The following is a 55,391-nucleotide window of genomic DNA, read 5'->3' on the forward strand; positions in this document are numbered from 1 at the left end:
AGCATCCCGGCCTTCCCTGCGCAATGGCTTTACGGCTTACTTCGTGCTCTTCCCGGTGAACGGCTTTCTTGCCACCGTCGCCTCCGAGAAGCTTCGCTTCTCTCGGACTTAACGCCAGCACCGCGGCGCCAGAACCACACGATTTCACCGTACGCTTTCGGCGCGTACATCTTTCGCGTCATCAGCGTCCATCGCATCTCACCGCACGTTCGTGACGATCGCGAAGCGCCCCTCATCTGCCGTGAGACGGGCGGAGTTATGCGGCTGATTTGGCCATCATGTTAAGCGGAATATTTTTGATTCTTTTTGATTCCTGGGCTTGACACGATTTCGGAAAATCCGAACTGATTTGCTCCTCGGGTTAGCTTACCGCAGGTGGCTGCATCAAATTGTGTTTGTGCGTAAGGCAAATCAGCTCGCAGGAGGAGATGAATCGTGGCCCGCATGAGCCGCAAGCGATATGCGGGGACACACTTTCCCGACTTCGCTCATTCGGGCTACGGTTGCCTGAACAGACTTTTGGTGATTTGCCCGATGAGAACAGTTCTTGCGACGGCATAACGAATGCCCTGCTCGCGCGCTCGCCTTGTCGCTCATACAGGCGTGATCTAACATGGGGCTCCAAAACATAAACAATCATGCGGGCCTGAACCGCATTCAGGGAGAAGACGATGAAGCCATTAATGATGGCCGCAGCGGTTGTAGTCGGCATCGCTGCCAATGCGGCCAATGCCGCGCCGCTGCCCGAGGCAAAGCCGGATGACGTTGGATTTTCGCAGCAGGGACTGGCGCGCCTGGACGATTTTTTTGCCCGCGAGATCGCCGCGAAGCGTGTGCCCGGCGCTGTCGTCGCGATAGCTCGCGACGGAAAGCTCGTGCAATACAAGGCGTACGGCCAGCTTGATCCGACCAAAGGCACGCCGATGCCGTTAGATGCCGTGTTCGCGCTTGCTTCCATGACCAAGCCGATGGCCGCCGTCGCGGGCCTGACACTTATGGAACAGGGCCGCCTGCCGCTTCAGGCAAAGCTTGCGGATTACTATCCCGCGTTTGCCGAGATGAAGGTCGGCGTCCCGCAGGCGGATGGTTCGCTGAAGCTCGACGGGCAGGTTTCACCGATCTACATCCACGACCTTTATCGACATACATCGGGCCTGATGTATGGGGGACGCCCGGACAGCTCGAGCCCGGTAGCGCGTCAGTACCCGGACGGGACGGCGCCGGCGGTCGAGGGCGATACGCAGGCGTTCATCGATCGCATCACCAAGCTGCCGCTGGCCCACCAACCGGCGACGGTTTTCGAGTACGGCTTCTCGATCGATGTGCTCGGCGCGGTTGTTGAAAAGGTGAGCGAGCAGCGGCTTGGCGACTACCTGTCCGGCAATGTGTGGCAACCGCTCGGCATGAAGGACGCCACGTTCCACCCCGCGGAGGCGCAGCGCGCGCGTCTTGCCCGGCCATTTCCCAACGATCCGCTGACGGGCAAGCCGCAGGCGATCAAGCTTCTCGACACGCCAACCAAGTTCGACTGCGGCGGGGCCTGCGCGTTTGCCACCGTGGGCGACTACGTCCGCTTTGGCCAGATGCTGCTCAATGGCGGCGAGCTCGACGGCCAGCGCATTCTCGGACCCAAGACAGTGCACCACATGATCTCCAACCACCTTGGCCCGGAGATCAAGAACAACGTCGCCAATATTGAGCCGCATCGTGGTGGCTTTGGCTTCGGCCTTGGCGTGGCCGTGCGCACCAGCGAGGGTCTATCCTCGGTTCCGGGCAATCCTGGCGAATTCACCTGGAATGGCGCCTATGGCACGCAGTTCTTCTGCGACCCGAAGGAGCGCCTCGTCGTGGTCGTGGGAACGGCGGCGCCTGGCGAACTTCGGAAGTACTACCGCGAGCAGGTCCAGAACATCGTCTACGGCGCCATGGTGCGGTAGACCTTTCGCAGTCGATAGGCTGGGTAAAGCCACCGGGTCGCGCGAACGCGCTCCCGATGACAGGCTCCGCGTGCCCACCATCAAGCAGCCCAAATCGGTCATGGATAGTGGGCACGGCGCTGTCGCGCCTTTGCCCCTACGGAACTATCATTTGCGGTGCCCGGTTTCCATGCGCGCTCAGACGGAAACCTGCTCCGGGCAATTCGTCAGCCGTGCGGGAACGCCCACGGCAGTGCAGCCAGCAGGCACGTCATGCTCGACGAGTGCGCCGGCGCCGACCTTGGCGAAGTCGCCGACGCTGACGTTGCCGAGAATGCTCGATCCGGCGCTGAGCAACACTCCCCTGCCGATCTTTGGCGCGCGGTCCGGCGCCGAATGTTTTCGGCCGATGGTGACGTTCTGCAGGATCGTCACCTCGTCGCCGATCACGGCGAAGGCGCCGATGATGATGCCGGTGGCGTGATCGAGAAACACCGACGTGCCGATCGATGCGGTCGGGTGAATGCTGATCTGAAGCTGATCGGACGACAGGCTTTGCAACAACAGCGCCAGATCGCTGCGCCTCTCGCGCCAGAGCCAGTTGGAGACGCGCCAAGCCTGCAGCGCGACGTATCCCTTGAAGTTCAACAGCGGCGGCAGCAGCGCCGTAGTCGCGGGATCGTGAACGGCGATGCTCTGCAGATCGCGGCTGGCCGCGTCGATCAGATCGGGCGAGGCCGCGAAAGCCTCACGGGCGAGGCACCCAAATCGCCGGCGATCCGCCGGGCTTTTTCCGAGCTGCTCGCCAATCTGGTGGGAAACCGCGCTGCCGAAATTCGCATGATTGAGAATGGTGGCCGATAGCGAGGCGCCAAACACGGGATCGCTCGCGCGGACGCGCTCGGTTTCACGCCGGATCGCGCGCCAAAGCTGGTCGACTGGTGCAATTCCGTTTGGGATCATGGCCGTTCTCCCCGGTGGTGCTGCCCGTGCATCGATTCTTGCGCTCGCTTCCAGAAGTCCCTGCGAAGCTCTCAGAAAGTATCTTGACGCCTCAGACAGTGGATCGCCCTCCCGCTTGTTCGATCCATAGGGTGGCGAAAACATTAACCATGCAAGAGCTTCGCGCGGCGAATGCCGGACGCTTAATGAGCGATTAATATCTTGCACAAAAGATAGACGATCAGCACCAACATTGTAACGCAGCAAGAATTGCGCGCGGGACCCAGCCTCTAAGGAGGAATGGCGTGAGGGCGTTTCTTACCTACGCGCTGGCCGCGACCTTAGCTGGTTGTGGCTGTCTTTCACCGCCGCAAACGAACATCGAAGGATGCACGGCCACGAATGGATTCGGCTGTTTCGATCGAGCGGCCGCCGGTCGGCCGATTGAACCGGAGCCTGCGTTATTCAGGACTGATTCTGCCATAACCGAAATCAAGTCCGCGATCGCGCCGGCGATCGAAAAATCGTCCACTCCGGCCTATCCCGGCACGAAAACGGCGCAATCGACCATGATCCCGGCGAAAGTCGAGACATCTCGCATTCCCCTTCCACCTACTCGATCATTGAAGACACGACTGCGGCCCGCCACTGCGGAGGTCGCAAAACCGGTGACGCCTGCCAGCCCGGAATCGGCCCCGCAACAGAAAGCGGATACCAAGGACGGTTCCAATCAGGTGGAAGCGTTGCAGCCCGGCGATGCCGAAGCGGCCGCACCTATGCCGCAAAAAGAACTGACCATCGGAAGCGCTCGAGATCAGCTTGCCGATACAGCCTGGATCATAAGTGAAACAACTTCCCCCGTGGATTACTCCCCTCTGATCACGGCGGTGATCCACTCAACGTCCAGCGCGAAGGATGCACCAAGCACCCTGGCTGTTCGCTGTCCTGGAGCCCGTACTGAACTGTCGCTTTACACGGAGGGAGCGTGGCACGCGTCGCGTGCCAACGAAATTCAAGTCGACTATCAGATCAACGACCAACCCATTGTCAGGCAGCACTGGACTCTTTCCGCAGATGGAAAGAGGGCCAGTTACAAAGGTGATGCAGTCGGACTTCTGCGGTCGTTACCAGAAGGCGCACGGCTGAAGATAGGCGTGTTCGACAGGCCGGGCATCGGCCAAGTAGCGACGTTCCAACTCGCCGGATTGGATAGCGTCCGGAAAAAAATTGAAGTGGCGTGTAAGTGGCCATCTTAGCAGACAGCGATGATCCATCGATCGCACGGGACGAATTCAACGCGCCTCGTCAGAGAAAGCCAAGGTGGCCACAACAATAAGCCGCCCACCTGCGTGTCGCAGATGGGCGGCTGTATTGCCATCAGGCATCATGGGGGCATCACGCCTGCGGCTGAACTCTGCTGTCGACGATCAGCCCTGCTGCGGCTGGTCATTCGGCGGGGTCGGACGCTGCTTGTGCTGCGCCATGAACTGGTCGAACTCTTCCTTGTCCTTGGCGTGGCGCAGGCGGTCGAGGAAATTCTTGAACTCGACCTGCTCTTCCTCGAGCCGGCGCAGGGTTTCCATGCGGTACTCGTCGAAGGCGCGGTTGCCGCTCGACGGCGGTCCGAAGCCGAAGCCGCCAAAACCGCGGCGCTCCATGCGGTCGCGCATACGGTCCATTTTGTACTGCATTCGCTCCATCTTGTTCTGCCAGCGGTCTCCGTGGCTCCAGCAACCCATTTTTCTGCTCCCTAGTGTGAAAAAGAGGAGGGCAAGACCGATCGGCCACCAGATGATGAAGCCGAGGATAGTCACGGCAATCCAGCCGGGGTGCCAGGGGCTCTCAAGCATATGCGGGCGATAGGTCTGTTCCGTCGGGCCGCGCCATCGATTGACATCTGCGGTGTAGGCCATTTCCCTCTCCATGACGGCAATCACGCCGTTGTGAATGTAAATAACATTTACATACCTAAACCATCCCGCATTTTTGTCAAGCGGGCGGCTGGCCGCACCCTCTAAAATTATTTCGGGGTTCCCCAAGGGCCGCCAGCCGGCGGCACCGGCGGGGGGCCTGCGGGCTTTTGATCGGATGCCCGGCGGTCGGTCGGGAAGCCGAGGCCGCGCAGATAAATCAGCACTTCGGCTTCCAAAAGTTCGTCCGGCGACATCGGCAATTTGCGCCGCGCCGCATCGCCTCGGCCGAACAGCGAGGCCACGCCGTGCGCCATGGACCAGATATGCAGCGCCATCATCATCGCCGGCGGCCGCGGGGTTCCCGGCGGCGTCATCGCCGCCAGCCGCTCGGCGGCGGCGCGGATAATGGCGAATGCGCGCTCGCTTGCAGCCATTAATGTGGGGTTGGAATCGACTGGAATCCCGGATTCGAACATCGCTGAATAGTACGCCGGCTCGTTGCGTGCGAAGGCGAGATAGGCCTTGCCGACCCGCTCGAACGCCGTGACGGTGTCGGGGCGGCCATCATCCCAAGCCTGCGTCAGCATCGCCTCGAACTGCTCGAAGCCGCGCTGGGCGATCGAGGACAGCAATTCGTCGCGGTCGCGGAAATGCCGGTACGGCGCGGCGGGGCTGACGCCGGCCATCCGCGCGGCATCGGCGAAGGTGAAACCGGCGGCGCCTTTTTCGGCGATCAGGCCAAGTGCTGCCTGCAGCAGCGCCTCTTTCAGATTGCCGTGATGGTAGCCGCGCTCGCCGCGGCCCTGTTCCTTGCGCCAGCTCATGTGAAAGGCTTTTACATGAGCCGGCCGCAAAGGTCACTAGCGCCGAGGAAGAGCGTTCAGCAACCTTAACGGCGTGCGGGGCGGCGCAAATTCCGGACGACTTCTTAACCGCCCGGGATCGGGAGGACCGGCATGATCTCCACGCGATCGCCGGGAAAGATCGAAAAATGCGGGTGGTTCTCGAACAGTTTCGCGGCCGCCTCATGTGAGTCGGCCCGCACCACCGTGAAGGCGCCCATCTCGTTGGCGATGTCAGCAATACCGTTTGAATCGACCTTCTTGGTCTTGCCGAGCGGGCCACCCATGGCGACGATCGCCGCCTGGTGCTTTTCGACCCAAGCCTTCCACGCCGCCATTCCCTGCTGCTCCTTGGCGCGCCGCTCAGCCTCGGGCAGCGCATTCCAGGTGGCCATTTTTGCACTGGTCTTGCTGCCGAGGAACACTGCGAGGAACGTATCTTTGGTGCTCATGAGGTTTCTCCTCCCTTGCGGTTGACGGATCGGCGATTGACTATCGATTGACTATCGACTTAACGGCGTGCGGAGCCCTTTCGCAGCTCGGCCAACCCGGCGGCGGCTTCCTGCACTTCTTCGGAAAAATCCGCGATCTCCTGCACCTGGCGGATCTCGATGATCTCGTTCGCGGAGGCCGGGCATTTCTTTGCCCAGGCGATCGCCTCCTCGCGCGACTTGACGTCGATCATCCAGTAGCCGCCGAGTACTTCCTTGGATTCGGTGAAGGGACCGTCGGTTACCACAGGCTTGCCGGTGGCAAACGAGACCCGCGCGCCCATCGACGGCGGATGCAGCCCGTCGAGCGTGATCAGGACGCCGGCGTCCTTCAGCGCCTCGTTGTATTGCATCATCGCCTTGACGCGCTCGGGATCGAGCTGGACGTCGGGCGGTGCGGTCTCGTAGCCGAGAGGGATCATCAGCATCATGAATCGCATGGTGGGTCCTTGTTCTGGTGTCATTCCGGGAGGATGCGAAACATCGAACTATGGTGCGCAATTGCGCACCTGAGAATCTCGAGATTCCGGGTCTGGTCCTTTGGACCATCCCGGAATGACGGGAGAATTATTTCTTCGCCGCCTGCGCGCGCAGGCGCTCTTCCTGCTCGCGCAGTTCGGGCGTGAGCGCTTCGCCGAAATCATCCGCCGCAAACACCTGGCGGATTTCGATCTCGTCGCCTTCGAGGAAGGGGGCGCGCTTCATCCAGTCGATTGCTTCGTCCAGCGATTGGGTGTTGATCAGCCAGAATCCGGCGACGAGATCGCTGCTCAGAGCGAACGGACCGCGGCTGACGCTGCTCTGTCCGGTCCCATACTTGATCCGCGCGCCCTTCGAGGTCGGATGCAGGCCCTCGCCCGCTTCCATGACACTGGCCTTGACCAACTCCTCGTTGAACTTGCCCATCGCGGTCAGAAGTTCCGTGCTCGGCATCACGCCTGCTTCCGAATCCTTGCTGGCCTTCACAATCACCATGAATCGCATCGTCGCACTCCGTTTCGGTCGTTCGGGCCGGCCACCGTCGCGTCGGCCTTCGTCAACAAGACGAGCGGCGTTCTACGCCACCGACATATCGGTAAAAATTATTTTCGAGGTAATTGTGCTCGTGCCCCCGGGGTGCGGCGCGGCAAGCTGCTTGGCTTGATGCGCGCAGAACCGGGCCCATCGGCGCCGGCGGCACTTGACCCGGACAGCGGCCCTGCAAAGCGGCACTTCGCGCCGCACCGCGTCCGGGGAAAGCAGGTGTGCGCTACCCCGGCTGCCTGACGAACCTGCCGTCCTGGTAGGCCGCGCCGAAATAGACGTCGATGCGCTTCACCTTATCGCCGTCGAAGACGAAGAATTCGGTATTGCGGAAGCTCTTTCCGCCCTTGGCCGCGCAGTGGTAAGTCACAAAGGCTTCATCGCCTTCGACGAAAATTCGTTCCAACTCGTGGCGTTCGATCCAGTCGCTGTTCTGCCAGCAGCGCGCGAAATAAGTCGCTTTGTCGATGTTATCATCGAACGGACTGGTGAAGCGGAACTCGTCGCTGAGGGCATTCTCGACGAACCTGCGATCGTTCGAAAGATAGGCTGCGAAAATCGCACGGACGGTGTTCGCTCTGCTCGCTTCGGCCATTCAACGCTCCTCAAGGCTCCTTGGGCACCATCTGGAAATACGGCTCGGCCTCGCTCAAGACTCGCGCGACGGAGGGGCGCGCCTTCAGCCGCTCGAGATAGGCGCTGAGGTTTTTCTTCGCTTGGCCGAACGGCACCGCCATGCTGCCGTAGAACAATGACGGCACTGCCGCGCAATCAGCCAGGGTGAAATCCTCGCCCATCGCCCAGCCGCCGTTTTCCATCTGCTGCTCGATCATGGCATAGGACGTGCGCAACTGCGCCCGCGCCTCCTCGACGCCGTGAGGATCGCTTTTCCCTTCCGGCCGCAACCGGTCGAGCATGATCTTCTGCATCGGCAGATGCACATAGAGATCGTAGAAGCGGTCGCGCAGCCGGGTCTGCAAGGCGCGGGCGGGGTCTTCAGGAATCAATCGCGTACGGCCGCGATAATGCTGATCGAGATATTCGACGATGATGCTGGATTCCGGCACGGTCTGATCCCGTGTATCATCGCGCAGCACCGGGAATTTGCCGATCCCCCACAGTTTCAGCAGCGCGGCGCGCTCGGCCGGATTGCCGAGATCGACGAGATTCGGCCGGAACGGAATATTATACTCGTACAGCGCGATCAGCGGCTTCCAACAAAACGAGGCCAGCGGATGGAAATACAGCGTAAGCGACATGGAAACTCCTTTGGCGTTTGCAAGACGATCCGCGCCTAGTGACGCCGACATTATTGCCCTGGCGCCGGCACATAGCGCAGGATCACGATGCCGACCGACAACGGCCGGCTGTCGATCAGCCTGAGCTTGACCTTTTCACCCGGCCTGAACAGCGGCGTTCCGCCACCGAGGATAACCGGGCTCACCGCGATCCGGAACTCGTCGATCAGGCCGTGCGGGATCAGGCTGCTGGCGAGATCGGCACTGCCGAACAGAAAAATATCCTTGGCGCTATCGCGCTTCAGCCGCGCCACGGTCTCCGGCACATCGGCGCTGAACATCTGCGTGTTGTTCCAGTCGGATTTCTTCACCGTGCGCGAGAAGACGTATTTTAGCGCGGCGTTCATGAAATCGGCGACTTCGCCGGTCGCCTTGGGCCAGTGGCTGGCCATCAACTCATAGGTGACGCGGCCGAACAGCAATCCGCCGGCAGCGTTCAGTTGCTCGATCGAAAATTGCTCGAGTTCCTCGCCCCAGACGTCGGAATGCCAGGAGATGTCGCGGTTAGGGCCTTCAACGAAGCCGTCCAGCGTCATCAGATTCCACATGATTAACTTCGCCATTGCGATCTCTCCCTTGACCGATTGCGAATTGCAACTGGTTGTATCCTGGGACATCTGGTGCAATATTGCAAGCGGTTTTTGCGGGCGCTTGGCGCCCGCCTTGGAGACGACCATGACCGATGCCCGGCGCTCCGGCTGCCCGATCAATCTCTCGCTGGAAGTGCTCGGCGACAAATGGAGCCTTTTGATCATCCGCGACATGATGTTCGGCAACCGGCGGCATTTTCGCGAGCTATTGACCAAATCGGAGGAAGGCATCTCCTCCAATATTCTCGCCGACCGGCTGAAGACCCTGCTCGACGAGGGCATCATCACCCGCGAGGACGATCCCACGCACAAGCAAAAGGGAATCTATTCGCTGACCGAGCAAGGTATCGAGCTCTTGCCCGTTCTCGCGCAGATGGCGGCCTGGGGTTACAAGTATCTTCCCGTCAGCGAGGAGCTCGGCATCCGCGCGCGGCTGCTCAGCGAGGGTGGACCGAAGATGTGGGCCGAGTTCATGGACGAATTGCGCGAGAGCCATCTCGGCGTTAAGCGGCGCAGGCGAACGGGACCGTCGGTCGGTGAGCGATTGCAGGCAGCGTATGAGCGCGTGGTGGCAAGGGGAAAAGCGACTGCGGTTAAATAGAGGCGCCCCTCAGGGTGACGCGTCCCACCGCCGCGTTATCTCCGCCGCGCCCTCCATCGTCGCCTCGAACACCGGCGACGCCAGCACGGCATGGATGTGGAGCATGGCGTTGCCGCAGTTCCGGAAACCGTGCCTGCGGCCGGCCGGAACGATCAGCGACTGCCCGGCCCTGACAATGGCGCGGTCCTGATCGATCCACATTTCGGACTCGCCCTCGCGCACCGTCAACACCTCCTCAACCGGATGCGAATGTGTCGGCGCGCCGGCGCCGGGCGCGACCCATTGCTCGAAGATGCATAGCTGCGCCGCTCCATTCGCGGCCGACGTCACCATGCGGGTTTCTACGCCCGGCCGCCAGGCTTCCCGGGGATTGTCCTGATCAGCGATTGCCAGCATCGAAATTCTCCCATCGGGTCCCGCGGCGATTTTCCCATTCCTTAATGCGCGCAGCGTGACCTTTGTTGTTTAAACGCCTAGGCTCTACCCCCGGGACACGGGACAAGGCATAGGTTATAGCAGCGGGAAATCTTCTCTCTCGCAAGCGGACCTGCCCATGCCCCCCTCCCCGCAAAAAGTTGCTCTCGTCACCGGCGCCGCGCGCGGCATCGGGCTTGCGACGGCGAAACGCTTTCTCGCCGAGCGCTGGCAGGTGGCGCTGCTCGACATCGAGGGCGAATTGCTGCGCGGCGCGGTTGCCGAGCTCACCGACCCCGACAACACACTAGCGCTGCACTGCGACGTCTCCGACGCCAAGGCGGTGGCGAACGCCGTGACGGCGGTGAGCGAACGCTTCGGCCGGCTCGACGCGCTGATCAACAATGCCGGCATCGCGGTGTTCGCGCCCCTGCTCGACACGTCAGATGAAGATTGGAGCCGCATCCTGCAGGTCAACCTCACCGGCCCGTTCCTGTGCACCAAGGCGGCAGCACCCCTGATGCGCGAATTTGGCGGCGGCGCGATCGTCAACATCACCTCGATCTCGGCGGTGCGCGCCTCCACGCTGCGCTCGGCCTACGGCACCAGCAAGGCGGGGCTCGCACATCTGACCAAACAGCTCGCGGTCGAATTGGCTTCGCTCGGCATTCGCGTCAACGCCGTGGCGCCCGGCCCGGTCGAGACCGCGATGGCAAAACAGGTCCACACGCCGGAAATCCGCGCCGACTATCACGCCGCCATTCCGCTCAATCGCTACGGCCTCGAAGAGGAACTGGCGGAAGCGATCTTCTTCCTGTGCAGCGATCGCTCGAGCTACATCACGGGGCAAATCCTCGCCGTCGACGGCGGCTTCGACGCCGCCGGCATCGGTCTGCCGACGCTGCGCGGCCAGCGGCGGAACGGGTAGCTGCTCGGTGGCTATGCTGCTTGGCGTGCGGATCAGAGCCCCGTAATAGCCACCTTGGCTGGCGGCCTCTCATTACGGGCTCGTGGAGGGAGGTTAACATTCAGCGCGCCGCGGTGCAGCAACACCGCCTTCTCCGGTGGCGCATCCGGCTTCAAGCTCGGCGTTCCCAGTGCGAACGCTGTTACGAGCAGTAAAACGCTCGCGCAGATAGTGCTGAGGAAAAGATGATCCATGAGACACTCAACGAAGGGCTGCAGTGTTCGTTCCGCTGGGCTACGCGACCATTTCGATAGAACAACGCTGACCTTCTCAGCGACCGTAAATGGGTAGAGGTGAAGGGCCGGTTCCGCGTCTCGCTCGTGCAGCTACCGTGGAAAGGTCACGTTGCACCCTGTGTTCCTAGTGCCGCGCGCCGCGCTCGCCTGCCAGGCTGGGATGGCAACCTTCACGAAAGGCGGCGTCTCCGGTCCGGACGCTTGACGAAACCTTGCCACATGTCCCAGCGTAGCCTGACCGCGAGGGCAGTGCTGACGAGGGAGCCGCGCATGCGAAGGCCGGTCATCAAGTTATTCGTTGTCGCCGCCGCGCTGTCGGCCGCGATCATGCCGGTGCGGGCCGAGGTTCGCATTCTCGCCAGCCCCGGCGGACAGGTCGGGCCATTTCTCGAGCTGTTCGATCGCGTGCGCGAGACCGGGGAGCGCGTGGTGATCGACGGGCCATGCCTGTCGGCCTGCACGCTGGTGCTGATGACAGTGCCGGCCGAGCGCATCTGCGTGACGCGGCGCGCGGTACTCGGCTTTCACGCCGCACGGTCGATCGACGGCCGCGGCCGGATTTATGCCGAGCCGGAAGCCTCGCGCGCGGTGCAGGCAGCCTATCCGGCGCCGGTGCGCGACTGGATCAGCCGTCACGGTGGACTGACGTCGCGGCTGCTGCTGTTGCGCGGGCGTGACCTGGCGGCGATCTATCCAAGGTGCAGGTAGCAATCGTAGGGTGGGTTAGCCAACGGGTCGCGCGAGCGCGCCCGATGATAAACTCCGCTTAACCCACCGAAGTCTCGATGCTCGGCTGGTTCGGCCGGTGGGTTACGGCTTCACCTAACCCATCCTACGAATCCGATTACATGCCTTCCTTCGGGCAGTTCACCATCCAGGGAATACCGAACTTGTCGATGCACATGCCAAAACCGTTGGAGAAGAAGGTCTTGCCGAACGGCATCCTGACCGTGCCGCCTTCGGCGAGCGCATTGAACCGGCGTTCGGCGTCGGCGGGATCCTCGACCGCCAACGCAACCGAGATGCCCTGCGGCTGATGATAATCGCCCGGTGTGGCGTCGGACGCCATCAGCACCTCGCCGTCGATGGTGATGCGGGCATGCATGATCTTCGTTTTCCAGTCCGCCGGGACCGGCATGTCGGCGGGCCCTTCGCCATAAGGCATCTTGGCCTCGATCTGGGCACCAAGCACCTTCTGATAATAGTTGAGCGCTTCCTCGCAATTGCCGTTGTAGAACAGATAGGGATTGACCTGCATCGTGGCCTCCTTGGTTTGTTTTAGTCAGTCACGGCGTTCCCCGGATGCAGCGCAGCACAAAGTGATGCGCTGCTGTTCCGGGGTCCATCAGTTGGGTCGCGGCTCTGCGGAGCGGCGTTGCACGTCGCACCGCGTCCGGGACACGAGCGCGGCAACACTCATTTCTCGGTGAGCGTCTTCAGGTTGGCGAGACCGGCTTCGAAATCCCTGCCGATCATGCGATCCAGGTTCATGAACACCTGGATCAGCCTGGACATGAAGTTCGCCGGACCATGCATCAGCCATGTGACATGGGTGCCATCGCCCTGCGGCAGCATTGTGAACTCGGCGGTGTTGTGGCCTTCGAACGGCGTAAAGAAATCGAGCTTGATGACGATTTTCGACGGCGCCAGGGCCTCGAGAATTTCCATGCGGCCGGAACCGACATTCTTGTCGCCGTCCCAGGCATAGACCGCACCCTTGCCGCTCTCCGCACCGCTATAGGTGCGCTTCATCGCGGGGTCTTTCTGCTCGTAGGGCGACCAGCTTCGCCACTGGTGAAAGTCGGAGATCAGCGGAAAGAGTCTTTCCGCCGGCGCCTTGATGCTGACTGCGCGCTGTACCCGCAAGGTATTCGACTTGGTCGCGGCGAGAATGAGCACGATGGCGATGGCAATCGCCAGTATGACGGCGATAATGGCAATGACTTCCAGCATGTCGGGCTCCTCGAATAATCGGTTAAAGCTAGTCAGCGGCGAAAGGGGACCAGGCTGCGCAGGTTCTTGTCGCGCAGCCACAGCCCGCCCCACAGCATCAGGCCCAGATAGAGCCCGAACAGCGTGTGCGTGAACAAAGGGCTGCCGATCCGGACATGCGAGGCAATTGCGCCGCCGAGATAGCCGGTGAGCAGGATCGCGCCGAGGATCGAGGTCGGCGGAATGGCGTAGAGCACGGTGCACACGATGGTGATGGCGCCGAGGCCGCGCATCAGCGCCTCGCTTGAACCGTAGCCCATCCGGTCCATGGTCTCCGTGACGACCGGCCACGGCACCAGCTTGATGGCGCCGTCGATCATCAGGAACAGAATGACGAGGCCGGAGAGGATGCGGCCCAGCCAGCGTGCCGGGTTTGAGACGGGCGCAGTCTCGGCGATGACAGTCATGGTGATCCCCATTGTCTTGAATGGCTGTTCGGATTCAAGACGAACGAGGGAGGTGAAAGCCGACAGGCGGCGCTAAATTTTTCGATGGCGCTCACTTCTTCCCTTCTCCCCTTGTGGGAGAAGGTGGATCGCTGACGCGAAGCGGCAGCGCGACGGATGAGGGATTCTTTCCGCGGATAGAGATCCCTCATCCGGCGCTTCGCGCCACCTTCTCCCACAAGGGGAGAAGGAAGAACGAGGCTACTTGCCCGCCTTTTTGCCGCGGGGCTGGCTGTCGCGCTGCAGGCGGTCGAGGTGCATGCGAATGTGGGCGGCTTCGGCCGAAGTATTCGCCAGCGCGATGGCCCGGTCGAAGGCTGTGCGCGCCTCGTCGTTGCGGCCGAGCTGCATCAGGAAAGCGCCGCGCACGCCGAAGAAATGAAAATAATTCGACAGCCGCGCCGCCAGCGGCTCGATCATGTCGAGCGCCGCTTGCGGCCCCTTCACCTTGGATACCGCGACCGCGCGGTTCAAGGTCACAACCGGCGACGGCTGCATGATCTCGAGCGCGCCGTAGAGCAGATCGATCTGGGTCCAGTCGGTGTCCTCGGGCTTTTCGGCGCGGGCATGCAGCGCTGCGATCGCGGCCTGCACCTGATAAGGCCCGCTGCGGCGATGGCGCATAGCCTTGTCGATCAGCGCCAGCCCCTCGGAGATCAGAGCCTTATTCCATTTCGAGCGGTCCTGGTCGTCGAGCAGGATCACCTCGCCATCGGCATCGAACCGCGCATCAGTCCGCGCATGCTGCAGCAGCAACAGCGCCGTCAACCCCATGATCTCCGGCTCGCTCTGGAATAGCCGAAGCAACAGCCGCGCCAGGCGGATCGCCTCCTCGCACAGGGGCTTGCGAATCTCGGCGGTATCGCCGCTCGCCGAATAACCCTCGTTGAAGATCAGGTAGATCATCGCGGCAACGGAAGCGAGGCGTTCAGACCGCTCGGCTGCGCCCGGCGTCTCGAACGGCACATTGGCGTCCGCCACCCGCGCCTTCGCCCGCGTGATGCGCTGCTCCATCGCGGCTTCCGAGACCAGGAAGGCGCGCGCAATCTGCTTGACCGTCAGGCCTGAGACGATGCGCAGCGCGAGCGCAATCTGCTGCGTTGCCGGCAGCTCCGGATGGCAGCAGATGAACAACAGCCGCAGAATGTCGTCGCGGTAATGCGAGCCGTCGAGCCGCTCGGCAAGCTCCTCCTCGGCGTCGTCGAGGTCGGAGATCGCCTCGTCCTCCGGCAACGGCGTTTGCTTCTTGCCGCGCCTGATATCGTCAATCGCGACATTGCGCCCGACCATGATCAGCCACGCCGCGGGATCGCGCGGCGGGCCGTTCTGCGGCCAGCTCTTCAGCGCCCGCAGGCAGGCGTTCTGAAAAGCTTCCTCGGCGGTATCGAGGTTACGGAAATAGCGCAGTAGCGCGCCGACCGCCTGGGGGCGAGCCGAAGTCAGTGCGGCATCGATCCAGGCGGTATCGGTCATGGCTGCACGCTGCCCGCCGTGAAGTGGCCAAGGGGACGGATCTCATAGGCGCCGCCGGGATTAGCCGCGCCGAGCTCGCGCGCGACGCCGAGCGCCTCGTCGAGGTCCTTGCAGTCGACGAGATAGAAACCGAGCAATTGTTCCTTGGTTTCGGCATAGGGGCCGTCGAGCACCAGCGGTGGATCGTCCTTGCGCAGCGTGGTCGCCGCCGTGGTCGGTAACAGCCGCGCCACCGGACCGAGCCGGCCCTGTTTGGTCAGTTTGTCCTGCACGACAGACAATTTCTTCATGACCGCGGCGTCCTGTTCCTTGGTCCAGGAACCGACGGTGTCTTCGTCGTGATAGCAAAGGATGGCGTAAAGCATGGAAACAGGCATCTCCGTTGTCTTGATGACGAACGATTATGCCCGGAGCCGACAGGCGCGTCGAAGAAATTTTGAAAATGTTCCGGCTGCCGTCAGGGACCTACAATCGGCGGTGGCGGCGGATTGAAATGCCTGTAGGCGTGAATGGCCTTGGAACAAAGGCTGCACACACCGAGAATAAGAAAGATGCATCTGAGCGTTTTCATCTGACGGCCTCGACCTTGGCTGGCCCGAAGTCGCGGCGATTGTTCTGGTGGGCGGGCGCCAGCCAGACCATCACGGCCACGATGACGGATTTGCGGATCGCCAGCAGATTGTGCATGGAAGGTCTCCCTTGTCGGATGAAAGGAGGCTAGAGAAACGGTTCGGTCCGCGATGTGAGGCGGGTCACGCCGAGTTGGCGACGCGAAAGGAATGGCAATGACGAAAGGTGCGCTCGCGCTGCTGGTGCATGGCGGGACCGAAAACTGGTCGCCGCGGCGCTGGAAGAGCCGGTTCGATGAGGTTTGCGCGGGGCGGTCTGTGCTGCTGTTGCCGGATGCGTCGTTCGATCCGGCCGATGTGCATTACGCGGCGGTGTGGAAGCCGCATCCGGGCGAACTCGCCGCTTTCCCCAACCTGCGTGTCATCTTCAATCTCGGCGCTGGCGTCGATGCGCTGATGGCCGATCGCTCATTGCCCGACGTGCCGCTGGTGCGCGTCGCCGTCACCGACCTCACCGCGCGGATGACCGAATATGTCGTGCTGCATGTCTTGATGCACCACCGGCAGGAGCCCTACTTGCGGCATTCGCAGCGCGAAAAACGCTGGGCGCCGAAATCACAATGGGCAGCGGGCGCGATCTCTGTCGGCATCATGGGGCTCGGCACGCTTGGTGCTGACGCCGCCGACGCAGTGCGGCGGCTGGGCTTTCGTGTCGCGGGCTGGAGCCGCAGCCCGCGAACGATCGACGGCATCGAATGCTTTCACGGCAAAGCACAGCTCGAGGCATTTTTGCGGCGGACCGATATTCTGGTGTGCCTCCTGCCGCTGACGCCGGAGACGCGGCACATTCTCAATCGCGGGCTCTTTGAGAAACTGAATCGCACGAGTCCGCTTGGCGCGCCGGTCGTGATCAATGCCGGCCGCGGCGGCCTGCAGAACGAGGCCGACATTTTGCAATGCCTCGACGACGGCACGCTCGGCGGCGCCTCGCTCGACGTCTATGCCACCGAGCCGCTGCCTGCCGACAGCCCGTTCTGGACCCATCCAAAAGTGGTGCTGACCCCGCACAACGCCGCCGATACCGATCCCGACGAGATATCGAAATACGTCGCGCGCCAGATCGCGCGGTTTGAGGACGGCGGCACGCTGGAGAATGTCGTGGTTCGCGAGCGCGGGTATTAGAACTCTATCGTCGTCCCCGCGAACACGATGCTTTCGCAGGGACGACGCGCAGGCTATCCCGCCGTCCCGATCATCACGTTGATTGCGCCGTTGACGATTGCCTCCAGTTCCTTTCGCGGCACCTGGGCGCGGGCGCGGATGGCGATGGTGTGAATGGTGGCGGAGGCGAGTTGCGCCAGCACGGCCGCGTCGGCGCTCGCCGGTAGCTCGCCCTTTTCCTGGGCGAGCCGGAAACAGACCGCAAAGGCCTTGTCGAGCTCGGCAAAGCCTTCTAGCACCATCGCGCGGATATCGGGGTCATGTACCGCCTCGGAGGCTGCGGTCATTACCGTGAAGCAGCCGCGCGGACCGGATTCGCCGGACAGATAGATGTCGAGCGCCACCGCATAGATGCGTTCCAGGCGCTTTCGGATCGGCAGTTCGTTCCTGAAGATATCGCCCATCGCAACCCGCGCGTCGTCGCGATAGCGACGGTAGCTCTTGATGAAGAGTTCGCGCTTGTCGCCGAACGCCCCATAGAGGCTCGGCCGGTTCATGCCGGTGGCCGCGGAGAGATCGTCGAGCGAGGTGGCCGCAAAACCGTCCTTCCGAAAGAGGTCGAGGGCCTTGCCGAGCGCAACGTCCGGCTCATAGGCGCGCGGGCGGCCCCGCCGCTTGGGCAGGACAGGGGCATCAATTCGGGGGACCGGGGGCTTCTTATTTTTTTGTACCATTTCGCAAAAAATTCCTTGACCGGGCTTATATTATGCGGAACAGTATAAAAATCAATCCTGGCCGCCTTGACGTCGGCCCGATTGATCAACCGCCAAGGAGGCTCCCATGGACCTGTATTTCTCGCCGCTGGCCTGTTCGCTGGCGACACGGATCGCGCTGTACGAAGCCGGCGTCGACGCCAATTATCTCGAAGTCGATCCCAAGACCAAGGTGGTGCAGAAGGACGGCTCGGATTTCCGGACAGTCAATCCGCTCGGGCTGGTGCCGACGCTGCGCACCGACGAAGGCAAGGTGCTGACCGAGAACGCCGCCATCCTGCAATATGTCGCCGACCGTTTTCCGCAAGCCGGCATCTCGGCCACATCGGCTGAGGAACGCAGCCGCCTGCATCAATGGCTGTGCTTCATCGGCACCGAACTGCACAAGGCGCTGTTCGTGCCGCTGCTCGACAAGACGGCACCGCAGGACGCAAAGACTTATGCGCTGAACAAGAACCTGTCGCGGCTCGACTATCTCGAGAATTACCTGAAGGGCCGCGAATTCCTGCTCGATCACTTCAGCGTCGCGGATGCCTATCTCGTCACCATCATCAACTGGACAATGGCGACGCCGCCGATCGAGCTGGCGAAGTGGCCGGCGGTGAAAGCCTATTACGAGCGGCTGCGCGCCCGCCCCTCTATCGCAAAGGCGGTCGCCGAGGAGTTCGAATTGTACAAGGCCGAACTCGCGCGGCACAAGGCAGCGGCATAAAGCGAAGAGCGTCCCGGACGCGGTGCAGCACCCCTTCGGTGATCCATCGCAGAGCCGGGACCCATTTTGTGTTTGCGCCACACAGCAACTGTAGCCCGGATGGAGCGAAGCGAAATCCGGACGTCGCGCAACATACGGAGCTATCCCGGATTGCGCGGAGCCTGTCATCGGGCGCGCATTCGCGCGACCGTTGGCTCCATCCGGACTACGAATGGTCACTCAGGCGGCGCCAGCAATCGCGCCGTCAGATCGCTCAGCGCGCGGCGAAAGATCTTGGCGTTGCCCCGCGCCCGCGCCAGCACTAGCGCGCCCTGGATGGTGAGGAGCGCATCTTCGGCGCGCCGCTGCGCCTGGCTGTTCGTCAGGTGGGATCGCCGCAGCAGCGCGGCGAGCGCCGTCTGCCAGCGTGCGAAATAGCCATCGACCGCTTCGGCAAAACTGTCGCGCGCCGCGCCGAGTGCCACCATCCCGACCAGGCAGACGCGGTCGCCGGAATGGAAATACTGATCGACACCCGCGATCATCGCAGCGATGGCGCGCGCGGGATCGTCGGCGGTGCGCAAGGGCGCGAAGATATTGAGTTCGAACCAGGTGTCGATATCGGCCAGGACCTCGGCCTCCATCTGCTCTTTGCCGCCGGGGAACAGATGATAGAGGCTGCCCTTACCGAGCCCGGTGGCCTCGGTGATCAGCGTCAGCGAGGCTCCCTCATAGCCATGCGCGCGAAACACCTCGCCGAGCGCGCGCAGCACCTCCCCGTGCTCGACGCCTTTCTTCAGCATCTGATCATAGCGGGTTCTCGCTCAGCCCCGCGACGTCGGCGGGGCGCGGGCCCGGTGCCGGCCAGCGGAAGCGGCGCTCGCTCTCCTTGATGGCGATATCATTGATGCTGGCCTCGCGGCGGCGCATCAGCCCGTGGTCGTCAAACTCCCACTGCTCATTGCCATAGGAGCGATGCCACTGCCCGGCATCGTCGTGCCACTCATACTGGAAGCGCACCGCGATGCGGTTCTGATCGAACGCCCAGAGATCCTTGATCAGGCGGTAATCATGCTCCTTCGCCCATTTGCGGGTGAGGAATTCGACGATCGCCTCACGGCCCTGGAAGAATTCGGAGCGGTTTCGCCAGCGGCTGTCCTCGGTATAGGCGAGCGACACCCGCACCGGATCGCGCGAATTCCAGGCGTCTTCCGCCATGCGCGCTTTTTGCGCTGCAGTTTCGCGGGTGAACGGCGGCAGCGGCGGACGCGACATGACACTTCTCCTGAGTGGCGGTTCCGGAGACATTGTACCGATCGGTACAGAGAGTCAATCCGAGATTTACTCCGGCGCCAGATCGGCCTTCATCAACAGCCGCAGCGATTTCGGGATCGGCTGCGCCCGTCCTTCGCGGATGAAGGCGACGCGCACTTCGGCCTTGATGAGGATATCCTCGCCGCGGCGCACCTCCTGCGCCAGCGTGATGGAAGCGCCCTTCACCGCGACCGGCCACGTTACGACGTCGAGCACATCGTCCATCCGCGCCGGCCGCAGAAAGTCGAGCTGCATCGAGCGCACCACGAAGGCAAAGCCCGGCGTCTCCTCCTGCGCCTGTTCGAACAGCGCGTGCTGCGCCGCGCCCATCAGCCGCAGATGATTGGTCCGCCCGCGCTCCATGAAGCGCAGGTAATTGGCATGATAGACGATGCCGGAAAAATCGGTGTCCTCGTAATAAACGCGGACCTGCATGTGATGGCGGCCGTCGCGGATCTCGCCGTCGAGGGAGGAGGTCATTTTGAGCTATCTATTCCTGCGCGACTAGAAACGACGGCGTGGCGGCGCTTCTGCGTTCGGATCAGAGCCGCCCATCTTCGCAAGTCTACGACCGGCTTCGCGCTCAACAAACGCCTTCAATGCTATTCGCACGACAGCAGGTTTATCAGCGAACCCGGCGAATCGCCGCGCGTTTGCAAATAAATGATCGTCGATCGAAATCTCTATTCTCATCTCGGCCACCCTGATCTTCGAGGAATATATAGCTCGACAGGATGCGGGTTGGCTACGCCACCGCCGGCCTTGCCGCCCCCAGCGTCACCAGCACGATTTCCGGGGGCACCCCGAGCCGGAACGGCATTATGCTGCAGCCGAGGCCGCCGGAGACGACAACGTCGCAGTTCATCTTGATGTGGCCATAGGCGAGTTGCTGGCCGGACGGCGAGATCGGCGACCAGCCGAGCATCCGCACCTGGCCGCCATGGGTATGGCCGGAAAGCTGCAGCGCGACGCGCGAGGGCACACGCCGCGCGACGTCGGGCTCATGCGCCATCAGAACCACGGGCGCATCGTCCGTGATCTTCGCCAGCGTCGCGCCTAGATCGTCGACGCCGATGCGCCGGCCGGGCCTGAACCGACGCGCCGGCATATAGGCGAGCTGGTCGCCTAATCCGGCGAGCCAGAACGATTGGCCGTTCTTGCTGAGCTTCCTGGCGTCGTTTTCGTAAACGGGAATGCCGACAGCTTCCAGCGCAAGGCCCGCGCTCGGCAGCCCCTGCCCGTTGCGCTGCACTTCCTTGTCTTCCCACCAGTCGTGATTACCGAGCACCGCATGAACGCCGAGCGGCGCCTTCAATCCGGCCAGCACGGCCGCCCATTCGGCGTCAGGGATGAATCGCGTCACCTTGCGATGCCCGGCCACGTAGTCGCCGAGCATGACGACAATGTCAGGCTTGAGCGCATTGGTGCGCGCGACGATCTCACCGATATGATCGAGCGACATCCAGGGGTCGCAGGCATGGAGATCGGCAATGGCGGCGATCCTCAGCTTGAGACCTGCCGGCCATTGCGGCGGCGACAGGTCGTACCGCGTGACGCGAAGCCGGACGACCGGCGCTGAGAACCCGTATGCGGTGGTCGAGACGCCCAGAGCGCCCAATCCACCCATGGACTTCAAGAAATGACGGCGTGTTAACATGTGATCCAATCGTGATGCACCACGAACATGGTGGCGGATTGAGCCCGAATTGCGGTGCCTTTGTGCAGAACGTCAGCAGAGCTCCAGCAGCTTCTCACCAGCGGTTCTGTCCTACCAGAGCATCCAGCCTTGCCTTCAGTTCAGCGGCTGCGCGGTAATACCACACGCCGCCGAGGAGATCGCGAAAGCGCTTGTTGGCGATAGCTTCGCGCTCGATGCGCTCGATGGTTTCCATGCTGATGATATCCTCGAGCGGGCCTGCCGCGAGCAGCGACAGCAACACCGGGTTGGTTTCGATCTTCAGGATCTCGACGATGAGGTCGATCGCCTTGTCGGGATCCTCCTCCCGCAGATCACGTTCGTAGTCCATCATGGTGAAGAAATTGTCATCGCGGTCGCGCTCGGACTTCGAATATTGCTCGACCCAGGCGCGCGCCAGCTCGGCTACCGACATTGCCTCGCAATCGAGCGAGCGCTTCGGCGTCCGGCGCGCGCGATCGTCGGCGCGCCAGGCTTTGCTGTCGGCAATCGCCTCGATGCGGCGCGTGAACGGCTGATCGGGCCCGAAGTGAATTCCGCCCAGCAGCCAGCGCAGGGCGGTATTGTGTTTCGCCTCGGCCTCGATGCGGCCGATCACGGCGGCGCCATGAGCATAGAGCAGCGACAGCATGAACTTGTCGTTGAGCTGCATCACCGTCGGCTTGTCGGACTCGGAGCGCAGCACTTCAAGCGCGAGGTCGAGCGCGCGGTCCGGCCGCTTGTGCGGCAGATGATCGAAGTAAAGGATCGCCGACCACGCGGCGCCCGTCTGGTCGCGGCGGCTCAGCCGCTGCAGCGCGCCCCACATCGAGGCGAGTTCGTAGATCGATATGGCGTCGAGAAACGTTTCGGTGTCATCGGGCGTCGCCAGTTCCGGCGCCGCTGCGATGAGGGCAAGCATGTCAGCGTCTTCGGTCGATGCCATTGTTGTTGCACTCCACTGCAAGCAAGCCGGCCGCTCAAGCGCCGGCTGTTTCGCCGTTAGTGCATTGCCGGAGTGATCGGGTTCGAAGCGATCAGTCGTCACTGCCGTTGCCGAAAAGGCCGAACTGCGCGGGATCGCGCGCGGGCTCGGCGAGGCCGAGATGGCGGAACGCGTGCGAGGTGAGCAGCCGGCCGCGCGGGGTGCGCTGCAAATAGCCGCACTGGATCAGATACGGCTCGATGATGTCCTCGATGGCGTCACGCGGCTCCGACAGCGCGGCCGCCATGGTCTCGACGCCGACCGGGCCGCCGCCATAGTTCAGCGCGATCGTCGTGAGGTAACGCCGGTCCATGGCATCCAGGCCGGCGGCGTCGACTTCCAGCGCGCTCAGCGCGTGATCGGCGATCGCACGGTCGACGGAGCTGGCATCGGCGGCGGATGCAAAATCGCGCACGCGGCGCAGCAGGCGGCCGGCGATGCGCGGCGTGCCGCGGGCGCGGCGCGCGATCTCGTTGGCGCCATCCGGCGTCATGCCGATGTTGAGCACGCGGGCGCCGCGGGAAACGATCTTCTCCAGCTCTTCCTCGGTGTAGAAGTTCAGCCGGATCGGAATGCCGAAACGGTCGCGCAGCGGATTGGTCAACAGCCCTGCGCGCGTGGTGGCGCCGACCAGCGTGAACTTTGCGAGATCAATCTTCACCGAACGCGCCGCAGGCCCCTCGCCGATGATCAAGTCGAGCTGGAAATCCTCCATCGCGGGATAGAGCACCTCCTCGACCGCGGGGCTCAGGCGATGGATTTCGTCGATGAAAAGCACGTCGCGCTCTTCGAGATTGGTGAGAAGTGCGGCAAGATCGCCAGCCTTGGCGATGACGGGGCCGGAGGTGGCGCGAAAGCCGACGCCCAGTTCGCGCGCCACGATCTGCGCCAGCGTGGTCTTGCCGAGACCAGGGGGCCCGACGAACAGCACGTGATCCAGCGCCTCGCCCCGCTTGCGCGCCGCCTCGATGAAGATCGAGAGATTCTTGCGCGCCTGCGCCTGGCCGACGAACTCGGACAGCAATTGCGGGCGCAGCGCGGTGTCGCCGACATCATCGGAACGGCGCTCGGGAGTGATGATGCGGGAGGGGGTGTTCACTCGTTGCCCCTCCGGTACTTGTTGGGCAAAAGCTCATCGATGGTGACGACCTTCGGCTCGCGGCCACTATCGGGAACGATGACCCGCGCCTTTGCATCGTAGTCGTGGATCAGTTCGCGACAGATGCCACAGGGCGAGACCACGGCTATCTTGCCGGCCTCCCCGGGCTTGGGGTGACGCACGGCGACGATGGTCTCGATGCCGCGATCGCCGGTTTCCGTGATGGCGCGGCCGATGGCGATCGCCTCCGCGCAGACGGCGATCCGGCCGATATAGGCGTCGATATTCACGCCGGTGACGATGCGGTCGTCGCGGGTGCGCAAGGCAGCACCGACCTCCTGCCAGCTGTTGCGATAACGCCGGCTGATCGCATCAACCGCGGCGGCAATCAGTTCCTGGTCTTTTTCGCTCAACATGGCGGGATCGCATTCCTTAATCAGTCAGTTGCGAACATAGTCTATTTCGCCAGCTCCTTCAGGCCCAGCCGGATCAATTGGGCCGTCTCGGCATTCTCGCCCGCGCTGCGCGAGGCAGTGGCAATGGCGGCGGCCGCCTGCGGCTGGCCGTAGCCGAGATTGACCAGCGCCGAGATCGCGTCGGTTACTGGGCGGGGCGCGCGGTCGCTGTCGATGGCGCCGGCGAGATGCACCACGGCCGGATCGACATTGGCGAACGCCGGCGCCTTGTCCTTCAATTCAGAAACGATGCGCTCGGCGACTTTCGGGCCGACGCCCGGCGTGCGCGACACCGCGGCCTTGTCTCGCAGCGCGATCGCGTTGGCGAGTTCGGATGGCGGCAACGTGCCGAGCACCGCAAGCGCCACTTTTGCACCGACGCCCTGCACGGTCTGCAGCAGGCGAAACCATTCGCGCTCGACGTCGGTGCGGAAGCCGAACAGTTTTATTTGATCCTCGCGGACGTAGGTCTCGATCGACAACACCGCAGCCTCGCCGGGCGACGGCAGCGCCTGCAGCGTGCGCGAGGAGCAATGCACCTGATAGCCGACGCCGCCGACGTCGAGGATGACAAAATCCTCGCCGTAGGAATCGATGAGGCCTTTGAGTTTACCGATCATTGGGACAACTCGCACGGACGGCGGCAGCAACATTAGTGAGGGACGCACCGGCGAAGGGGTTCCCTCCCCCCTTGCGGGGGAGGGTTAGGGAGAGGGGTGCCGCTTGTTCGATAGCCTGACATATAGACTGACGCCGCATATCTTCGGCCGGAGCCTGGGGCTTACCCCTCTCCCCAACCCTCCCCCGCAAGGGGGGAGGGAGCCTGACTATCGTGCTCTCCTCACATCTTACGCCGCACCTACTCATCATGCGCTCGCCACCTTCAGCCGCAGCGCCGCGCTCTGGCGGTGGTGGGCGTGCGTGATGGCGACCGCGAGCGCGTCGGCGGCATCGGCGGATTTCGGCTCGGCCTTCGGCAGCAGGATCTTCAGCATCACCGCGATCTGGTTCTTGTCGGCGTGGCCGGCGCCGACCACGGTCTTCTTCACTTGATTGGGCGCGTATTCCGCAACGGCAATGCCGAACATCGCGGGCGCCAGCATGGCGACGCCGCGGGCCTGGCCGAGCTTCAGGGTGGCGACGCCGTCCTTGTTGACAAAGGTCTGTTCGACTGCGGCTTCCGCCGGCCTGAAATCGCCGAGCACCGCGGCGAGCCCCTCATGGATCGCGAGCAGGCGGCTTGCTATAGGCAGATCGTCCGGCGGCTCCACGGAACCGCAGGCGATGAAGACGAGGCGGTTGCCTTCAGTCTCGATCACGCCCCAGCCGGTGCGGCGCAGGCCGGGGTCAATGCCGATGATCCGGACGGGGTGGCGAATCGGTGGGGATGTCATGGCGTAGTGATAACGCCAGAGCCGGGTGAACGAAACATAAAGAGAACGGAAATCCCCCGCCGGGCTCATCCGCGTATTCCGCCCATCATCCCCGCGAAGGCGGGGATCCAGTACGCCGCGGCTTCTCGGCTCAATACCACGGCCTCTGGAATACTGGATCGCCCGGTCGAGCCGGGCGACGACAGCGGGATGCAGCCCTCACCCGCCCATCTTGGCCATCAGCGCGTCGGAGACCTCGAAATTGGCGTAGACGTTTTGCACGTCGTCGTGCTCGTTCAGCAGGTCCATCAGCTTCAACAGCTTCTCGCCGGTCTCGTCGTCGACCGCGACCGTGTTCTGCGGTTTCCAGGTCAGCGCCGCCTTGCGGGCTTCGCCGAACTTCGTTTCCAGCGCTTTCGCAACCTCGCGGAAGGTTTCCTGCGAGGCGTAGATCTCGTGGCCGCTTTCGCTGGATACGACGTCGTCGGCGCCGGCCTCGATCGCGGCTTCCAGCATCGCGTCGTCGGAGGCCTTGCTGGCGTCGTATTCGATGATGCCGGTGCGGTCGAACATGAAGGCGACGGAGCCGGTTTCGCCGAGATTGCCACCGGACTTGGTGAAGTAGGAGCGGATGTCGGAGGCAGCGCGGTTGCGGTTATCGGTCAGCGCCTCGACGATGATGGCGACGCCGCCGGGGCCGTAGCCCTCGTAGCGGATCTCGTCATAGCTCTCGCTCTCGCCGCCGATCGCCTTCTTGATGGCGCGCTCGATATTGTCCTTCGGCATGTTCTCCTGGCGCGCCGCGATCACCGCCGCGCGCAGCCGGGGGTTCATGGCCGGGTCCGGGGTTCCCAATTTCGCGGCGACCGTGATTTCGCGCGCCAGCTTGCTGAACAGCTTGGACTTCTGGGCATCCTGCCGGCCCTTGCGGTGCATGATGTTCTTGAATTGGGAATGGCCGGCCATGCGGTATCTCTTGGATTCGTCCCGGGGGATGCGGGGTGAAGCGCGGCCTTATAGGCCGGCAATCGGCTGAAATCAAAGATTTACGGCCGATTCGGCTACTAAAGTAGTGCGCACCTGCGGGAAAAACAGGCAGTTGTTAACCATGACTTCATGCCCGGATGAGAGGATTTCGCACGCGTCCTCAACTTTCAAGAGACATCATGGCCTTCGGTTTGTTCAAAAAGCAGGTGCCGGAACCGGCGTTGCCTGCCGTCCAGCCCCAGGCTCAGGCCACCGCCACCCCGGCGGAGACGGCTTCCGGTGATGGCGAGTCGGCCAAGGCGATCCTCGAACTCTTGGAACTCGAACTCGGCGCAATGATCCGCCAGCTCGAACGCGCGGCCAATTCGGTCGCCGGCGGCGCCGAGGCGGCGGCTGCGACGCTCTCCACCATTCGCCAGCGCACCGATGCCCTGACGAGCCGCACCAGCGCCGCACAGGGCACGGCGACGACGTTTTCCCACGCCGCCGACAAGTTCACCCAATCCGCCCAGGGGATCGGCTCCCAGGTGCGCGACGCCGGCAAGCTCGCCGATCAGGCCAGCGATGCTGCCCGCGAAGCCAGCGCCAATGTCGACCGCCTCCGGGAATCGTCGGCCGCGATCGGCAATGTCGTCAATTTGATCGCGCAGATCGCGCGGCAGACCACGCTCTTGGCGCTCAATTCCACCATCGAGGCTGCGCGCGCGGGCGAGGCCGGGCGCGGTTTTGCCGTCGTCGCCACCGAGGTGAAGGCGCTCGCGGTGCAGACCCAGAATGCGACCGAGGAAATCACCAAGAAGATCGAGGCGCTGCAGCGGGATGCCGCGGGCTCGGTCGATGCCGTGCATCGCATCACGCAGGCGATCGAGGCGATCCGCCCGGTGTTCGAGAACGTCAACGGCGCGGTCGCCGAACAGAATGCGACCACCGGCGCGATGGCCGACAATGCGGCCTCCGCTTCGAGCTTCATCGCTTCGGTCGGCGACAGCGCCACCGAAATCGACAGCGCGACCAAGGAAGCCGAGGCCCATGGCGAAAACGTCGCCAAGGCCGGACGGGCCGTCACCGCGTTTGCGCAGAAGCTCAAGGCCCGTTGCGCCGTGCTGCTGCGGCAAAGCGAGCGCCCGGAGCGCCGCGAACAGCACAAGCTGCCCTGCAGCCTCAAGGTCGAAATAAAGACACCGCGCGGCGTGATATCGGCGCCGGTCTACGAGATTTCGATCGACGGCATTCTGGTCAGCGGACCAGACGCCGAAACGCTCGCGCAGGGCCAGAGTTTTGAAGCGACGCTGCAGGATATCGGCGCCTGCCGCATTCGCATCGGCGAGCGCTCGAAGGCCGGCACGCAGGCTCGGTTCGAGCGGACGAATGCCGTGCTGACCGAAAAGATCGAAGACAAGCTGTGGTCGATCCAGGACGACAACACCGAGGCGGTCACCCGTGCGATGGAAGCCGGCGCCGCGCTGAAGAAGATTTTCGAAGATGGCATCGATAGCGGCGCCATCTCGATGGAAGACATGTTCGACACCAACTATGTCGAGATACCGGGCACCAACCCGGTGCAATATCGCACCAGGATCCTGGACTGGGCCGATCGCGCGCTGCCGCCGTTCCAGGAAGCGTTCCTCGCCAAGGATCCGCGGATGGCGTTCTGCGCCATGGTCGACAGCAACGGCTATTTGCCGGTGCACAACAAGATCTATTCGCACCCGCAGCGGCCCGGCGATGTCACCTGGAATACCGCCAACAGCCGCAACCGCCGCATCTTCAACGATCCGGCCGGCCTCGCCGCCGGGCGCAATCAGCGCGCCTATCTGATCCAGAGCTATGCCCGCGACATGGGCAACGGCAACACCGTGATGATGCGCGAGATCGACGTACCGATTCGCGTCAAGGGTCGCCACTGGGGTGGCTTCCGCACGGCTTACCGGCTGTAACCACACTCGCCCAGACCGCATATTGCATCAAATTACGTGCGTCGTTCGCGCGATTGCGCCGATGGCTGCCTGAAAAACGTGCCGCGAAGCGGACGCGCCTATCGCGCTTTCACCCTGAACCTTCCTTGTTCGAACTCGTTATAGGCAGGCTTGGAACCGCGGCTGACGGGCTGCCTCAGCCCGCCAAGCCAGGCAGGCTGGATCGTCCCCGCGCAGCATCTTCGCGCACCAGCCAAGTCAGGCGGAGATCAAGCAGGCGGAGGTCAAAAATGGCGCGATCTGGCACAGCAAAGCGTGCGACGCGGACGATCACCATGCCGGATAAAATTCCGATCAGGCTGACCGTCAACGGCAACCGTATGGAACTGACGGTCGCCCCGTGGACGACATTGTTGGACGCGCTACGCGACCATCTCGACCTGACGGGCACCAAGAAGGGCTGCGACCACGGACAATGCGGCGCGTGCACCGTTCTGGTCGACGGGCGGCGGATCAATTCCTGCCTGACGCTGGCGGTGATGAAGGAAGGCGCCGAAATAGTCACCATCGAGGGCCTTGCGCACAACGGTGAGCTGCATCCGCTGCAGCAGGCGTTCATCGATCACGATGCATTTCAGTGCGGCTACTGCACGTCGGGACAGATCTGCTCGGCCGCCGGACTGATCGCCGAGGGCAAGGCCAAAACGGCCGACGAGATTCGCGAACTCATGAGCGGCAACATCTGCCGTTGCGGCGCATATCCGAACATCGTGGCGGCGATCCAGCAGGCGATGGAGCGATCATGATCCCGTTCCAGTATGCGCGCGCCAACGACGTCGCCGATGCCATCAAGCAGATTGCCGCGGACCCTTCCGCGAAGTTCATTGCGGGGGGCACCAACCTGATCGACCTGATCAAATATGATGTCGAGGGGCCGAGCCGGCTGGTCGATATTTCGCACCTGCCGCTCAGGAGCATCGAGCCAACCTCCGCCGGCGGCGTTATGATCGGCGCGATGGTGCCGAACACCGACCTCGCCTACCATCCGATGATCGAAGAGCGCTATCCACTGCTCTCGCGCGCGATACTATCCGGCGCGTCGCAGCAATTGCGCAACATGGCCTCGACCGGCGGCAATCTCTTGCAGCGGACGCGCTGCTTCTATTTCTACGACACGGCGATGCCGTGCAACAAACGCGAGCCGGGCAGCGGCTGCTCGGCGATCGAGGGCGTCAACCGCATCAACGCGATTCTCGGCACGAGCGAAGCCTGCATTGCCACGCATCCTTCCGACATGTGCGTGGCACTGGCCGCGCTCGAAGCCACCGTGCATGTCACAGGTCCGGCCGGGACGCGAAGCATCGCGTTTGCCGATTTCCATCGCCTGCCCGACAACACGCCGCAGCGTGACACCAATCTGGAACCCGATGAGATCATCACGGCGATCGAGCTTCCGCCAAAAGGGTTTAGCACGAACTATTCGTACCTGAAGATCCGCGATCGTCTGTCCTATGCGTTCGCGCTGGTATCGGTGGCGGCAGCGCTCGAACTTGACGGCGACACGATCAAGGAGGCCCGCCTGGCGCTCGGCGGCGTCGCACACAAACCGTGGCGCAGTTCAGCGGCCGAAGCGGCCCTGCTCGGACAACGCGCCGATGCGACCGCATTTGCGCAAGCCGCGGATTGGCTGCTCCACGGGGCAAAGGGCTACGGACACAACAACTTCAAGATCGGCCTTGCACGTCGCGCCATCATACGGACGCTCGATCAGGCCGCGCGGGGCAAGCCGCAGTCGGTCTCCGACAAGAAAATACGGTGAGCGCCATGGCAAGCTACATCGGATCAGCGACATCCCGCATCGACGGCAGGGCCAAGGTCACCGGCGAAGCCAAATATGCCGGCGAGTTCAATGTTGCCGGCCTCGTCCACGGCTACGTCGTCGATTCGGCAATTCCGAAGGGGCGGATCGTGCGCATCGACACCAGCGGGGCGCTGGGCGTTGCCGGCGTAATCGACGTGCTGACTCATAGGAATCGGCCGCAGATGGCCGACAAGGACGATGCCTACAAGGACGAAGCCGCGCCGGAAAAGGGCTCGCCCTATCGCCCGCTTTACGACGACAGAATCCTTTTCAGCGGACAACCGCTCGCGCTGGTATTGGCCGAGGATTGGGAAACCGCGCGTGTCGCCGCTTCGCTGGTAAAGATCGAGTACCAGAAGGAGCCCCACGTCACCGATCTGCAGGCGGAGCGCGCCAAGGCGTTTGCCATCGACAAGCCGGAGAAGCCGCGCGGCGACGCCGGAAAGGCGTTTGCGTCCGCTGCCGTGCGCCACGCGGCCGAATATTTCATTCCGACCGAGCACCACAATCCGATGGAATTGTTCGCCTCGACGGTGATCTGGGATAATGGCCAACTCACGGTCTATGACAAGACGCAAGGCGTGCAGAACGTACAGCAATATCTCTGCGGCGTGTTCAAGATGAAGGCGGACGAGGTTCGCGTCATGTCGCCGTATATGGGCGGCGGGTTCGGCTCCGGCCTCCGCCCGCAATACCAGGTCGTGCTGGCGGCGCTGGCGGCGCGCGCGCTCAAACGTCCGGTTCGCGTCATGCTCAGCCGGGCACAGATGTACGCCCTCGGCCACCGGCCCGCGAGCATCGAACGCCTTGCTCTCGGCGCCAACAGCGGCGGCACGCTCGAGGCGATGACGCACGAGGCCATCGCCGTCACCTCGCAGTTCGAGGAATTCGCGCGCAACGACACCGGCTGGGGCAATCTGCTTTACAAAACTCCGAACGCGAAATTCGAGCACACGCTCGTGAAGCTCGACGTGCCGACTTCCTGCGACATGCGCGCGCCAGGGGCTGCGACCGGCGTCTACGCGCTCGAATGCGCAATGGACGAACTCGCCGTCGCACTCAAGACGGATCCAGTGCAGTTGCGGCTGCAATGCTACTCCGACCGCGATCAAGGCGGGGATATTCCCTACACCAGCAAGCAACTGCGTGAGTGCTACCGGCAGGGGGCGGCGGCATTCGGCTGGGACAAGCGCAAAGCGGAGCCGCGCTCCATGCGCGAGGGCAACGACCTGGTCGGCTGGGGCATGGCATCCGGCGTATGGGAAGCGCTGCAGATGCCGACCACGGTGCGCATCGTGCTGACGGCGAACGGCCATGCCGAAGTGGCGACCGCGGCCTCCGATATCGGCACCGGGACCTACACCATCATGGCGCAAGTCGCCGCCGATATGCTCGGCCTGCCGATCGACAATATCAGTGTCAAGCTCGGCGATTCGACGCTGCCGCAATGTCCGCTGGAGGGTGGTTCGTGGATCGCGTCCTCAGTCTGCAACGCGATCGCAAATACCGCCCGAGCGGTTCGCGACGACTTGCTGAAGCTTGCGATCGGCATGAAGGATTCGCCGCTGGCGGGCGCCGGCGTGGACGATGTCGCGCTGATCGACGGCAAGATCGTCAGTAAGCGGGATGCCGCCCACGCGGTCTCGATTGCAAGCGCGATGCAGGCCGGCAACGCCGATCGCATCACGCGCGAGGAGGCCAACAAGGTTGCCGAAGACAAGTCTCACGCGCGCAACGTCCACTCGGCCATCTTTGCGGAAGTCAAGGTGGACGAACAGCTTGGCGTCATCCGCGTGACCCGCGTGGTCAATGCCGTCGCCGCGGGCCGCATCCTCAACCCGAAGACCGCCCATAGTCAGGTCATGGGCGGCGTGGTCTGGGGAATCGGCATGGCGCTGCACGAGGAAACGCTGTTCGACCACCGCTACGGACGCGTCATGAACGCCAATATCGCCGAATACCACGTGCCCGTGAATGCCGATGTGCATGACATCAAGGTGATCTTCGTCGACGAGCCGGACCAGATCGTCAATCCGCTCGGCATCAAGGGCCTCGGCGAGATCGGCATTGTCGGCGTGGCGGCGGCGATCGCCAACGCAGTTTATCATGCGACGGGAAAGCGCGTGCGCGACCTGCCGATTACGCTCGACAAGGTGGTTCAGTTCAATTGAAGCGGTGGCGGCCTCCGCAGGCCAGGCCGATCGCATATCCGGTCGTACTGCCGGTTCGGGTGTACCCGATTGATCCACAAACTGCGGAAACGTCAGCGCTCGCGAGCTTCGCAGCGCTCTGAAGCGTCTCACGCCCAAAACGCAGGCACGGCCGGCTCCAGCCTGCCGCCGGTCCGCACCGGCGCAACACGCAGCGCGAGACCGGTGGAATCATCGGTCTCGATCGCAACGCCACTGAGTGTCGCAACGCCGGCTGCCGGTTCGAAGCGGCCTGAGGGAATGCCCGTCGTGAAACGCCGCAGCGGCTCTTCCTTCTGCATCCCGATGACGGAATCGTAGTCGCCGGTCATGCCGGCGTCGGTCATGTAGGCGGTGCCACCGGAAAGAATTTGATGATCGGCGGTCGGCACATGGGTATGCGTGCCGACGACGAGGCTGGCGCGGCCGTCGCAGAAATAGCCGATCCCTTGTTTCTCGCTCGTCGCCTCGCCATGGAAATCGACGACGATCGCATCCGCGGCTTCGCGCAGCGGACAGGCATCGAGCTCCTGATTGAGCACCGCGAAGGGATCGTCAAACGGTGTCATGAAGACGCGGCCGATCGCGTTGATGACAAGCGCGCGCTTACCGTTCTTGGTATCGACCAGCGCCGCTCCCCGGCCCGGCGTCCCCTTTGGATAGTTCGCAGGCCGGATCAGTTTTGGCGCGCGCTCGATGAAGACCAGCGCCTCGCGTTGATCCCAGGCGTGGTTGCCGAGCGTGATGGCGTCTGCGCCGGCGTCGAGAAGTTCCTGATAGATCGCCTCGGTGATGCCGAAGCCGCCGGCGGAATTCTCACCATTGACGACGACGAGATCGAGCTCCCAGTCCCTGATCATGCCGGGCAGATATTCCGCGACCGCGGTGCGCCCAGCGCGACCGACCACGTCACCAACGAAGAGAATACGCAAAGTTCAGCTCCGGAAATCGAACACTTTCTTTTCCGTTAGCACATAATCCAGCGCCACGTCGTGCGGCAGCGCGGGAACACCTTTTATTTCCTGCACGGAAAAGGCAGTGCCGACAGCCGTAACGGCTTTCGCCTTGCGCAAGTGGGCGAGCGTGAAGTCGTAATGTCCGGCGCCATAGCCGATGCGGTGGCCGGCGCGGTCGAACGCCGCCAGCGGCACCAGCATGATATCGGGAACGAGTTCGGCCGCCGCCGGCGACGGTTCGAGAATGCCGAGCGGCCCCATCATCAGCCGGTCGTCAGGCGACCATGCGCGAAAGGCGAGCGATTTTCCACGCGACAGCACCGCCGGCAGCGCGAGCTTTGCGCCCTGCTCGGCGAGCTTGCGCATCAAGGGCGCAGGATCGATCTCGCTGCGGATCGGCGAATAGCCCGAGACGACGATGCCCGGCGCGATATCGAACGGCAGGCTGCGCTTCGCCATCGCCTGTGCCGCCGCGGCGCGCTGCTCGTCGCTCAACGCATCGCGCTTGGCCAGCGCGGCGGCGCGGAGATCGGCTTTAGAGAGGGTGACCGTCATACAGGATATCGTTCCGCTGTCATCCGCAATCACACGATGTCGACGCAATCGTAGCCCGGATGGAGCGAAGCGAAATCCGGGGCCATCTCGCAATCGAACCGCGGCTCCCGGATTGCGCTTCGCTCCATCCAGGCTACGCGGGAAGCACGCCGCCACTTCGCGACGGCAATGCGCTGACAGACTTCGGAAAACAAACTCGACGACAAACCAAAGTGCGAAGCCGCGAACGCCGTTGAAGCACTCGATCCCGGAGTTCCCTACGAAAGTAGGTGGGCACCATATGTCCGGGTCCACGGACCCGGCCAGGGACAGTTCCCTAAAGGATCGATAAGGCCCCGGGGATATATGGCTCCTGACGCACGACGCAGCTTCGCAAGCACCAATGTAAGCGTTACGGGCCCGATCCGCCAGCGCTAACGCTACCAATCACCCGATCGCGACGCCGCTGCCGATGGTGCGGTTCAGCATTTGCGTGGTCTTTTCGATGCGGTCGGCGGCGGCGTTGAGTGCGTTGGCGACGGCAACCTGGGTGGCCTTGGCGCGGTCGGCGGCGGCCGTGCGAACATTGCGCAGGGTTTCGAGTTCGCCCTCCAGCGCGCGGATGCGCGCGTTGGCATCCAGCAGTTCGTCGCACACGGTAAGTGCGGCCATTACGGTGAGGCGCGCATCGCCGATCTCACCGAACTTGCCGCGCAACTCTCCGACCCGCGATTCCAGGCTCTCGGCGAGCTTCAAAAGCCGCACTTCCTGCCCTTCCTCGCAGGCCATTCGGTACTGCCGGCCGTTGATGGTGACGTTGATGTGGCTCATTCGCTCTCTCCGGCGTCGGCATCGAGCACCGCACGGATGGTACCGATCGCGGCATCCAGTCTTTCTGATACCTCGCGGTTGGTGCGCTCCAGCCGCCGGGTCTTCACCAGCGACCCGTCGAGCTCATCGGCGAGCCGCGAGCGATCGGCGCCGAGTGCCTGGATCCGGCTCGCCAACTCGTTCTCGTCGCGGTCGGCGTCGCGGCGCCGCTCGGCCGCGGCCTCGAGCGCATCGAGCGCCATCATCAGGCGCCGCGTGGCGGCGTCGATGTCGACATAGACCGGCTCGGAATTGCCGGCCCCGTTGGTGTGACGATCGCTCATGAGAGACAGCGCGCACCTTCGCGGTAGGCCCGCCGCACGGCAGCAAAATCCGCGGTTCGGCAAGCGGTTAGAGCCCGAAATTTACGTGGCAAGCGAGCCAAGCGCAACGCCCGCGCGAAGCTATGCACTGCTAAGCAACTTTTCGCATAGCAAGCGCGTTTCCACGCCTTGGACTCACGGGGATTGAGGTGCTATCCAGCCCGCACTTTCCCTTGAACACGCCCGTATTGCGGCCTCGCCCGGTACGTACCCCTAACCAAGCACCTCATTTCAGGCGGATTTTCATCATGACGCAGGTCGATCATACCCGTATGGCCAATGCGATTCGCGGGCTTGCCATGGATGCCGTCGAAAAGGCGAAATCCGGCCATCCGGGCTTGCCGATGGGCACGGCCGACATCGCGACCGTGCTGTTCACGCAGTTCCTAAAATTCGATGCGGCTGCACCGACCTGGCCGGACCGCGACCGCTTTGTGCTCTCCGCCGGACACGGCTCGATGCTGCTCTATGCGCTGCTGTACCTCACCGGCAACAAGGACATGACGCTCGATCAGATCCGGAATTTCCGCCAGCTCGGCTCCAAGACACCGGGACATCCGGAGAATTTCGAGACCAGCGGCGTCGAGACCACGACCGGCCCGCTCGGCCAGGGCATCGCTACCTCGGTCGGCATGGCGCTGGCGGAAAAAATGCTCGCCGCCGAGTTCGGCAAAAAGGTGGTCAGCCATCACACTTACGTGCTCGCCTCCGACGGCGACCTGATGGAAGGCGTGTCGCAGGAAGCGATCGCGATGGCCGGACACTGGAAGCTGAACAAGCTGATCGTGATGTATGACGACAACGGCATCTCGATCGACGGTCCGACCTCGCTCGCCGATTCGGTCGACCAGGTGAAGCGCTTCAAGTCCGCAGGCTGGGCGGCGGAGCTGATCGACGGCCACGATCCGAAGGCGATCGCAGCGGCCCTCACCCGCGCGCAGAAATCCAACAAGCCGTCGCTGATCGCCTGCAAGACCATCATTGGCTACGGCGCGCCGACGCGGGCGGGCACGGCGAAGGCCCATGGCGAGGCGCTCGGCGCCGACGAGCTCAAGGGCGCCAAGGAAAAGCTCGGCATTTCGCTCGACGCTTTTTCGGTGCCTGACGATGTGCTGAAAGCATGGCGTGCCGCCGGCAGCCGCGGCACTGCCGCGCGCGAGGAATGGGAAAGCGCTTTCGCCGAGCTCGGCCCCCGCAAGCGCGCCGAGTTCGAGCGGCGGATACGGCACGAGCGGCCGGCCGCGCTATCGAAGGCGCTGCGGGCGCATAAGAAGGCGCTTTTGGACTCGCCGCAGAATGTCGCGACGCGGAAGTCCTCCGAATCCGCGATCGAGGCGATCGCCGCCGCGATGCCGATGGAATTTTTGGCGGGCTCCGCCGACCTCACCGGCTCCAACAACAACAAGGCGAAGTCGGCGGTGGCGTTCTCGGCCAAGACGCCGAAGGGCCGCTTCATCCACTACGGCATCCGCGAGCACGGCATGGCCGCGGCCCTGAACGGCATCTTCCTGCATGGCGGCTTCGCGCCGAACGGCGCGACCTTCCTGGTGTTCACGGACTACGCGCGGCCTGCGATGCGGCTCGCCGCGCTGATGGGCGCGGGCGTCGTCTACGTGATGACCCATGATTCGATCGGGCTCGGCGAGGACGGGCCGACACATCAGCCGGTCGAGCATCTCTCGGCGCTCCGCGCGATTCCCAACATGCGCGTGTTCCGCCCCTGCGATGCCGTCGAAGTCGCGGAATGCTGGGAACTGGCGCTCAACCGTATCGACGGCCCGACGGTGCTGGCGCTGACCCGCCAGAACCTGCCGCAGCTTCGCACCAATGCGCCGAACGACAATCCTTGCGCGCATGGCGCCTATGAGCTGGTCGCGGCGCAAGGCGACGCAAAAGTGTCGCTGTTCGCCTCGGGCTCCGAGGTCGAGATCGCGGTCGCCGCCCAGAAGCAACTGACGGAGCGCGGCATCGCGTCGCGGGTGGTCTCGGTGCCCTCGCTCGAGCTCTTGCTGGCGCAGCCGGCGGACCGAAAGGCGGCCATTATCGGCAATGCGCCGGTCAAGGTCGCGATCGAGGCGGCGGTGCGCTGGGGCTGGGACGCCGTGATCGGCCAGGATGGTGATTTCATCGGCATGCACGGTTTCGGTGCAAGCGCCCCCGCCAAGGACCTTTTCAAGCACTTCGGAATTACCGCCGAGGCCGTCGTTAACGCTGCCCTGAAGCGGTTGGGGTGACGGTTGAGGTTACGGGCAAAAAGGACTACCTAGACCCCATCTTGACCGTTCCCGCCCGGCCGAACCGGGCGTTCCGCCGTAAGCACCTCCGTGGAACGTCTCCGCGGGGCCGGCACCGGCTATTAGAGGAGAGACCAGCATGGCAGTCCGCGTCGGGATCAACGGATTTGGCCGGATCGGCCGCAACATCTTGCGCGCCATCGCAGAATCCGGCCGCAACGATATCGAAGTGGTTGGCATCAACGATCTCGGCCCGGTCGAGACCAACGCCCACCTGCTGCGCTTCGATTCCGTGCATGGCCGTTTCCCCGGCACGGTGACCGTCGACGGCGACTCGATCAGCCTCGGCAACGGCAAGATCAAGGTTTCCGCCGAGCGCGACCCCTCGAAGCTGCCTTGGAAGGCGCTCGGCGTCGACATCGCGCTGGAATGCACCGGCATCTTCACCGCCAAGGAAAAGGCTTCCGCGCACCTGACCGCCGGCGCCAAGCGCGTGCTGGTCTCGGCACCCGCCGACAATGCCGACGCCACCATCGTCTACGGCGTCAACCACGACACTCTGACCAAGGATCACCTGATCGTTTCCAACGGCTCCTGCACCACCAACTGCCTGGCGCCGGTCGCCAAGGTGCTGAACGACACCGTCGGTATCGAAACCGGTTTCATGACCACGATTCACGCCTATACCGGCGACCAGCCGACGCTCGACACCCTGCACAAGGATCTCTATCGCGGCCGTGCGGCGGCGATGTCGATGATCCCGACCTCGACCGGTGCGGCGAAAGCGATCGGACTGGTGCTGCCGGAACTGAAGGGCAAGCTCGACGGCGTCGCGATCCGCGTGCCGACCCCGAACGTCTCGGTGGTCGACCTCAAGATCGTCGCCAAGCGCGCCACCGACGCCAAGGAAATCAACGAGGCGATGAAGCGCGCCTCGGAGCAGCAGCTCAAGGGCATTCTCGGCTACACCACCGCGCCGAACGTCTCGATCGACTTCAACCACGATCCCCACTCGTCCACATTCCACATGGACCAGACCAAGGTGCTGAACGGCACGCTGGTGCGGGTGATGTCCTGGTACGACAATGAATGGGGCTTCTCCAACCGCATGGCGGATACCGCGGTGGCGATGGGGAAGCTGCTGTAAGTTCGAGTCTCGTGTCCCGGACGCGGTGCAGCGCGTCTTCACGCTGCTCCGCAGCGCCGGGACCCATTCCAGCGTAGGTCCCGGTTCTGCACAGCGGCACTTCGCGCCGCAGTGCGCCCGGGACAAGAGAACGCCCGATGCCAAAAACTTTCCGCACCCTCGATGACGTCGACGTGAAGGGCAAGCGCGTGCTGCTGCGCGTCGACCTTAACGTTCCCATGGAGAACGGCCGTGTCACCGACGCGACAAGGCTCGAACGCGTCGCGCCGACCATTACCGAGATCGCGGACAAAGGCGGCAAGGTCATCCTGCTCGCCCATTTCGGCCGCCCGAAGGGGCGCGATGCCAAGGATTCGCTGAAGCCCGTCGCGGCGGCGCTCGGCAACGTCATCAAGAAGCCGGTTGCGTTTGCCGACGACTGCATCGGCGAGGCCGCGGCCAAGGCCGTGGCGGCGATGAAGGATGGCGATATCCTCTGTCTGGAAAACACTCGTTTCCACAAAGAGGAAGAGAAGAACGATCCGGCCTTTGTAGCCGAATTGGCAAAGCTTGGCGACATCTGGGTCAACGACGCGTTTTCGGCCGCGCACCGCGCGCACGCTACGACCGAAGGACTCGGCCACAAGCTGCCCGCCTATGCCGGCCGCACCATGCAGGCCGAACTCGATGCGCTTTCCAAAGCGCTGGAAGCGCCGACCAAGCCTGTCATCGCGATCATCGGCGGCGCAAAAGTCTCCACGAAAATTGATCTGCTCGAAAATCTCGTGACCAAAGTCGATGCACTGGTGATCGGCGGCGGCATGGCCAACACCTTCCTGCACGCGCAGGGCGTCGGCGTTGGCAAGTCACTGGCGGAAAAAGACCTCGCCGCGACGGCGCTGCGTATCCTGGAAAAAGCCACCGCCGCGAACTGCGCCATCATCCTCCCGGTCGATGCCGTGGTCGCCTATCACTTCGCCGCCAATTCGCCCTCGCATGCCTATGGGCTGGACGCGATCCCGGCCGACGGCATGATCCTCGACGTCGGACCGCAATCGATCGCGCGAATTCACGCCGCGATCGACGACGCCGCGACGCTGGTCTGGAACGGCCCGCTCGGCGCATTCGAGATGACGCCGTTCGACCGCGGCACGGTGGTTGCGGCCAAGCACGCGGCCGCGCGCACCAAGGCAAAGAAGCTGATTTCCGTTGCCGGCGGCGGCGACACGGTCGCGGCGCTGAACCAGGCCGGTGTCGCCAACGATTTTTCCTACGTGTCGACGGCAGGCGGCGCGTTTCTCGAATGGATGGAAGGCAAACCGCTGCCCGGCGTCGAAGTTCTCAAATCGCGTTAGACCAGAATCTAATGGAGCGCCAAAGGCGCCGCAAATACAGGAGAATTTGAATGGCTCGCATTACCTTGCGTCAACTGCTCGACCATGCGGCAGAGCACGATTACGGGGTGCCGGCGTTCAACATCAACAATATGGAGCAGGCGCTCGCCATCATGGAGGCTGCCTCTTCCCTCGACGCCCCCGTCATCATTCAGGCCTCCCGCGGCGCGCGCTCCTATGCCAACGACGTGATGCTCAGGCACATGATGGACGCCGTCACCGAAATCTATCCGCAGATCCCGGTCTGCGTGCATCTCGATCACGGCAACGAACCCGCGACCTGCATGACCGCGATCCAGGCCGGCTTCACCTCGGTCATGATGGACGGTTCGCTGAAGGCCGACGGCAAGACCCCGGGCGACTGGGATTACAATGTTGGCGTGACCAAGACCGTCACCGACATGGCCCATCTCGGCGGCATCTCGGTGGAAGGCGAACTCGGCGTGCTCGGTTCGCTGGAGACCGGCATGGGCGACAAGGAAGACGGTCACGGCGCCGAAGGCAAGCTGTCGCACGACCAGTTGCTCACCAACCCCGACGAAGCCGTGAAGTTCGTGAAAGAAACAAAAGTCGACGCGCTGGCGATCGCGATGGGGACGTCGCACGGCGCCTACAAGTTCACGCGCAAGCCGGACGGCGACATCCTCGCCATGAAGGTGATCGAAGAAATCCATCGCAAGCTGCCGAACACGCATCTGGTGATGCACGGTTCGTCCTCGGTGCCGCAGGACCTGCAGGAGATCATCAACGCCAATGGCGGCAAGATGAAGCCGACCTGGGGCGTTCCGGTTTCGGAAATTCAGCGCGGCATCAAGAACGGCGTGCGCAAGATCAACATCGATACCGATAACCGCATGGCGATGACCGGGCAGATTCGGAAAGTGCTGAAGGACAATCCGGAAGAGTTCGATCCGCGCAAGTACCTCAAGCCCGCGATGGAAGCCATGGCCAAGCTGTGCAAGCAGCGGCTGCAGGAATTCAATACCGCAGGGCAGGCCAGCAAGATCAAGAAGGTGCTGACCACGGCCGAAATGGCCAAGCGGTACAGCAAGGGTGAGCTTGACCCGCGGGTTGCCTGAGCCGGCGCCCGCCTCGCAAACACCCCCGGTGCGACGAACGTTTTCTAGGCAATTGCCCGAGAACCGCCTATTTTGGTGCGCAAGGGCATGATGTTTTCGGAGAACGTTCCCATGAATCTTGCTGACCTCAACAAGGTTGCCCTCGCCATGGTCACCCCGGGCAAGGGCATTCTCGCCGCCGACGAATCCTCGGGCACGATCAAGAAGCGTTTTGACGCCATCAAGGTCGAATCGACCGAGGAGAACCGCCGCGACTATCGCGAGATGCTGTTCCGCTCCACCGAGGCGATGAGCAAGTACGTCTCGGGCGTGATCCTCTACGACGAGACCATCTGGCAGAACGCAAAGGACGGCACGCCGCTGGTCAAGCTGATCGAGCAGGCCGGCGCGATCCCCGGGATCAAGGTTGATGAAGGGACGCAGGCGCTGCCGCAGTGTCCGGGTGAACTGGTCACCGTCGGCCTCGATAAGCTTGCCGAGCGCCTGAAAAAATACTACGAGCGCGGCGCGCGCTTCGCCAAATGGCGCGCGGTGATCGATATCGGCAGCGGTATCCCCACCATGACCGCGATCAGCGTCAACGCGCACGCGCTGGCGCGCTATGCCGCGCTGTGCCAGGCGGCGCAGATCGTGCCGATCGTCGAGCCGGAAGTGCTGATGGACGGCGATCACGATATCGACCGCTGCTACGACGTGACTCAGCGCGTGCTGAACAAGACGTTCCAGGAATTGCGGGTGCAGCGCGTCGAGCTCGAGGGCATGGTGCTGAAGCCCAACATGGCGATCTCGGGCAAGAAGTGCCCGAAGCAGGCTTCCGTTGATGAAGTCGCGGAGAAAACCGTCCGTCTCCTGAAGGCGTGCGTTCCTGCGGCCGTGCCGGGCATCGCCTTCCTCTCCGGCGGACAATCCGATGAAGAAGCAACCGCGCATCTGAATGCGATGAACCGCAGCGGCGGCCTGCCATGGCGGCTGACCTTCTCCTACGGCCGGGCGCTGCAGGCGGCGCCGCAGAAGGCTTGGTCCGGCAAGGCCGAGAATGTCGCCGCGGGCCAGCGCGCGTTCACGCACCGTGCGCGGATGAACGCGCTGGCGAGCAAGGGCGAGTGGGAAACCGGCCTGGAAAAGAAGGTCGCCTAGACTTGGCCAATAAACCCGTTCCGCCGCGCCCGGCGCCGCGCCTCTATCTTGCGACGCCCGAGGTGGACGATCAGTCGCAGCTCGCAAACCAGCTTCCGGAGCTGTTGGCCGCGGCCGACGTCGCGGCGGTGCTGCTGCGGCTGAAGACGACCGACCAGCGCACGATGATCGCGCGCGTGAGAGCACTTGCGCCCGCGATCCAGAACACCGGCGCGGCGCTATTGCTCGACGGCCATGTCGAACTGGTGGCGCGCGCTGGTGCAGATGGCGCGCATCTCAACGGCCTCGCCGCGCTGGAGGATGCCTTGCCGTCGCTGAAGCCGGACCGCATTGCCGGCGTCGGCGGCCTTGCCACACGGCACGATTCGATGGCCGCGGGCGAAGCGGGCGCCGACTACGTGCTGTTCGGCGAGCCCGATGCAGAGGGCCAGCGGCCATCGACCGAAGCGATCGCCGAGCGCCTGCAATGGTGGGATGAATTGTTCGAGCCGCCCTGCATCGGCTTTGCCGTCTCGCGCGCAGAGGCTTCTGAATTCGCGCGCGCAGGAGCCGATTTCGTGCTGGTTGGCGATTTCATCTGGGCCGACCCACGCGGCGCAAAGGCTGCGCTGATCGATACGGCGCAGGCGATTGCGGAAGTGCACGAAGCAGCGTTCGGAAAAGCCAAAGCTGGCACCGATAAGTCTGGCACGGAAAAGGCCGGGCGCGGATAACGCCGGATATGAAACTCCTGCGTCTCATATCGCTGCTTGCGGGCCTCTCGATGACGATGGCTGGCGCCTCCGCGCAGATCTCGCTGACGCCGCCTGCCGCACAACCGCCCGCGGGCGCTCCGGCTGCGAAAAAGGAAGCGCCGCCCAAGCCAAAAGCTCCGCCCGCGGCGAAGCAGCCCACCGCGCCGAAGCCGGCGACAGCGCCCAAACCGGCGGCAACGCCCACGCCCGCCCCCTCGCCGGCGGCCGCCTTCGAGGATCCGAACGTCGACGTCGTTTATGGCGCCTATCAGCGCGGCATGTACAAGACGGCGTTCGATCTCGCGACGACGCGCGCGCAGCATAATGGCGATCCCAAGGCGATGACGATGCTGGGCGAACTCTACGCCAACGGGCTCGGCATCAAGCGCGACTATGCCAAGGCCGCCGATTGGTACCAGCGGGCAGCCGATGCCGGCGACCGCGAGGGCATGTTCGCGCTCGCCATGATGCGGCTGTCCGGCCGCGGCGGCGCCACCAATCGGGAGCAGGCGGTCAAGCTTTTGGCCTCCGCGGCCAAGCTCGGCAACCCGAAGGCGGCCTACAATCTGGCGCTGCTCTATCTCGACGGCAACACGCTGCCGCAGGACGTCCAGCGCGCTGCCGAACTGCTGCGCGTCGCAGCCGACGCAGGCAATCCGGAAGCGCAATACGCGCTCGCCACCTTCTACAAGGAAGGCACCGGCGTGCCGAAGGACATCGACAAGGCGGTGCGGTTGCTGCAGGCGGCGTCGCTAGCCGATAATGTCGACGCCGAGGTCGAGTACGCGATTGCGCTCTACAACGGCACCGGCACGCCGAGGAACCAGGCCGCGGCGGTCGCGCTGCTGCGCAAGGCGGCGCGGCAGAACTCGCCGATCGCGCAGAACCGGCTCGCCCGCGTGCTGGTGACCGGACAGGGCGCGCCGATGGACAAGATCGAAGGCTTCAAGTGGCACATTGTCGCCAAAACCGCAGGAAAAGGCGATCCTGAGCTGGACGAAAGGTTCTCTGAGATCAGTGCCGAAGATCGCGCCAAGGTCCAGGAAGCCGCGAAAAAATGGATCGGCACTGCCAATAAATGACGCCTTGACGGCAGCGGCTCCAGAGGGCACCCATGCCTGACCCGTCATCCCCAGGGTACTCGCGGGCACGCGAGCCTCGAAGGATGAACGGACCCGCCGGTGGCCGCCGTCCTTTAAAGACGCGTGTCCCGCGCTCCCAGCAACAACGGCGTAGCCGTTGTGCGGGGATGACGGAACAATGCTCAACCCGCCACCCACAATCATCGCGCCAACGAAACCTGTTCATCATGCTCTACTCAGCCCTCATCAACGTCATGGTGAAAGCCGCGCGCCGCGCCGGCCGCAGCCTCAAGCGTGACCTCGGCGAGATCGAACATCTGCAGGTGTCGCTGAAGGGCCCGGCCAACTTCGTCACCAAGGCAGACAGGCGCGCCGAGGAAATGCTCTACGAGGACCTCGCCAAGGCACGCCCCGGTTACGGCTTCATCGGCGAGGAAGGCGGCACGCGCGAAGGCGCCGACAAGAGCCACACCTGGATCGTCGATCCGCTCGACGGCACCACCAACTTTCTGCATGGCATCCCGCAATTCGCGATCTCGATCGGCCTGGCCCGCGAGAGCACCGTCATCGCCGGCGTGATCTACAATCCGGCTAATGACGAGTTGTACATCGCCGAGCGCGGCAAGGGCGCATTCCTCAATGATCAGCGGCTGCGCGTCGCCGGCCGCCGGCAACTCAACGAATGCGTTGTTGCCTGCGGCCTGCCGCATATCGGCCGCGGCGACCACGCGCTGGCCAACCGTGAGATGGCCGCGCTGCAGAACAAGGTCGCCGGCTTCCGCCGCTTCGGCGCCGCCTCGCTCGACCTCGCTTTCGTCGCCGCCGGCCGCCTCGACGGCTATTGGGAACGCAACCTGTCGCCATGGGACATCGCAGCCGGACAGATCATGGTGCGTGAAGCCGGTGGCTTGATCTCGGACATCGGCGGCAACGACGATGCGCTGAAGACCGGCGATGTGGTGTGCGGCAACGAGTTCGTGCACGGGGAACTGGTGAAGATCCTGAAGCCGTTGGACAGGTGAGCGCCACCACGTTTGCTGTCATTATCCGCGAACGCGGATGATCCAGTACTCCGCGGCAGCCGTGATGCGCCACACTTGATATCACGGCGTACTGGATGCCCCGCCTGCGCGGGGCATGACGAGTATCAAGGCTTGGCTGGCGCGGGCGGCCCATGCGGCTCCGCCGCCTCCTCCACCTTCTCCCGGTCCCCCGCCAGCACACGCTGCACCGAGACGAAGAACACCGGCACCATCAACAGCGCCAGGATCACCACCGCGATCATGCCGCCCATCACGCTGGTGCCGAGCGCCTGCTGGCTGGCGCCGCCGGCGCCGGTCGCGATCGCCATCGGCAGCACGCCGCAGACGAAGGCCAGGCCGGTCATCAGGATCGGGCGGAAGCGCAACGAGCAGGCTTCGATCGTCGCTTCCATCAACGGCTTACCTTGCGCGCGCAGATCCTTGGCGAATTCGATGATGAGGATGGCATCCTTGGCCGCGAGGCCAATAATGGTGATCAGACCAACGGTGAAGTAGACGTCGTTCGGCAGGCCGCGCATCGTGGCCGCAATCACCGCGCCGCAGACGCCGAGCGGCACTGTCAGCAGCACCGCCAGCGGAATGGTCCAGCTTTCATAGAGCGCGGCGAGCAGCAGGAACACCACCAGCACCGAGAGACCGAGCAGGAACGGCGCTTGCGAGCCCGACAGCTTTTCCTGCAGCGACTGGCCGGTCCATTCGTAACCGAAGCCGCGCGGCAGCTTGCCCGCGAGCCGCTCCATCTCGGCAATGGCATCGCCGGACGTGAAGCCGGGCTTGGCTTCGCCTGAGATGCGCACGGCGGGATAGTAGTTGAAGCCTGCAATCTGGGTCGGCCCCTTCGACCACTGAACCCTGGCGAAAGCGGAGAACGGCACCAATTGGCCGCGGCTGTTCTTGACATTGTAGTTGAGGATGTCGTCCGCATTCATGCGGCTGGCGCGGTCAGCCTGCACGATGACGCGCTGCATCCGCCCGCGGTTCGGGAAATCGTTGATGTAGTTCGAGCCGAGATTGGTCGAGATGGTCTGGTTGATGTCCTCGAAGGTGACGCCGAATGCGCCGGCCTTTTCGCGGTCGATCACCAGATTGACCTGCGGCGCCGGCGGCAGGCCCTCGACATAGACCTTCTGCAGCACGCGGCCGGCATTGGCTTCCGCGATCAGCCGGTCGGCGGCGGCGACCAGCGCTGGATAGCCCTTCTGCCCGCGGTCCTGCAGGCGGAACGAGAAGCCCGAGGAGTTGCCGAGATTGTCGATCGGCGGCGGCTGCAGCGCCGAAATCCTGGCGTCGCGGATCGAGGAGAGGTCGCGATTGATGTCGGCCACAATCGCGGCGGCGGAATCTTTCGCTCCGCGCTCCGACCAATCTTTCAACGTGATGAAGGCCTGCGCGGTGTTCATGCCTTGGCCGAGGAAGCTGAAGCCGGTGAGGAAGGTGACGTCCTCGACGCCGACGCGCTCGCGCAAGTATTTTTCGACCTGCTCGACCGCGGCCTCGGTACGGGCATAGGAGGAGTCGGACGGCGTCTGTACGTCGGTGGTGATAAAACCCTGGTCGTCGACCGGCAGGAAGCCGCCGGGCAGCCGGACGAAGCCCCAGCCCAGACCGATCAGGAGCGCCGCGTAGATCAGCATCAGGCGCCCGGTGCGCTTCAGCGAGCCCTGCACGGTGCGCGAATAGCCGACGCGGCTCGTCTCGAGCACGCGGTTGAACCAGCCGAACACGCCCTTGCGCGCATGGCCGTGGCCGGCCTCGACCGGCTTCAAGAGCGTCGCACACAAAGCCGGCGTCAGCGAAAGCGCCATCAGCGCGGAGAAGGCGATGGCGGACACCATCGTAACGGAGAACTGGCGGTAGATGATGCCGACCGATCCCGGGAAGAACGCCATCGGCACGAACACCGCCATCAGCACCAGCGTGATGCCAATGATGGCGCCGGTGATTTGCGACATCGCCTTGCGGGTGGCCTCCTTCGGCGGCAGGCCCTCTTCCGCCATGATGCGCTCGACGTTCTCGACTACGACGATGGCGTCGTCGACGAGAATGCCGACCGCGAGCACCATGCCGAACATGGTCAGCATGTTGATCGAATAGCCGGCGGCCATCAGCATCGCGCAGGTGCCGAGCAGCGCTACCGGCACCACGATGGTCGGGATGATGGTGTAGCGGATGTTCTGCAGGAACAGGAACATCACGATGAAGACCAGCACCACCGCTTCCACCAGCGTCATCAGCACTTTGTTGATCGAGGCCTTGACGACGGGCGTGATGTTGTAGGGGATTTCGTAGCCGATGTTGGCCGGAAAGAACTTTGATAGTTCCTTCATCTTGGCTTCGACGGCGCTGGCCGTGGCAAGCGCGTTGCCGGTCGGCGACAGCAGCACCGAAAGGCCCGCGGTCGGCTTGCCGTTGAGCCTGGTGTTGAACTGGTAGCTCAAGCCGCCGATCTCGATGCGGGCGACGTCGCGCAGCCGCACTGTCGATCCGTCCGGATTCGCGCGCAGCGTGATGGCGCCGAACTCGTCGGGCGAGGAGAGCTGGCCCTTGACCAGCACCAGCGCCGAAATTCGCTGTTCAGCGGTGCTGGGCTCGGCGCCGACGCTGCCCGAGGCGACCTGCGCGTTCTGCGCTGTTATCGACCTGTTGACGTCGTCGGCAGTGAGGCCGTAGCCGACGAGTTTTGCCGGATCGACCCAGATCCGCAAAGAGCGTTCCGTCGAATAGAGCGTGGCGCGGCCGACGCCGGGAATGCGCCTGATCTCGCCGAGCACGTTGCGGATCATGAAGTCGCCAAGGCCGATTTCGTCGAGCGAGCCGTCGGTCGAGTTCAGCGTAATGATCTGCAGCACGGCGGAGGAGGCTTCCTCGACCAGGATGCCCTGCTGGATCACGGCGCGCGGAAGCCGCGCCTCGACGCGCTTGAGGCGGTTCTGTACCTCGACCGAGGCCGCACCGGTCTCGGTTCCGGGCACGAAATTGGCGATGATTTCGACCTGTCCCAGCGAGTCGGAGGTCGATTCGAAATTAAGAATGCCGGAGGCGCCGTTGAGCTCCTCCTCGATTAACCGCGTGACGCTGTTATAGAGATTTTCCGGCGATGCGCCGGGATAGCTGGTCGAGATCGAGATCGAGGGCGGTGCGATGATCGGATATTGCGCGACCGCCAGCAGCGGGATCGAGATCGCGCCGACCAGGCAGATGAAAAGCGCGACGACCCAGGCAAAGATCGGCCTGTCAATGAAGAAGCTGGGCATCGACTGGTCTCAGTGGCGCGGCGGATTGGCTTGCTGGCTCGATATTCCGCCAACAGAGGCATCCGCATCGATCCAAGCCTTCGGCTTGACCTTGTCGCCGGGCACGAATTTCTGGAATCCATCGACGATGATGCGGTCGCCCTCTTTGAGGCCGTCGCTGATCAGCCACAGGCCGTCCTGCATCGGGCCGGTGCGGACCGGCTGCGTCGCGACACGACCGTCGTCCTTGACTACGAAGACCTCGCTGCCGCCGCCGGCATCGCGCTGGATCGCCTGCTGCGGCACAGCGATGGCGTCGGAATCGATGCCTTGTTCGATCAGGACGCGGACATACATGCCCGGCAGTAGTTCGCGATTCGGATTCGGAAACTGTCCGCGCAGCGTGACCTGCCCGGTATAGGCGTCGACCTTGGCATCAGAGAACAGAAGCTTGCCGGGAACCGGATAAACTGTACCGTCGTCGAGCACGAGGCGGACCTTGGCGACGTCGGGCGCGATCCGGTCGAGGTCACCGCTTTCGAGCGCACGGCGCAACTTGTTCATCTCCGACACCGATTGGGTGAAGTCGGCGTAGATCGGATCGAGTTGCTGGATCGTGGCGAGGCTGGTGGTCTCGTTCTGCACCACCAGCGCGCCTTCGCTCACCAGCGCGGCACCGACGACGCCGCTGATCGGCGCACGGATCGTTGCGTAATCGAGATTGAGTTTCGCGCGCGCGACTTCGGCCCTGCGGCTGCCGACCTCGGCCTCGGCCTGGCGCTGGGCCGCGATGGCTTTCTCATTCTCGGCCTCGGGCGCCGCGCGCTGGCTCGTCAGCGTCGCAATTCGTTTCGCATGCTGCGTGGCCAGATCGAGCGCAGCCACAGCCTTGTCGAGCGCCGCCTCGCTTGCCTGCAATTCGACTTCGAACGGCTTCGGATCGATCCGGTAGAGCGGATCGCCGGCCTTTACCTCGGTGCCCTGCTGGAACAGGCGCTCGACAACGATGCCCGAGACGCGCGCACGAACTTCGGAAACCCGGGTCGGTGCAATTCGACCGGGCAATTCGCGGATGATGGCCCGGGACTGCGACCGCACGGTGAAGGTTCCGACTTCGGGTTCGGCCGGTGCTGCAGCGGCGGCGGCCGTCGGCTCTTTACAGCCAGCCAAAAGCGGCGCCATCGCAGCTAACATCACAACGATGCATGCCGATTGCGTTCGTAGTCCGGACATTGAAAGCATTGCCCCAGTTCAGGTTTGAAAGCGCGAATTGAGTATTCGCGACATTGTCGTCAGCGGTGTCGGGAACTCACGGTTGATGGCATACAGGATAGGGAGAGGCTGCTGCGATGCAATACGGTTTCGCGGCGGCCCAATGTCACACGACGCTATCGTGCTGAAGTCGCGGCATTTTTCGTGAATCACTCGATTGTGAGCCGGTTCCATTGCGGTCCTGCGCGTCGCCCGGATGAAAGCGCAATCCGGCGAATGCGACATGCGCTCGATGGTTCCCGGGTTTCGCTTCGCTGCACTCTGGGTACGGGCCAGTTCGCCGCCTTCATGCGGTAACGGCTGGCGCCCCACTCGCCGCCACCGGCGTATCCAAACAGGCCTGCGGTGGCGAGCAGGAACCAGCGCCAGCGCCGCATCCACAACGCCGTCTCGCCACAGAACTTGCGAAACACGGGGTCGATTGCGTCGCGACGCTGATCGAAGTTCTCTAACCCATCCATGCCTCAGTCCCGCAGCGACCAGATCGCCACCCGTTCTGCAACCGGCCATTGCCGGCGCTGGCGTTACACTTCCGAACGGCCACACGGTACTGGCGATACCGGCCAGACCGAGCGCAAAGGTCGTGTTGACCACCAGCCGGAATTGCCGGTCCGCTGCTGCGCTATCCTGGCGCTTGCCATCAGAACAGAGAGAGACGCGGCACACCAGCGCCTCGGGATATAAGAGCGTCATAAAAATCCCGGTTGGACATCGAACCGTTCCAAAATACGCTGATGTCAAAGCCGGGTTTTGGGGAGAGATTGCACCGCCGTCGGCCCAAAATCGCGGCTTGCAGCTTTTTTCTCCAGCCCGCTGTGCCATATTGGTTGGCCGCCAGCGCGGCTTTTCGTAACGGATGACACCCCGCAAATGCCTTCAGGCCACACCTCCCGCTCCGAAATTGAGATCGAACTGACCAAGCTGTCCTCGCCACGGATTTTCCTGGTGCGGATGCTGGTGTTCCTGGTGCTATGCGCGCTGGTCATGATCGTGCTCTACAAGCAGATCATCGTCGCGTTCTTTGCCAATCCCGGCCTCAACGCGCTGATCGGCGGGGTGCTCCTGATCGGCACCATCCTGTCGTTCCGGCAGGTGGTTCGGCTCTATCCGGAAGTGGCATGGGTCAACAATTTCCGCATCGCCGATCCGGGGCTGGCGATCGACCGGCGCCCGACCTTGCTGGCGCCGATGGCGGCCATCCTCGGCGGCGAGCGCACCGGGCGGATGACGATCTCGCAGCAAACCATGCGGCACTTGCTCGATTCGATCGCGACGCGGCTGGACGAGGCCCGCGACATTTCCCGCTACATGACCGGCTTGCTGGTCTTCCTCGGCCTGCTCGGCACCTTCTGGGGTCTGATCGAGACCGTCGGTTCCGTCGGCAAGGTGATCGACGGCCTGAAGGTCGGCGGCGACGCCGGTTCCCTGTTCGACACTCTGAAAGAGGGACTGGCCGCGCCGCTCGGCGGCATGGGCATTTCGTTCTCGTCCTCGCTGTTCGGCCTCGCGGGCTCCCTGATCCTTGGTTTCCTCGACCTGCAGTCGAGCCAGGCGCAGAACCGCTTCTATACCGACCTCGAGGACTGGCTCGCCTCCACCGTTCGCGAATATGGCGATGGCACTTCCGGGATCGGCGGCGAATTGCAGCATGCGATGGAACGCATCCGCGCAGTGGTGGAAGAGAGCGGCGGCAGCCGCAACACCACGGCGGCGATGGCCAATCTCGCGGAAGCCATCCAGGGGCTGGTCGCGCATATGCGCACCGAGCAGCAGATGATCCGCGAATGGGCCGACGGCCAGGGCGAACAGAACCGCGAGATCAAGAAGCTCCTGGAGCGGATCGCCAAGCAGCCCGAGAAGAGCTAGACGAGGTGTTCGTGTCCCAGACGCGGTGCGGCGTGCAACGCCGCTCCGCAGAGCCGGGACCCAATTCGCGGCAGGTCCCGGCTCTGCGTCGCATCACTTGCGTGCTGCGCCGCGTCCGGGACACGATACTGGAGATGATAAATGGCCCTCGCCCGTGCCCGCCGCAGTGAATCCGGCTTCAACTACTGGCCGGGGTTCGTCGACGCGCTGTCGACGCTGGTGCTGTCGATCGTGTTCCTGCTGTCAGTGTTTTTGGTGGTGCAATTCTTCCTGTCGCAGGAGGTCACCGGCAAGGACAAGGCGCTCGAACAACTCAACGCCAAGATCGCGCAGCTCAACGACCTGCTGTCGCTGGAAAAACTCGGCAAGATCACGCTGGACGACCAGCTCGCGCAATTGCGCGCCGGTCTCGCCGCCGCGGAAGGCGAGCGCGACCGCATCAAGGGGCTTTACGACGGGCTGGCCGGCGCCGGCGGCGACGCCCAGGGCCGCGCCAACGAGCTCAACAAGGCGCTCGAATCCGAAAAGGCGGTAACCTCGCGCGCGCTCGCCCAGATCGAGGTGCTGAACCAGCAGATCAGCGCGCTGCGCCGGCAGCTCGCGGCGCTCGAGGAAGCGCTGGAAGCCTCCGAAAAGCGCGACAAGGAATCGCAGGGGCGGATCGCCGATCTCGGCCAGCGCCTGAACGTCGCGCTGGCGCAGCGCGTGCAGGAATTGTCGCGCTACCGTTCGGAATTCTTCGGCCGCCTGCGCGCTATTCTGGGCAATCGCCCCGATGTCCGCATTGTCGGCGACCGCTTCGTATTCCAGTCGGAAGTGTTCTTCGATACCGGCCAGGCGCTGCTGCTCCCCGAGGGCCGCGCCGAACTCGACAAGCTCGCCACCGCGCTGATCGATCTGGACAAGCAGATACCGAGCGAGATCGGCTGGGTGCTGCGGGTCGACGGCCACACCGACATGCGGCCGATCAACTCGCCGCTGTTCAAGTCGAACTGGGAATTGTCGTCGGCGCGCGCCATCTCCGTGGTGCAATATCTGGTTTTCCTCGGCGTTCCCGCGCAGCGGCTGGTCGCCGCCGGTTTTGCCGAATTCCAGCCGCTCGACTCAGCACCCAACGAAGACGCCTACAAGCGCAACCGCCGCATCGAGCTGAAGCTGACGGAACGATAGTGGTATATTCCACTCGCTTCTATCAAGCAGAGGATGAAGCAGCGGCAATCGAGCTGTGGCATCGCACTTGGCAAGCGGCCTATCCTGATATCGACTTCGCCTCACGGCTGGAATGGTGGCGCGAGCGCTGGCGCAAGGATCTCGTACCGAAAGCCGAGATTATGGTCGCGGAACAAGACGGCGCGCTGGTCGGTTTTGTCACCGTCGACCGCGAAGGCTATCTCGACCAGCTCGTGGTTGCGCCGGAACACTGGGGCTCAGGCGTCGCTTACCTGTTGGTCGAAGAGGCCAAGCGCATCTCTCCGAAGGAGGTCACGCTACTCGTCAACAAGGACAACGCGCGCGCCATTCGCTTCTATGAGCGCAACGGCTTCGTACACGCCGGCGAGGATGTGAATCCGACCTCGGGACGGCCGGTGCTGAAGATGATGTGGAAGCCTTAACGCTACCACCGTCATGGCGAGGAGCGAAGCGACCAAGCAATCCATTTCACCGCTTGCGGCACCATGGATTGCTTCGCTTCGCTCGCAATGACGGAGAGAACGCCAATCAAATCCCCTCGAACTGCAATCGCGCCAACCGCGCGTAAAGCCCGTTGGCCGCAACAAGCTCGGCATGCGTGCCCTGCTCGACGATCTTGCCCTGGTCCATCACCATGATGCGGTCGCAGGACAGCACGGTGGCGAGGCGATGGGCGATGACAAGCGTGGTGCGGTGGCGCATCAGTTCTTCCAGGGCGGTCTGCACCAGCGTCTCGCTTTCGGCATCGAGCGCTGACGTCGCTTCGTCGAGCAGCAATAGCGGCGCGTCACGCAGGATGGCGCGGGCGATCGCGATGCGCTGGCGCTGGCCGCCGGATAGCGTCACGCCGCGCTCGCCGAGTTGCGCCTCGAAACCGCCAGGCAGGCGGCGCAGGAATTCGGTGGCATGGGCGAGATCGGCGGCGCGCTCGACCTCGGCGTCGGTGGCATCGGGCCGGCCGAAGCGGATATTTTCGCGCGCGGAAGCCGCGAACACCACCGAGTCCTGCGGCACCAGCGCAATCCGCGAGCGCACATCAACCGGATCCGCCGATTTGATTGGTACGCCGTCGAGCGAGATCGTTCCCTTGGCCGGATCGTAGAACCGCAGCAGGAGATGAAACAGCGTGCTCTTGCCCGCCCCTGAGGGACCTACGATCGCGACCTTCTCGCCCGCCTTGACCGACAGCGAAACATTGTCGATCGCAAGCGCGTCCGGCCGCGCCGGATAGGCGAAGCTGACCTGCTCGAACCCGACGTCGCCGCGCGCAGGCTGCGGCAGCGCGACCGGCTGCGGCGGCGCCGTGATCTGCGACTTGACCCGAAGAATTTCGAACAGCCGTTCCGCCGCGCCTGACGCGGCAGAGACTTCGCCCCAGACCTCGCTGAGCTGGCCGAGGCCGGTGGCGGCGAAAGCCGCATACAGCACGAACTGACCGAGGCGGCCCGGCGTGATCTGGCCGGTCAGCACGTCGTGCGAACCGACCCAGAGGATCGCCACCACACTGGAGAACACGATGAAGATGATGATCAGCGTCAGCACGGCGCGCGCCCGCGTCGAGCTGCGCGCCGCCTCATAGGCCTGTTCGACCTCGCCGCCGAAGCGGGCCGTGGCCATCCGCTCGCTGGTATAGGCCTGCACGGTCCTGATCGCACCGACCAGTTCGGAAGCGTAGGCGCTGGCGTTGGCGAGCGTATCCTGGGCGTTGCGCGACAGCCGCCGCACCCAGCGTCCGAAGGCGACCAGCGGAATTACGATGACAGGGATGGCCAGCAGCACGAAGCCGGAGAGCTTCGGACTCGTGATCACCATCATGGTGGCGGCGCCGATGAACAGCATCATGTTGCGCAGCGCGATCGACACGGAGGCGCCGACCGCTGACTTGATCTGGGTGGTGTCGGCGGTCAGCCGCGACACCAACTCGCCCGAGCGCGCAGTATCGAAGAAGGCGGGCGACAGCGAGATCAGATGCGCGAACACGTCGCGCCTGAGGTCGGCGACGATGCGCTCGCCGATCGTCATGACCAGGTAGTAGCGCGAAGCGCTGGCGGCGGCCAGCACCGCGACGACCGCGATCATGACGCTGAAGTAGCTGTTGATCAGGGCGATGCCTTCGGGGCTGAAGCCGAAATCGATCATGCGTCGGACCGCGACCGGCACGACCAGCGTGGTGATCGCAGCGATCGTCAGCGAGATGAAGGCGAGAGCCGCGCGTCCGCGGTAGCGCGCGACATAGGGCGCGAGCGCCAGCAGCGGCCGCAGCCTGGCGCCGGTCTGGACCGGCGACTGCGTCAGTTGAGCCTCGATGAAGGCCTCTTCTTCGAGCAGGGCGTCGCGCCGTGGGGGCGCGGTTTTGACGTCTTCAAGCTGTTCCGCTGCGCTCATGAAATCCGCCCGGTTTTGCCGCCCCCAGATAGGCCCCGCAGACCCCTCTGGCAAATCCGGGAGATTCCCAATCCGGGACCACACGTAGCTTGTTTTGGCAGCCGCCTTACGTTATAGAGCCGCCAAATCCCGTATCCCCGACATTTGAGATGGGCGCCGGCGCGCCGAAGGATATGCCATGAAAGCCGAAATTCATCCGAATTATCATACGATTACGGTCGTGATGACCGACGGGACCGAGTATCAGACCCGCTCCACCTGGGGCAAGGAAGGCGACAAGCTGAACCTCGATATCGATCCCAAGTCGCATCCGGCCTGGACCGGCGGCTCGCAGCAGATCCTCGACCGCGGCGGCCGCGTGTCGCGCTTCCAGAAGAAGTTTTCGGGCTTCCTCAAGAAGGACTGAGGGCTCGCCCCTTCCCCGTTTTCCATCCAGAATGCAAAACGCCCCGGGGTCTCCTCCGGGGCTTTTTTGTTTGCGGGTCACGCCGTCATTCCGGATCGTGCGCCAGCACCAGACCCGGAATCTCGAGATTCTCAGGTGCGCAATTGCGCACCGTACTTCGCTTCGCGCCCCGGAATGGCGGCGGTGATCGCTTCGAATTACTGCTCGAACGCCGCTTTCAATCGATTGAGCTGCGGCACCAGCGGGTTGCCGATCGGAGCACGTTCCGCGGGCGCCGCGTGGATCGAGATGTCGAGGCGACGGACCCGCGTCTGCAGACTCATCGATCGCGCAA

The 55,391-nt window shown here is 63.5% G+C and carries 58 protein-coding genes, 1 other RNA gene and 1 pseudogene (1 of these 60 running past the window's edge); 23 read left to right on the forward strand and 37 right to left on the reverse strand.

All coding sequences use genetic code 11. The features are described from left to right. Positions 1-671: 671 nt before the first annotated feature. Positions 672-1,937 (forward strand): serine hydrolase domain-containing protein, encoded by a 1,266-nt coding sequence (locus tag HCN58_RS18690; protein ID WP_171580852.1) that lies wholly within the window; start codon positions 672-674, stop codon positions 1,935-1,937. Between the two features lie 177 nt (positions 1,938-2,114). On the opposite strand, the gene HCN58_RS18695 is transcribed toward HCN58_RS18690, so the two are convergent. Further along, positions 2,115-2,879 (reverse strand): serine acetyltransferase domain-containing protein, encoded by a 765-nt coding sequence (locus tag HCN58_RS18695; protein WP_171580853.1) that lies wholly within the window; start codon positions 2,877-2,879, stop codon positions 2,115-2,117. 284 nt (positions 2,880-3,163) lie between these two features. Here HCN58_RS18695 and HCN58_RS37130 point away from each other — a divergent pair, with 284 nt between their 5' ends. Further along, a complete protein-coding gene (locus HCN58_RS37130) occupies positions 3,164-4,114 on the forward strand; it encodes a type VI secretion system-associated protein TagO (protein WP_171580854.1) in 951 nt (316 codons plus the stop codon). 171 nt (positions 4,115-4,285) lie between these two features. Here the strand turns inward: HCN58_RS37130 and HCN58_RS18705 are convergent, their stop codons facing one another. The 8 genes from HCN58_RS18705 to HCN58_RS18740 all read right to left on the reverse strand — a co-directional run bounded on the left by HCN58_RS18705 (position 4,286) and on the right by HCN58_RS18740 (position 8,988). Next, positions 4,286-4,771 (reverse strand): DUF2852 domain-containing protein, encoded by a 486-nt coding sequence (locus tag HCN58_RS18705; RefSeq protein WP_171581192.1) that lies wholly within the window; start codon positions 4,769-4,771, stop codon positions 4,286-4,288. A gap of 107 nt (positions 4,772-4,878) precedes the next feature. After that, positions 4,879-5,595 carry a TetR/AcrR family transcriptional regulator gene (locus HCN58_RS18710; protein ID WP_171580855.1) on the reverse strand — a complete coding sequence of 239 codons (717 nt, stop codon included), beginning with the start codon at positions 5,593-5,595 and terminating at the stop codon, positions 4,879-4,881. A gap of 104 nt (positions 5,596-5,699) precedes the next feature. Further along, on the reverse strand, positions 5,700-6,065 hold the full coding sequence (locus HCN58_RS18715) for a YciI family protein (RefSeq protein WP_171580856.1): 366 nt from the start codon (positions 6,063-6,065) through the stop codon (positions 5,700-5,702). A gap of 59 nt (positions 6,066-6,124) precedes the next feature. Next, positions 6,125-6,544 carry a YciI family protein gene (locus tag HCN58_RS18720; RefSeq protein WP_171580857.1) on the reverse strand — a complete coding sequence of 140 codons (420 nt, stop codon included), beginning with the start codon at positions 6,542-6,544 and terminating at the stop codon, positions 6,125-6,127. Between the two features lie 127 nt (positions 6,545-6,671). Continuing rightward, positions 6,672-7,088, reverse strand: coding sequence for a YciI family protein (locus HCN58_RS18725; protein ID WP_171580858.1), 417 nt, complete (start codon positions 7,086-7,088; stop codon positions 6,672-6,674). Between the two features lie 265 nt (positions 7,089-7,353). Further along, on the reverse strand, positions 7,354-7,722 hold the full coding sequence (locus HCN58_RS18730; protein WP_171580859.1) for a nuclear transport factor 2 family protein: 369 nt from the start codon (positions 7,720-7,722) through the stop codon (positions 7,354-7,356). 10 nt (positions 7,723-7,732) lie between these two features. Next, a complete protein-coding gene (locus tag HCN58_RS18735) occupies positions 7,733-8,386 on the reverse strand; it encodes a glutathione S-transferase family protein (RefSeq protein WP_171580860.1) in 654 nt (217 codons plus the stop codon). A gap of 50 nt (positions 8,387-8,436) precedes the next feature. Further along, positions 8,437-8,988, reverse strand: a complete 552-nt coding sequence (locus tag HCN58_RS18740; protein ID WP_171580861.1) for a dihydrofolate reductase family protein — start codon at positions 8,986-8,988, stop codon at positions 8,437-8,439. A gap of 112 nt (positions 8,989-9,100) precedes the next feature. On the opposite strand from HCN58_RS18740, the gene HCN58_RS18745 reads away from it, so the two are divergent. Continuing rightward, positions 9,101-9,616, forward strand: a complete 516-nt coding sequence (locus tag HCN58_RS18745; RefSeq protein WP_171580862.1) for a winged helix-turn-helix transcriptional regulator — start codon at positions 9,101-9,103, stop codon at positions 9,614-9,616. Between the two features lie 9 nt (positions 9,617-9,625). On the opposite strand, the gene HCN58_RS18750 is transcribed toward HCN58_RS18745, so the two are convergent. Beyond that, on the reverse strand, positions 9,626-10,012 hold the full coding sequence (locus HCN58_RS18750; protein ID WP_171580863.1) for a cupin domain-containing protein: 387 nt from the start codon (positions 10,010-10,012) through the stop codon (positions 9,626-9,628). Positions 10,013-10,169: 157 nt separating this feature from the next. On the opposite strand from HCN58_RS18750, the gene HCN58_RS18755 reads away from it, so the two are divergent. Both HCN58_RS18755 and HCN58_RS18760 read left to right on the forward strand, forming a co-directional pair. After that, positions 10,170-10,958, forward strand: a complete 789-nt coding sequence (locus HCN58_RS18755) for an SDR family NAD(P)-dependent oxidoreductase (protein ID WP_171580864.1) — start codon at positions 10,170-10,172, stop codon at positions 10,956-10,958. 545 nt (positions 10,959-11,503) lie between these two features. Then, positions 11,504-11,941, forward strand: a complete 438-nt coding sequence (locus HCN58_RS18760) for a hypothetical protein (protein WP_171580865.1) — start codon at positions 11,504-11,506, stop codon at positions 11,939-11,941. A gap of 136 nt (positions 11,942-12,077) precedes the next feature. Here the strand turns inward: HCN58_RS18760 and HCN58_RS18765 are convergent, their stop codons facing one another. The 5 genes from HCN58_RS18765 to HCN58_RS18785 all read right to left on the reverse strand — a co-directional run bounded on the left by HCN58_RS18765 (position 12,078) and on the right by HCN58_RS18785 (position 15,509). Next, positions 12,078-12,491 (reverse strand): VOC family protein, encoded by a 414-nt coding sequence (locus HCN58_RS18765; RefSeq protein WP_171580866.1) that lies wholly within the window; start codon positions 12,489-12,491, stop codon positions 12,078-12,080. A 158-nt stretch (positions 12,492-12,649) separates the two neighbouring features. Further along, positions 12,650-13,186, reverse strand: a complete 537-nt coding sequence (locus HCN58_RS18770; protein WP_171580867.1) for an SRPBCC family protein — start codon at positions 13,184-13,186, stop codon at positions 12,650-12,652. A 32-nt stretch (positions 13,187-13,218) separates the two neighbouring features. After that, positions 13,219-13,632, reverse strand: coding sequence for a DoxX family protein (locus tag HCN58_RS18775; protein WP_171580868.1), 414 nt, complete (start codon positions 13,630-13,632; stop codon positions 13,219-13,221). Between the two features lie 240 nt (positions 13,633-13,872). Then, complete coding sequence (locus tag HCN58_RS18780) at positions 13,873-15,144, reverse strand: RNA polymerase sigma factor (RefSeq protein ID WP_171580869.1); 1,272 nt, start codon at positions 15,142-15,144, stop codon at positions 13,873-13,875. Then, complete coding sequence (locus HCN58_RS18785) at positions 15,141-15,509, reverse strand: YciI family protein (RefSeq protein WP_171580870.1); 369 nt, start codon at positions 15,507-15,509, stop codon at positions 15,141-15,143. The genes HCN58_RS18780 and HCN58_RS18785 overlap by 4 nt, the downstream gene beginning before the upstream one ends. Positions 15,510-15,929: 420 nt before the next feature. Between HCN58_RS18785 and HCN58_RS18790 the strand changes: the two genes are divergently transcribed. After that, on the forward strand, positions 15,930-16,895 hold the full coding sequence (locus tag HCN58_RS18790) for a 2-hydroxyacid dehydrogenase (RefSeq protein WP_171580871.1): 966 nt from the start codon (positions 15,930-15,932) through the stop codon (positions 16,893-16,895). A 53-nt stretch (positions 16,896-16,948) separates the two neighbouring features. Here the strand turns inward: HCN58_RS18790 and HCN58_RS18795 are convergent, their stop codons facing one another. Continuing rightward, positions 16,949-17,608 carry a TetR/AcrR family transcriptional regulator gene (locus tag HCN58_RS18795; protein WP_171580872.1) on the reverse strand — a complete coding sequence of 220 codons (660 nt, stop codon included), beginning with the start codon at positions 17,606-17,608 and terminating at the stop codon, positions 16,949-16,951. A gap of 106 nt (positions 17,609-17,714) precedes the next feature. On the opposite strand from HCN58_RS18795, the gene HCN58_RS18800 reads away from it, so the two are divergent. Continuing rightward, positions 17,715-18,359: a glutathione binding-like protein gene (locus HCN58_RS18800; protein ID WP_171580873.1), complete on the forward strand. Its 645-nt coding sequence runs from the start codon at positions 17,715-17,717 to the stop codon at positions 18,357-18,359. A 215-nt stretch (positions 18,360-18,574) separates the two neighbouring features. On the opposite strand, the gene HCN58_RS18805 is transcribed toward HCN58_RS18800, so the two are convergent. The 11 genes from HCN58_RS18805 to HCN58_RS18855 form a co-directional block, all read right to left on the reverse strand. Then, complete coding sequence (locus HCN58_RS18805) at positions 18,575-19,141, reverse strand: TetR/AcrR family transcriptional regulator (RefSeq protein WP_171580874.1); 567 nt, start codon at positions 19,139-19,141, stop codon at positions 18,575-18,577. A gap of 4 nt (positions 19,142-19,145) precedes the next feature. Then, entirely contained in the window at positions 19,146-19,613 is a 468-nt protein-coding gene (locus tag HCN58_RS18810; RefSeq protein WP_171580875.1) for a nuclear transport factor 2 family protein, read from the reverse strand. 66 nt (positions 19,614-19,679) lie between these two features. Further along, positions 19,680-20,132: a tol-pal system-associated acyl-CoA thioesterase gene (ybgC, locus tag HCN58_RS18815; protein WP_171580876.1), complete on the reverse strand. Its 453-nt coding sequence runs from the start codon at positions 20,130-20,132 to the stop codon at positions 19,680-19,682. A gap of 24 nt (positions 20,133-20,156) precedes the next feature. Then, the gene (locus tag HCN58_RS18820; protein ID WP_171581193.1) at positions 20,157-20,345 is read right to left on the reverse strand and encodes a type II toxin-antitoxin system VapB family antitoxin; all 189 of its coding nucleotides are present in this window, start codon (positions 20,343-20,345) and stop codon (positions 20,157-20,159) included. A gap of 52 nt (positions 20,346-20,397) precedes the next feature. After that, positions 20,398-21,309: a metallophosphoesterase gene (locus tag HCN58_RS18825; RefSeq protein WP_171580877.1), complete on the reverse strand. Its 912-nt coding sequence runs from the start codon at positions 21,307-21,309 to the stop codon at positions 20,398-20,400. A gap of 94 nt (positions 21,310-21,403) precedes the next feature. Next, positions 21,404-22,273, reverse strand: coding sequence for a DUF6869 domain-containing protein (locus tag HCN58_RS18830; RefSeq protein WP_171580878.1), 870 nt, complete (start codon positions 22,271-22,273; stop codon positions 21,404-21,406). Positions 22,274-22,364: 91 nt separating this feature from the next. Beyond that, a complete protein-coding gene (gene ruvB / locus HCN58_RS18835; RefSeq protein WP_171580879.1) occupies positions 22,365-23,411 on the reverse strand; it encodes a Holliday junction branch migration DNA helicase RuvB in 1,047 nt (348 codons plus the stop codon). Beyond that, the gene (locus HCN58_RS18840; protein WP_171580880.1) at positions 23,408-23,827 is read right to left on the reverse strand and encodes a cytidine deaminase; all 420 of its coding nucleotides are present in this window, start codon (positions 23,825-23,827) and stop codon (positions 23,408-23,410) included. Before HCN58_RS18840 ends, ruvB begins: the two co-directional genes overlap by 4 nt. A gap of 41 nt (positions 23,828-23,868) precedes the next feature. Next, on the reverse strand, positions 23,869-24,486 hold the full coding sequence (gene ruvA / locus HCN58_RS18845) for a Holliday junction branch migration protein RuvA (protein ID WP_171580881.1): 618 nt from the start codon (positions 24,484-24,486) through the stop codon (positions 23,869-23,871). Between the two features lie 246 nt (positions 24,487-24,732). Then, positions 24,733-25,260, reverse strand: coding sequence for a crossover junction endodeoxyribonuclease RuvC (gene ruvC, locus HCN58_RS18850; protein WP_171581194.1), 528 nt, complete (start codon positions 25,258-25,260; stop codon positions 24,733-24,735). Between the two features lie 198 nt (positions 25,261-25,458). Continuing rightward, on the reverse strand, positions 25,459-26,205 hold the full coding sequence (locus HCN58_RS18855; RefSeq protein ID WP_171580882.1) for a YebC/PmpR family DNA-binding transcriptional regulator: 747 nt from the start codon (positions 26,203-26,205) through the stop codon (positions 25,459-25,461). 200 nt (positions 26,206-26,405) lie between these two features. Between HCN58_RS18855 and HCN58_RS18860 the strand changes: the two genes are divergently transcribed. The 4 genes from HCN58_RS18860 to HCN58_RS18875 all read left to right on the forward strand — a co-directional run bounded on the left by HCN58_RS18860 (position 26,406) and on the right by HCN58_RS18875 (position 32,174). Beyond that, entirely contained in the window at positions 26,406-28,163 is a 1,758-nt protein-coding gene (locus HCN58_RS18860; protein ID WP_171580883.1) for a methyl-accepting chemotaxis protein, read from the forward strand. 314 nt (positions 28,164-28,477) lie between these two features. Beyond that, complete coding sequence (locus tag HCN58_RS18865) at positions 28,478-28,948, forward strand: (2Fe-2S)-binding protein (protein WP_376701198.1); 471 nt, start codon at positions 28,478-28,480, stop codon at positions 28,946-28,948. Beyond that, positions 28,945-29,961 (forward strand): FAD binding domain-containing protein, encoded by a 1,017-nt coding sequence (locus tag HCN58_RS18870; RefSeq protein ID WP_171580885.1) that lies wholly within the window; start codon positions 28,945-28,947, stop codon positions 29,959-29,961. The genes HCN58_RS18865 and HCN58_RS18870 overlap by 4 nt, the downstream gene beginning before the upstream one ends. 5 nt (positions 29,962-29,966) lie before the next feature. Further along, a complete protein-coding gene (locus tag HCN58_RS18875) occupies positions 29,967-32,174 on the forward strand; it encodes a xanthine dehydrogenase family protein molybdopterin-binding subunit (protein ID WP_171580886.1) in 2,208 nt (735 codons plus the stop codon). Between the two features lie 128 nt (positions 32,175-32,302). On the opposite strand, the gene HCN58_RS18880 is transcribed toward HCN58_RS18875, so the two are convergent. The 5 genes from HCN58_RS18880 to HCN58_RS18900 all read right to left on the reverse strand — a co-directional run bounded on the left by HCN58_RS18880 (position 32,303) and on the right by HCN58_RS18900 (position 34,836). Then, positions 32,303-33,124, reverse strand: a complete 822-nt coding sequence (locus HCN58_RS18880) for a TIGR00282 family metallophosphoesterase (RefSeq protein ID WP_171580887.1) — start codon at positions 33,122-33,124, stop codon at positions 32,303-32,305. A 3-nt stretch (positions 33,125-33,127) separates the two neighbouring features. After that, positions 33,128-33,703 (reverse strand): 5-formyltetrahydrofolate cyclo-ligase, encoded by a 576-nt coding sequence (locus HCN58_RS18885; protein ID WP_171580888.1) that lies wholly within the window; start codon positions 33,701-33,703, stop codon positions 33,128-33,130. A 213-nt stretch (positions 33,704-33,916) separates the two neighbouring features. Continuing rightward, positions 33,917-34,077, reverse strand: a non-coding RNA gene (ssrS, locus tag HCN58_RS18890) — 6S RNA. A gap of 52 nt (positions 34,078-34,129) precedes the next feature. After that, the gene (locus HCN58_RS18895; RefSeq protein ID WP_171580889.1) at positions 34,130-34,513 is read right to left on the reverse strand and encodes a cell division protein ZapA; all 384 of its coding nucleotides are present in this window, start codon (positions 34,511-34,513) and stop codon (positions 34,130-34,132) included. Continuing rightward, complete coding sequence (locus HCN58_RS18900) at positions 34,510-34,836, reverse strand: DUF4164 domain-containing protein (protein ID WP_171580890.1); 327 nt, start codon at positions 34,834-34,836, stop codon at positions 34,510-34,512. The genes HCN58_RS18895 and HCN58_RS18900 overlap by 4 nt, the downstream gene beginning before the upstream one ends. A gap of 287 nt (positions 34,837-35,123) precedes the next feature. Here HCN58_RS18900 and tkt point away from each other — a divergent pair, with 287 nt between their 5' ends. From tkt to HCN58_RS18940, 8 genes are all read left to right on the forward strand, one after another. Continuing rightward, positions 35,124-37,109, forward strand: a complete 1,986-nt coding sequence (tkt, locus tag HCN58_RS18905; RefSeq protein ID WP_171580891.1) for a transketolase — start codon at positions 35,124-35,126, stop codon at positions 37,107-37,109. Between the two features lie 139 nt (positions 37,110-37,248). Then, positions 37,249-38,256, forward strand: coding sequence for a type I glyceraldehyde-3-phosphate dehydrogenase (gene gap / locus HCN58_RS18910; RefSeq protein WP_171580892.1), 1,008 nt, complete (start codon positions 37,249-37,251; stop codon positions 38,254-38,256). A 137-nt stretch (positions 38,257-38,393) separates the two neighbouring features. Further along, positions 38,394-39,590: a phosphoglycerate kinase gene (locus HCN58_RS18915; protein ID WP_171580893.1), complete on the forward strand. Its 1,197-nt coding sequence runs from the start codon at positions 38,394-38,396 to the stop codon at positions 39,588-39,590. 50 nt (positions 39,591-39,640) lie between these two features. Further along, positions 39,641-40,708: a class II fructose-bisphosphate aldolase gene (gene fba / locus HCN58_RS18920; RefSeq protein WP_171580894.1), complete on the forward strand. Its 1,068-nt coding sequence runs from the start codon at positions 39,641-39,643 to the stop codon at positions 40,706-40,708. 111 nt (positions 40,709-40,819) lie between these two features. Next, positions 40,820-41,845, forward strand: coding sequence for a class I fructose-bisphosphate aldolase (locus HCN58_RS18925; protein ID WP_171580895.1), 1,026 nt, complete (start codon positions 40,820-40,822; stop codon positions 41,843-41,845). 2 nt (positions 41,846-41,847) lie between these two features. Continuing rightward, the gene (locus tag HCN58_RS18930) at positions 41,848-42,558 is read left to right on the forward strand and encodes a thiamine phosphate synthase (protein ID WP_171580896.1); all 711 of its coding nucleotides are present in this window, start codon (positions 41,848-41,850) and stop codon (positions 42,556-42,558) included. An 8-nt stretch (positions 42,559-42,566) separates the two neighbouring features. Next, positions 42,567-43,661, forward strand: a complete 1,095-nt coding sequence (locus HCN58_RS18935; protein WP_171580897.1) for a tetratricopeptide repeat protein — start codon at positions 42,567-42,569, stop codon at positions 43,659-43,661. Positions 43,662-43,888: 227 nt separating this feature from the next. Then, a complete protein-coding gene (locus tag HCN58_RS18940) occupies positions 43,889-44,683 on the forward strand; it encodes an inositol monophosphatase family protein (protein WP_171580898.1) in 795 nt (264 codons plus the stop codon). Positions 44,684-44,808: 125 nt separating this feature from the next. Here HCN58_RS18940 and HCN58_RS18945 read toward each other — a convergent pair whose 3' ends face one another. The 3 genes and pseudogenes from HCN58_RS18945 to HCN58_RS18955 form a co-directional block, all read right to left on the reverse strand. Then, a complete protein-coding gene (locus HCN58_RS18945; RefSeq protein WP_171580899.1) occupies positions 44,809-47,958 on the reverse strand; it encodes a multidrug efflux RND transporter permease subunit in 3,150 nt (1,049 codons plus the stop codon). A gap of 9 nt (positions 47,959-47,967) precedes the next feature. Further along, positions 47,968-49,170 (reverse strand): efflux RND transporter periplasmic adaptor subunit, encoded by a 1,203-nt coding sequence (locus HCN58_RS18950; RefSeq protein WP_171580900.1) that lies wholly within the window; start codon positions 49,168-49,170, stop codon positions 47,968-47,970. Between the two features lie 317 nt (positions 49,171-49,487). Next, positions 49,488-49,667: pseudogene (locus tag HCN58_RS18955) on the reverse strand (SAM-dependent methyltransferase); the annotation flags it as partial. A gap of 412 nt (positions 49,668-50,079) precedes the next feature. Between HCN58_RS18955 and HCN58_RS18960 the strand changes: the two are divergent. The 3 genes from HCN58_RS18960 to HCN58_RS18970 all read left to right on the forward strand — a co-directional run bounded on the left by HCN58_RS18960 (position 50,080) and on the right by HCN58_RS18970 (position 52,688). Beyond that, complete coding sequence (locus HCN58_RS18960; protein WP_171580901.1) at positions 50,080-51,075, forward strand: flagellar motor protein MotA; 996 nt, start codon at positions 50,080-50,082, stop codon at positions 51,073-51,075. Positions 51,076-51,216: 141 nt separating this feature from the next. After that, the gene (locus HCN58_RS18965; protein ID WP_171580902.1) at positions 51,217-52,245 is read left to right on the forward strand and encodes a peptidoglycan -binding protein; all 1,029 of its coding nucleotides are present in this window, start codon (positions 51,217-51,219) and stop codon (positions 52,243-52,245) included. After that, positions 52,245-52,688, forward strand: coding sequence for a GNAT family N-acetyltransferase (locus HCN58_RS18970; protein ID WP_311966839.1), 444 nt, complete (start codon positions 52,245-52,247; stop codon positions 52,686-52,688). Before HCN58_RS18965 ends, HCN58_RS18970 begins: the two co-directional genes overlap by 1 nt. A 106-nt stretch (positions 52,689-52,794) precedes the next feature. Here the strand turns inward: HCN58_RS18970 and HCN58_RS18975 are convergent, their stop codons facing one another. After that, positions 52,795-54,651 (reverse strand): ABC transporter ATP-binding protein/permease, encoded by a 1,857-nt coding sequence (locus HCN58_RS18975; protein ID WP_171580903.1) that lies wholly within the window; start codon positions 54,649-54,651, stop codon positions 52,795-52,797. A gap of 178 nt (positions 54,652-54,829) precedes the next feature. Here HCN58_RS18975 and rpmE point away from each other — a divergent pair, with 178 nt between their 5' ends. Beyond that, positions 54,830-55,057, forward strand: a complete 228-nt coding sequence (gene rpmE, locus HCN58_RS18980) for a 50S ribosomal protein L31 (protein WP_057833964.1) — start codon at positions 54,830-54,832, stop codon at positions 55,055-55,057. Between the two features lie 197 nt (positions 55,058-55,254). Here rpmE and rcdA read toward each other — a convergent pair whose 3' ends face one another. Next, positions 55,255-55,391 carry the 3' end of a protease adaptor protein RcdA gene (gene rcdA / locus HCN58_RS18985; RefSeq protein WP_171580904.1) on the reverse strand. Its footprint extends 376 nt past the window's final position, so only the last 137 of its 513 coding nucleotides appear in the window; its start codon lies beyond the right edge, outside the window; the stop codon is at positions 55,255-55,257.

Source organism: Bradyrhizobium australiense, from assembly GCF_013114825.1.
Classification (GTDB): Bacteria; Pseudomonadota; Alphaproteobacteria; order Rhizobiales; family Xanthobacteraceae; genus Bradyrhizobium; species Bradyrhizobium australiense.

Coding starts and splice junctions, on each gene's coding strand:
- HCN58_RS18735 (WP_171580860.1), bottom strand. CDS start 8,386: ATGTCGCTTACGCTGTATTTCCATCCGCTGGCCTCGTTTTGTTGGAAG.
- HCN58_RS18965 (WP_171580902.1), top strand. CDS start 51,217: ATGGCCCTCGCCCGTGCCCGCCGCAGTGAATCCGGCTTCAACTACTGG.
- HCN58_RS18690 (WP_171580852.1), top strand. CDS start 672: ATGAAGCCATTAATGATGGCCGCAGCGGTTGTAGTCGGCATCGCTGCC.
- HCN58_RS18830 (WP_171580878.1), bottom strand. CDS start 22,273: ATGGCATCGACCGAAGACGCTGACATGCTTGCCCTCATCGCAGCGGCG.
- HCN58_RS18715 (WP_171580856.1), bottom strand. CDS start 6,065: ATGAGCACCAAAGATACGTTCCTCGCAGTGTTCCTCGGCAGCAAGACC.
- HCN58_RS18800 (WP_171580873.1), top strand. CDS start 17,715: ATGGACCTGTATTTCTCGCCGCTGGCCTGTTCGCTGGCGACACGGATC.
- HCN58_RS18855 (WP_171580882.1), bottom strand. CDS start 26,205: ATGGCCGGCCATTCCCAATTCAAGAACATCATGCACCGCAAGGGCCGG.
- HCN58_RS18825 (WP_171580877.1), bottom strand. CDS start 21,309: ATGTTAACACGCCGTCATTTCTTGAAGTCCATGGGTGGATTGGGCGCT.
- HCN58_RS18725 (WP_171580858.1), bottom strand. CDS start 7,088: ATGCGATTCATGGTGATTGTGAAGGCCAGCAAGGATTCGGAAGCAGGC.
- HCN58_RS18760 (WP_171580865.1), top strand. CDS start 11,504: ATGCGAAGGCCGGTCATCAAGTTATTCGTTGTCGCCGCCGCGCTGTCG.
- HCN58_RS18705 (WP_171581192.1), bottom strand. CDS start 4,771: ATGGCCTACACCGCAGATGTCAATCGATGGCGCGGCCCGACGGAACAG.
- HCN58_RS18730 (WP_171580859.1), bottom strand. CDS start 7,722: ATGGCCGAAGCGAGCAGAGCGAACACCGTCCGTGCGATTTTCGCAGCC.
- fba (WP_171580894.1), top strand. CDS start 39,641: ATGGCTCGCATTACCTTGCGTCAACTGCTCGACCATGCGGCAGAGCAC.
- HCN58_RS18740 (WP_171580861.1), bottom strand. CDS start 8,988: ATGGCGAAGTTAATCATGTGGAATCTGATGACGCTGGACGGCTTCGTT.
- HCN58_RS18780 (WP_171580869.1), bottom strand. CDS start 15,144: ATGACCGATACCGCCTGGATCGATGCCGCACTGACTTCGGCTCGCCCC.
- HCN58_RS18750 (WP_171580863.1), bottom strand. CDS start 10,012: ATGCTGGCAATCGCTGATCAGGACAATCCCCGGGAAGCCTGGCGGCCG.
- HCN58_RS18785 (WP_171580870.1), bottom strand. CDS start 15,509: ATGCTTTACGCCATCCTTTGCTATCACGACGAAGACACCGTCGGTTCC.
- rpmE (WP_057833964.1), top strand. CDS start 54,830: ATGAAAGCCGAAATTCATCCGAATTATCATACGATTACGGTCGTGATG.
- HCN58_RS18745 (WP_171580862.1), top strand. CDS start 9,101: ATGACCGATGCCCGGCGCTCCGGCTGCCCGATCAATCTCTCGCTGGAA.
- HCN58_RS18795 (WP_171580872.1), bottom strand. CDS start 17,608: ATGGTACAAAAAAATAAGAAGCCCCCGGTCCCCCGAATTGATGCCCCT.
- HCN58_RS18865 (WP_376701198.1), top strand. CDS start 28,478: ATGCCGGATAAAATTCCGATCAGGCTGACCGTCAACGGCAACCGTATG.
- tkt (WP_171580891.1), top strand. CDS start 35,124: ATGACGCAGGTCGATCATACCCGTATGGCCAATGCGATTCGCGGGCTT.
- HCN58_RS18770 (WP_171580867.1), bottom strand. CDS start 13,186: ATGCTGGAAGTCATTGCCATTATCGCCGTCATACTGGCGATTGCCATC.
- HCN58_RS18940 (WP_171580898.1), top strand. CDS start 43,889: ATGCTCTACTCAGCCCTCATCAACGTCATGGTGAAAGCCGCGCGCCGC.
- HCN58_RS18975 (WP_171580903.1), bottom strand. CDS start 54,651: ATGAGCGCAGCGGAACAGCTTGAAGACGTCAAAACCGCGCCCCCACGG.
- HCN58_RS18840 (WP_171580880.1), bottom strand. CDS start 23,827: ATGTTGAGCGAAAAAGACCAGGAACTGATTGCCGCCGCGGTTGATGCG.
- ruvA (WP_171580881.1), bottom strand. CDS start 24,486: ATGATCGGTAAACTCAAAGGCCTCATCGATTCCTACGGCGAGGATTTT.
- HCN58_RS18790 (WP_171580871.1), top strand. CDS start 15,930: ATGACGAAAGGTGCGCTCGCGCTGCTGGTGCATGGCGGGACCGAAAAC.
- HCN58_RS18765 (WP_171580866.1), bottom strand. CDS start 12,491: ATGCAGGTCAATCCCTATCTGTTCTACAACGGCAATTGCGAGGAAGCG.
- HCN58_RS18720 (WP_171580857.1), bottom strand. CDS start 6,544: ATGCGATTCATGATGCTGATGATCCCTCTCGGCTACGAGACCGCACCG.
- HCN58_RS18860 (WP_171580883.1), top strand. CDS start 26,406: ATGGCCTTCGGTTTGTTCAAAAAGCAGGTGCCGGAACCGGCGTTGCCT.
- HCN58_RS18710 (WP_171580855.1), bottom strand. CDS start 5,595: ATGAGCTGGCGCAAGGAACAGGGCCGCGGCGAGCGCGGCTACCATCAC.
- HCN58_RS18885 (WP_171580888.1), bottom strand. CDS start 33,703: ATGACGGTCACCCTCTCTAAAGCCGATCTCCGCGCCGCCGCGCTGGCC.
- ybgC (WP_171580876.1), bottom strand. CDS start 20,132: ATGACCTCCTCCCTCGACGGCGAGATCCGCGACGGCCGCCATCACATG.
- HCN58_RS18695 (WP_171580853.1), bottom strand. CDS start 2,879: ATGATCCCAAACGGAATTGCACCAGTCGACCAGCTTTGGCGCGCGATC.
- HCN58_RS18810 (WP_171580875.1), bottom strand. CDS start 19,613: ATGTCGCGTCCGCCGCTGCCGCCGTTCACCCGCGAAACTGCAGCGCAA.
- HCN58_RS18950 (WP_171580900.1), bottom strand. CDS start 49,170: ATGTCCGGACTACGAACGCAATCGGCATGCATCGTTGTGATGTTAGCT.
- HCN58_RS18925 (WP_171580895.1), top strand. CDS start 40,820: ATGAATCTTGCTGACCTCAACAAGGTTGCCCTCGCCATGGTCACCCCG.
- HCN58_RS18805 (WP_171580874.1), bottom strand. CDS start 19,141: ATGCTGAAGAAAGGCGTCGAGCACGGGGAGGTGCTGCGCGCGCTCGGC.
- HCN58_RS18945 (WP_171580899.1), bottom strand. CDS start 47,958: ATGCCCAGCTTCTTCATTGACAGGCCGATCTTTGCCTGGGTCGTCGCG.
- HCN58_RS18900 (WP_171580890.1), bottom strand. CDS start 34,836: ATGAGCGATCGTCACACCAACGGGGCCGGCAATTCCGAGCCGGTCTAT.
- HCN58_RS18755 (WP_171580864.1), top strand. CDS start 10,170: ATGCCCCCCTCCCCGCAAAAAGTTGCTCTCGTCACCGGCGCCGCGCGC.
- gap (WP_171580892.1), top strand. CDS start 37,249: ATGGCAGTCCGCGTCGGGATCAACGGATTTGGCCGGATCGGCCGCAAC.
- HCN58_RS18895 (WP_171580889.1), bottom strand. CDS start 34,513: ATGAGCCACATCAACGTCACCATCAACGGCCGGCAGTACCGAATGGCC.
- HCN58_RS18775 (WP_171580868.1), bottom strand. CDS start 13,632: ATGACTGTCATCGCCGAGACTGCGCCCGTCTCAAACCCGGCACGCTGG.
- HCN58_RS18870 (WP_171580885.1), top strand. CDS start 28,945: ATGATCCCGTTCCAGTATGCGCGCGCCAACGACGTCGCCGATGCCATC.
- HCN58_RS18820 (WP_171581193.1), bottom strand. CDS start 20,345: ATGAGAATAGAGATTTCGATCGACGATCATTTATTTGCAAACGCGCGG.
- HCN58_RS18915 (WP_171580893.1), top strand. CDS start 38,394: ATGCCAAAAACTTTCCGCACCCTCGATGACGTCGACGTGAAGGGCAAG.
- HCN58_RS18875 (WP_171580886.1), top strand. CDS start 29,967: ATGGCAAGCTACATCGGATCAGCGACATCCCGCATCGACGGCAGGGCC.
- ruvC (WP_171581194.1), bottom strand. CDS start 25,260: ATGACATCCCCACCGATTCGCCACCCCGTCCGGATCATCGGCATTGAC.
- HCN58_RS18935 (WP_171580897.1), top strand. CDS start 42,567: ATGAAACTCCTGCGTCTCATATCGCTGCTTGCGGGCCTCTCGATGACG.
- HCN58_RS18960 (WP_171580901.1), top strand. CDS start 50,080: ATGCCTTCAGGCCACACCTCCCGCTCCGAAATTGAGATCGAACTGACC.